We start from the raw sequence: 57,107 nt of genomic DNA, 5'->3' as shown, positions 1-57,107 counted from the left end.
TGGTGGCGCTACCGGGGGTGTGCATTGATGAACTGGACATTAGCGTCAGCAACTACGAGCACCCGCGCCCGGAATTGCTGCGTTGCGATCAGTCGCGGATCGTCGAGGAAAGCCTGCACAGTCACCTGCTCAAATCCAATTGCCCAGTCACCAGCCAGCCGGATTGGGGCAGCGTCGCGGTGGAATATCGCGGCGCGGCGCTCGATCACGCGAGCCTGCTGGAATACCTGGTGAGCTTTCGCCAACACTCGGACTTCCACGAACAGTGCGTAGAACGAATATTCCTCGACCTGCAACGCTTGCTGAAGCCGCAAAAACTGACGGTGTACGCGCGCTATGTGCGGCGGGGTGGGCTGGATATCAATCCGTATCGCAGCACTGAGGCGGTGCAGTTGCCGAATCACCGCTTGGTGCGACAGTAAGGTTCCGCGAACCATTGTGGCGAGGGAGCTTGCTCCCGCTGGGCTGCGAAGCGGCCGCAAAAAAGCGTGTGAGCGCTGCGCACTCAAGCGGGAGCAAGCTCCCTCGCCACGGTGTTCATGGACGACCTTCAAAAACAAAAAGCCCCGCCATCACTGGCAGGGCTTTTTTGCATCTTGCGGGTTCAGATCCCGATATTGCCCAGCGTCTGCACAATGTTGCGCAATGTACCGGCAATGGCGGGGTGTTCCAGTTCGAAGCGTTCCACGGCGAGGTTGACGCCATCGGACAGGCTGGAATCCTGGGTTTTGGTTTCCAGTTCGATCTGCGATTCGATCTGCGCCATCAACTCGTGCAGATCCGTGCGTTCTTCTGCCGACAGCGGCGGGTTCTGCTCCAATTGCTCGCGCAGGGTGTTGAGTTGTTCTTGCAGTTCGCGGGCAGGCATGGCGTTCTCCCTCAATAATAGTCACAGGCATGGACCGCGCCGCGATGGCAAAGGTTCGTGCCCTGTGCTTTCAGAGTAATCCACTCCTGGCGCGCCTGCATGATCCCGATCAGGGCTTTTCACCTTTGAGGCGGCGCAGATTGATGTCGGCCAGGCAGGTGCTGAGTTCTCCCAAGTGGTCGATGACCGAGTGCACGCCGAGACCGAACAGTTGCACGGTGGCTTTGCCGCGTTTGTGTTCACGCTGTTGCTGGGTGAGGGCTTGCCATTCGCTGGGCGCCAGGCCGCACAGGGAACCGCAAGAGGCCAGGCCGACCGTCCACAAGCCGGCGTTGAGCCCTGATTGCAGTAGCCGTGGTTCGCCACTGACCAGTACGCATCCGTCGAGCCGTCCGACATTCAGTGCCATCAAGGCTTGCCAGCACGCATCCGGGGCCGGCCAAGGTTGATGTGTTGCAGGAAGTTTCTGTGCTACCACCCAATCTGGCAGCGAACCGACCAGGGCATGACTGAGCGGGGAGGGCAGTTCATCGAGCCAGGCGCAAGGGATGCGCAGGCGTTGCAGGTCTTCGAGCACCGCTTGCGCGCCGGGCGTCAAATCAGCGTTCTCCGCGGCTGCAGGGCTGTTGGCGCGGGTCCTTGCGCCGAAATCCACCAGGCAGCCGCTCAGGCCGAACAGAACCGCCGTCAGGGTCGGGGCGGCAACGGGCAGGGCTTCAGCGCGGGACATGGCAACATCCTTGAAATAGTCCTAAGGCTAATGCTGGTCCGTGACAGTTGGGTGACACGAGGACTCGCTCGTTGCATTGTTAGAAATTTCCTACAGCAGCGCGCCAGTCTGAGGCTGCCTAAACTGGGTTTCCGTCTTATACTCGTGCGCTTACCGTGCACGCCAAGCGCCTGCGCCAGTACCCATCCAAGGAGTTTTTTATGCGCTGGAGCCCCCGTCTAGCTCAGCTATGTGTGTCTGCCAGCCTCGCGCTGGTGCCGTTCGCCGCCCAGGCAGCCACGGAAGAAGACCCTTGGGAAAGCGTCAACCGCCCGATCTACAAATTCAACGACGTCCTTGATACCTACGCACTGAAGCCATTGGCCCAGGGCTATCAATTCGTGACGCCGCAGTTTCTCGAAGACGGCATTCACAACATGTTCCGCAACATCGGCGACGTCACCAACCTCGCCAACAACGTCCTCCAGGCCAAACCGGCCGCGGCAGGCGTTGATACGGCGCGGCTGATCTTCAACACCACGTTCGGCCTGCTGGGTTTCTTCGACGTCGGCACGAAAATGGGCTTGCAGCGCAGCGACGAAGACTTCGGCCAGACCCTCGGCTACTGGGGCGTCGGCAGCGGTCCATATGTGATGCTGCCGTTCCTCGGCCCAAGCACGCTGCGTGATGCGCCATCCAAGTTCGTTGATGGCTACACCGGTCCGTATCGCTACATTCACGACGTGCCGGTGCGCAATTCGATCTTCGGTTTGAACATCGTCGACACCCGCGCCAGCCTGCTGTCGGCGGAAAAGCTCATCAACGGCGACAAGTACATTTTCATCCGCAATGCGTACTTGCAGAACCGCGAGTTCAAGGTCAAGGATGGTCAGGTCGAAGACGATTTCTGATCTGTTTCGACTTGCTACAGAAGGCGGCCCTAGTGGCCGCCTTCGTCGTTTTGGATCCGTACACGCGTGTATTTGTGTTAAGCCTCGGAGAACTAACGGTTTTCGCCAAGACTCTGTAGTGTGCTTTATCCTTTCATCAGGTTTCGGTTCCAGGGGTTCTTATAACCGTCGGTGATTTGCTGAAGGAAGTCTCCCGGCAAGCAGTGCCATGAGCTTGAAACGCCCCGCGGATGGGAGTACCGTCTGCGCCTTAGAAGGGCACCTCTGGTGCATCTGTGTCTTGCGTCCGCGCTCGGCGACAGTGCGCGGAGTGGCTAGAAAGCGAATCCAGTAGTGAGTGCCGGGCCAACCGTCCCCGCCTGCTACGCCAACCTAATTCTGGCGCCGTTTGCCCACATGCCAAAAACCAGTGCCACGCTGCTGATAATCGATGATGACGAAGTAGTACGCGCAAGCCTCGCGGCCTACTTGGAAGACAGTGGTTTCAGCGTCCTGCAGGCCAGCAATGGCCAACAGGGTCTTCAGGTATTCGAGCAAGACAAGCCCGACTTGGTCATCTGCGATCTGCGCATGCCGCAGATGGGCGGACTCGAGCTCATTCGCCAGGTCACCGACCGGTCGCCACAGACCCCGGTCATCGTGGTGTCGGGTGCCGGTGTGATGAACGACGCGGTCGAAGCCCTGCGCCTGGGCGCGGCGGATTACCTGATCAAGCCGCTCGAAGACTTGGCAGTGCTGGAGCACTCGGTGCGCCGGGCCCTGGATCGCGCGCGCCTGCTGCTGGAAAACCAGCGCTACCGCGAGAAGCTGGAAACCGCCAATCGCGAACTCGAAGCCAGCCTGAACCTGCTCCAGGAAGACCAGAACGCCGGTCGCCAGGTGCAGATGAACATGCTGCCGGTCAGCCCTTGGTCGATCGACGAGTTCCAGTTTGCCCACCAGATCATCCCATCGCTGTACCTGTCGGGTGATTTCGTCGATTACTTTCGTGTCGACGAGCGTCGGGTCGCGTTCTACCTGGCGGACGTGTCCGGGCATGGCGCTTCATCGGCCTTCGTCACCGTGCTGTTGAAATTCATGACCACGCGCCTCATGTTTGAATCGAAGCGCAACGGCACGCTGCCGGAATTCAAGCCTTCGGAAGTCCTGGGTCATATCAACCGGGGACTGATCAGTTGTAAGCTGGGTAAACACGTCACAATGGTCGGTGGAGTCATCGACGAGGAGACAGGTTTGTTGACCTATAGCATCGGCGGACATCTGCCGTTGCCTGTGTTGTACACGCCAGACAGCGTTCGCTATCTCGAAGGCCGCGGTCTGCCGGTGGGCTTGTTCAATGAAGCCACCTACGAAGACCACGTCCTTGAACTGCCGCCGGTATTCAGTCTGACGCTGATGTCCGACGGCATCCTCGATCTATTGCCAGAACCTACACTCAAAGAGAAAGAAGCTGCGTTGCCCCAACGGGTCAAGGCGGCGGGCGGCAGCCTGGAAGGCCTGCAGCAGGTTTTTGGATTGGCCACGCTGGGTGATATGCCGGACGATATCGCTTTGCTAGTGTTGAGCAGGAATCTTTAATGAGTACCGGTAGAATCCAGTTCGCCGAGCAGGACGGCACCTTCGTCCTGAAGTTCGTCGGTGAAGTTCGCCTGACCCTGTGTTCGGCGTTGGATGCGACGATTGAGCGGATCTTCACCGCGTTGAACTTCAACGCGATCGTGATCGACCTGACCGAAACCCGCAGCATCGACAGCACCACCCTTGGCCTGCTGGCCAAGCTATCGATCCTGTCACGGCAGAAAGTCGGCTTGCTGCCGACGGTCGTCACCACCCACGAAGACATCACCCGACTGCTGCAATCCATGGGCTTCGAGCAGGTGTTCAACATCGTTGATCGGCCGATCCCGTGCACCGAGTGCCTGACGGACTTGCCGGACCAGGATCAGTCGGAAGAAGTGGTACGGATCAAAGTGCTGGAAGCGCACAAAATCCTCATGGGCTTGAATGACTCCAACCGCGAAGCCTTCCATGACCTCGTGAACGCGCTAGAGCGCCACTGAAGCGCCAGAGCCAACGCCACAGAATTTTCAAAGCCAGGCAAACCACATCATCGTCAGAACCAAAAAAAGGGCGAACCCACCAGGGTTCGCCCTTTTTGCATGCCGCTGTCAGATCACAGCTTGGCTTGCAGCAGTGCCTCAAGTTTTTCCTGGTCACGGGCAAACTGGCGGATGCCCTCGGCCAGTTTTTCGGTGGCCATCGCGTCTTCGTTGGACAACCAGCGGAACTGCGCTTCGTTGAGGCTCAGGCGCGCTTCGCCGGCATGACCGGGCGCCAGTTTGCGCTCCAGCTTGCCGGTGTCGGCGGCGAGTTTTTCCAACAGCTCCGGACTGATGGTCAAGCGGTCGCAGCCGGCCAGTTGTTCGATCTGGTTGAGGTTACGGAAGCTCGCGCCCATGACCACAGTCTTGTAGTCATTGGCCTTGTAATAGTTGTAGATACGCGTCACTGACTGCACGCCCGGATCATCCGCGCCGGTGTAGTCGTTGCCGTTGGCCTTTTTGTACCAGTCGTAGATACGGCCCACAAACGGCGAAATCAGGAATACACCGGCGTCGGCGCAGGCCGCGGCCTGGGCGAAGGAGAACAGCAGGGTCAGGTTGGTCTGAATGCCTTCCTTCTCGAGGGTCTCGGCGGCGCGGATGCCTTCCCAGGTGGAAGCGATCTTGATCAGCACCCGGTCGCGGCCAACGCCGGCCTTTTCGTACAGTTCGATCAGACGGTGCGCACGCTTGAGCACAGCGTCGGTGTCGAACGACAAGCGCGCGTCGACTTCGGTGGAGATGCGGCCGGGGATCACCTTGAGGATTTCCTGGCCGACCGCGACGCCGAAGCGGTCGCTGGCCAGGCCAACGTCGCCCTTGCAGTCGCTGACGCACTGGTTGAGCAATTCGGCATAACCGGAAATCGCGGCGGCTTTGAGCAGCAGGGAAGGGTTGGTGGTGGCGTCCACCGGTTTAACGCGAGCAATAGCTTCGAAGTCGCCGGTGTCGGCCACTACGGTGGTGATTTGTTTGAGTTGTTCCAGCTTGGAAGTCATGGGCGTGCTCTGTCCTATGGGTCTGACGACATTACCCGAGCGCTGACAGCCACTCAAGGGTGCGTATGCGTATCGATGGCCCCAGGGGCAACAACCTGAGAACAGGCGTTTGAAAGGCGGGGCGGCGGTATCGGTTATTACGATGCCAAATTCGGGCACTGGTTCAAAGCAACCGACCACCGTCCCGCCCACGCGATGTCACATGCCTTCATCGCAACCAGACTACTGCTGATTCAACATCAAGGAGGCGGCCTGTTTGGCCGGTTTCGGCTGGCCATCGCCGGTCAGCAGGCCAAAGTTGCGCTCGCGGTCGCTGCCGCCGGTTTCGCTGTTTTTCCATTCATAGATCGACGCCAGGGCAATCTTCTGTTGTTTAACGTCGCTGATAAAGGTCCGGACTTTACTTGCTTGCGCTTCGATCCCGCCGTTGTTGCTCAATGACGGCGAACCCCATTCGCTGAGCACCCCCGGCAGATGGAAGTTCTGCTGGATAAACGCCTGCGCCGCGCTGATCTGCGCGCCGCTCATGCCGTAAGGGTGATAAGACACCGCGCTGAGACATTTCGGGTACTGGCTGACAATCGATTGCAGGGCCACGGTGGAGGCCGAGCCTGCGGTTGGCGCTTTGGCGAAGCCGAAACCGACCACCGGCGTCGCGGGCGGGCTTTGTTGCAGGGCGTTGCAGGTGGCGTTCATGAACGGCACGAAGGTTTCGTCGAAACGCCCGGTGGGCCAGTATTTTTCCAGGTCCGGCTCGTTCCAGATCTCAATCGCCACCAACTGCGAACGGTAGGTGCTTTCCAGGCTGCCGATGGCTTTGGCGAAGTCTTGACCGGCCGTTGCCAGTTCGGCATCGCCGCCCAGCGCTTTAGTCGAACGCACCGTGAGCAGCACCGGCAAACCGGCGGACTTGGCGGCGGCAAACGCGTCGCTGACCTGTTGTTGATAAGCCTTGCCGCCGAGGCTGTTGGTCCAGACACCGAAGCGCACGAAGCCAAAACCATCGGATTTGATTTGCGCGCCATCTTCGGCGGAGAAGGTCTGGATCTTCACCTGAACGCCGACGGTTTTGTTGGCCGCCAATACCGGAAACAGCTCGCTGGCGTGAACCTGGCTGGCGGTAATCAGGGTGGCCAGAACTGAGGCACTTAGCCACTTATTAGTTGTTGAGTTCATTTCGAGTTTCCTCGTTAGTTAATTAATCGAATCAACATACGGTGTATGACATAACAGCGGGTACGTTAATTTCGAGACTCGCGCTGTTATAAAAGTGCATGACTGTTATTTTTTGTCAGGCAGGCAACGGGCCAGTAATTACGTTATTTTTAGCGTTATTTTTGGTCCGTTTATTCTGGTTGGGTGGTTTTTAAGTGTCGTGGTACTTAATACGCAGATAGTTACAAGGCGGCTCGATTTCTGAGTGCGGGATAATTCGTTGGTTCAGCGATTGTTCCGTAACACGTCGGCCGATTCGACATTACACGGGAAAAGTAGCCTTGTTCAGAAAGATCCTTGTTGTCTGCGTCGGCAATATTTGCCGTAGTCCTACCGCAGAAATGATGCTGCGCACTGCGTTGCAAACCACCAGGATCGAAGTGGCCTCAGCAGGCCTGCAGGCGCGCGTTGGCGAAGCCATGGAGCCCGCGGCCCGCCAGGTGCTGGAAGCGCGCGGGCAAACCGCCGAAGGGTTCAAGGCACGTCAGCTCACCGCTGATATCGTCAATGAATCCGACCTGATCCTGGTCATGGAAAAAAAACACGTCAATGAAGTACTGAAGATTGCATCGCACGCGCGGGGCAAAGTGTTTCTTCTCGGCAAGTGGCAGAGCGAGCGCGAAATACAGGACCCGTACCGTCAAGGACAAGCCGCTTTTATTCATGCCCATGCATTGATTGAAGATGCTGTTAGCTCATGGGCACAGCGCCTCGGACATTGATGACCAATTTTCAGTTTCGTAAATGGTAAGAACAGACTTATGCAGTTACCGTCAGTAATCGGCAACCGAGACAACGAACGAGACGATATCGATCTTCTCGGTATATTCGGCAGTTTAATTGACCATAAGTGGTTAATAGGCGCGATTACCGGAGCCTTTATGGTCACGGGCGTGGCGTACGCCGTGTTGGCGACCCCGGTGTACCTGGCCAACGCGCTGGTGCAGGTCGAGCCGAAGAAGAACGACATGCTCGGCTTCTCCGACCTCAACAGCATGCTCGGCGGACAATCCCCGGCGGCGACCGAGATCGGCATCATCGAGTCCCGTGCGGTGATCGGCAAAACCGTCGACGACTTGCACCTCGACATCGAAGTGACGCCCAACACCTTTCCCATGATCGGCGGCTTCCTTGCCCGACGTTATCGCGGCGAGACCGAAAACAGCGTCGCCTCGCCACGCTTTGGCCTCAACAGTTATGCCTGGGGCGGTGAACGGTTAGAGATTGCCCAGCTGAAACTGCCGGAAGAACTGTTGGGCAAGAAGCTCACGCTGATTGCCGGCGAACAAAAGCATTTTCAGCTGTTCGACGACAATGATCGCCTGCTGGCGGACGGTGTTGCCGGCCAGGCCTTTGCGCAAAATGGCGTGGAAGGTTTGATCAGCAACTTGGCGGCGAACGCCGGCACCGAGTTCGAAGTGGTGCGCAACCCGCGAATCGTCGCGATCCTGAATTACCAGACGATCCTCGACGTGTCGGAGCAGGGCAAGGAGTCGGGCATTATCCGCCTGGCACTGGCCAGCAGCGATTACCGCCAGGCGGTGATGATCCTCAATAAAGTCGCGACCCTCTACGTGCAGCAGAACGTGCAGCGCACTTCCGCCGAAGCGGCGCAGAGCCTGGATTTTCTGCAAGCGCAGTTGCCGCAGGTCAAGCGTGACCTGATCAAGGCCAGCGAGGCGCTCAACGGTTACCAGACCCGCGGCAAGACCGTGAATATTTCCCTCGAAACCCAGTCGGTGCTGGAACAGATCGTCACCCTGGACACCCGCGTCTCGGAACTGAAGATGCAGCAAGCGGAGATGGATCGTAAGTTCACCAAGCAGCACCCGGCGTATCGCGCCTTGATGTCGCAGATTGGCGAATTGACCCAGCTTCAGAAGAACTTGCAGAGCAAGGTCCAGGACTTGCCGGCGACTCAGCAGGAATTGCTCAACCTGACCCGCGACGTCGAAGTGGCATCGCAGATCTACACGCAGTTGCTGAACAAATCCCAGGAACTGGACATCGTCCGTGCCGGCGCCGTGGGCAATGCGCGGCTGATCGACACCGCCGACGTCGACATGACCACCCCGGTGAAACCGCGCAAACCGCTGATCGTGTTGATCGCCACCTTCCTCGGCGCCTTCGTCGGCGTGGCGTTGGTGCTAGTGCGCAAATCCATGAGCAAAGGCCTGGAAGGCCCGGAAGCCATCGAGCAACTGGGTTTGCCGGTGTATGCGTCGATTCCTTACAGCGCGCTGCAGCAGGAAGAAGATACCAAGAAAGTCCGCATGACCGATCAGGCCTACCTGCTGGCACTGCGCAACCCCACCGACCTGTCGATCGAGTCGATCCGCAGCTTGCGCACCTGCCTGCACTTCGCCGGGCTGGACGCCACCAACAATCGCATCATGATTTCCGGTCCGAGCCCGCAGGTCGGCAAGACCTTTGTCTCGTCCAACCTCGCCGCAGTGATGGCGCAGAGTGGGCAGCGCGTGGTGCTGATCGACGCGGACATGCGCAAGGGGCATTTGCACAAAACCCTCAACACGCCGATCACCAATGGCCTGTCGGATCTGCTGGTCAAACGCTGCACCATCGAGCAGGCGATCAACACCGTCGAAGTCGACAACCTGCACTTCATCAGCCGTGGCCAGGTGCCGCCCAATCCTTCCGAACTGCTGATGCACGCCAACTTCCGCGAGTTGTTGGCGCAACTCAGCGAGCTGTACGACGTGGTAATCATCGACACGCCACCGTTGCTGGCGGTGACCGACGCGGCAATTGTCGGACGGGAAGCGGCGATCAGCCTGATCGTCACCCGCTTCGGGGTGAACCCGGCCAAAGAGATCGAATTGACGATCCGGCGCTTTGCCCAGAATGGCATCGAGTTGAAGGGCGCCGTGTTCAACGGTGTCGAGAAGCGCGCCGCCAGTTACTACGGCAACGGCGGTTACGGCTATTACAACTACGAGTACGCGTCCGACAAAACTTGAGTCTCGGCGATTGTGATTACGGACAAGGAAATGGGTGAGTTGTGAAGAAAATACTGCACGTAGCCGAAACGATTAAAGGTGGCGTGGCCACGGTGATTCGCACGATCTCGGCGCCCCCGGCGGGGGATGCTGAGAATTACGATTTGGTGTACCTGATCCCGCTGGATCAGAAGAAAGAAATGCACGGCATCGATGAGCGCCAGATCCGCACCTTCGAGCGGGCCGGGCGCAACGTGCCCTCGCTGCTCAGGTTCGCCTGGCAGTTGACCCGTGTGCTGTTCAAGGAAAAACCCGATGTGGTGCATTTGCATAGCACCTTTTCCGGGGTGATTGGCCGTTGCGTGTGCCTGCTGCTCAAGCCGTGGCGCTCGCCGACCATCGTCTATTGCCCGCACGCGTTTTCCTTCCTGATGGAGAGTTCGCCGGCCAAGCAGAAGGTCTATGCACTGATTGAGCGGGCGTTGCAGAAGGTCACGGATGTGATCATTTGCGTCAGCCAATACGAACTGGATAAAGCCGCGTCATTTGGCATCGATCGCAGCCGCATGACCCTTGTGTACAACGGTATCCCGCACAAACCCGATGTGCCGCGCGCCTCCGGTCCCGGGCCGATCCACCTGTTGTTCGTCGGCCGGCTCGACTATCAGAAAGGCTTCGATGTGCTGCTCAAAGGCTTTACCGGCGCCGGGCGCAGCGATCTGCAACTGACCGTGGTCGGTAGCGCGGTCAACGAGGACGGCGTCGAGTCGCCGGTGATCGACGGTGTCGAGTACCTGCCGTGGGTCACGCCGACTGAAGTCAATGCGCTGTATCAAGCAGCCGATGTGCTGATCGTCCCCAGTCGCTGGGAAGGTTTTGCCATGGTGCCGCTGGAAGGCATGGCCATGGGTTTGCCGGTGATCGCCAGCGACTGCACCTCGTTGCCGGAACTGGTGACCGATCAGGTCACTGGCTACATCTTCCCGACCGGTGATCATCAGGCCCTGGCCGCTGTGTTGCGCGACCTCGACAAGGCGCAATTGCTCGACTTCGGCTACGCCGGTCGCAAACGCGTGCGTGAGCAGTTCGATGCCGCGTTGATGATTCGCCAGACCTACGACCTGTATTCCGCACCAACTTATCAAGTAGAACTCAGCTCATGAACGTAACGATTTTGCATGGCTACAGCGCGTCCAATTCCGGTGATGGCCTGCTCGTGGATCTGGCCATCGACCTGGTGCTGCGAAACTTCGGCGCCGACACGTCGATCAGCGTGGTCGCCTCAGACCCGCAATCCTTCAGCTATTTGCCGTACAAACGTTTCGACGCACCGGTCATGGCGGCCAAGGGGCTGGGCCGGGTCAAGCAAGCGGTGTTTCTCAACCAGTCCTATGCCGGGCTGGCGGACCTGCTGAGTTCGACCGACCTGATCGTTGGCGTCGGTGGCGGTTACATGCGCTCGAAAAGTGCTTTCGAGCACATCAAGTTGAAACTCGGCCACGCCAAGCAACTGGAAACCGCGATCCGCAGCAAAGTGCCGTCGGTGTATTTGCCGCAGAGCATTGGGCCGTTCCACGGCGAAAGCAGCAAAATCGTCGAGCACTACGCCAGTGCCGACGCGGTGTTCGTCCGTGACAACCGCTCTTCGGCCCTGTTTGACACCCAGGACAACGTCTACCGCGCGCCGGACCTGGCGGTGCAATCGCTGGCCAAGAAGATCCTCCAGCAACCCAAGTTCACCCGCTGCGCCGCCTCGCCGGCGACGGTGTGTGTGGTGCTGCGCAAACCGCCGGAGTGGAGCAAGGACAAGAAAGTTGCCTACGTCGCCAACCTGAAGCTGCTGCTGCAACGCCTGCGCGCCAAGAGCAAAGTGGTGTGCGCGGTGCAGAGCGCGGTGCGCGGCAACGATGACGGCGCGTTTTATCGCGAGTTGGGCATTACCGAAGATTTGCTGCCGCTCAAGGCAACCCTGGCCAAGTACCAACCGGACCTGGTGATTTCCGTGCGTCTGCACGGCGCTATCGAGTCGCTGCTGTCCGGCGTGCCAGCGTTTCATATCAGTTACGAGCGCAAAGGTTTTGGTGCTTATCAGGACATGGGTGTCGAAGACTGGGTGATCAATGGCGGCGACATCAACGTCGACACCATTATCGACACGGTCTACGCGCCCAATGCACTGACCCGCTTCGGCCAGCGTCTGACTGACACCTGCAAAGAGATCGAAGCCAAGACCCTGCTGATGGACGACATCATCAAAGGGATCATTCGATGATATTTCGGCTTTTGCTCCGAGGCGGGGCATTAGGCGCGAAGTTTCTGCTGGTGTTGGCCATCACCCATTACCTGGGCTACGACGCGTTGGGGTTCTACGGCGTAGTGGTCGCGGCGTCGTTGATCGCTTCGAAGTTCTACAGCGTCGGTTTCAGTTCCGAGATCAATCGGCTGATCAGCGTCGGCGGCAGTTCGCGGCCGGTGATCGACAAAGTGTTGCTGCTTTATTTCGCCGTCGGGCTGGCGGCGTCGGTGATCATGGTGACGATCTATGCGCAGTTGCAGCAGGTCGAAGTGAGCGCCGCGCTGATCGTCTGCGTAACGCTGCTGTTGCTCACCGAGCACCTGTCGTTCGAACTCAACTCCTTTGTGTTTTCCGCGCAGAAAGCCAATTGGGGCGCGATGCTGTTTTTCATCAAGACCGGGCTCTGGGCGCTGCTGGCGGTGGCCGGGATGATGCTCGGCTGGGTCGCGAGCATCGCCAGCGTGCTGTGGTTGTGGGTGATCTCCAACGTATTGGTGATGATTGCCGGTTACCTGATTGTGGTGCGGCAACATGCCGGCCGCGCCACCGGCACGTTGACCACTGGCACGGTGTGGAAGGCCGGGTTGCCGTTTTACCTGGGCGCGGGACTCATTGCCTTGAGTCAGTACGCCGAGCGCTTTTTGATCGTCGATCTCGAACCCTACGCCAGCCTCGGCAAGTACGTGTACGCCTGGTCGGCGGCCAACACCTTGCAGGCGTTGTCCTATGCGGTAGTGGCGGTAGTGGGGGTTCCGGTGTTGGCCAAGCGTTACCAACAGCATCAGCAAGCGCCGACGCTGCGCGAGTTGTTCGTCAACACGTGGGTCAAGCGCTCGCTGCTGGTGTCGGCGGCGGTGGCGGTGATGATCTGGGTGTTCTTCAACGTTGTGCTGGATTACGTCGCCGCCAGCGTGCCGCGTCCCGATAACGGCCTGCTCGCGGTGCTGATTGTGTCCTTCGCGTTGCGTGCGGTGGGCGACGTGGTGTGGGGCGGTTTGATCGCTTCGAAAAACAGTCGCGTGTCGCTGGCCAGCGCCGCCGTTTGCTTGCTGGTCTCGCTGCCGGTGAGCTACCTGTTGATCAAGCATCATTCGATCTACGGCGCGGCGTGGGGCAACGTGTTTTCGATCTGCGTGCAACTGGGCGTGATTGCCGTGCTGACCCGGTTCGCCCGGGTGAAGGAGACGGCGTAATGGCGTTGAAATTGCCCTCCATCGAGTTTCGCGGCCGACGCCTCGATTCCTCGTTGTCGTTCCTGATTTTGTTCACCGGGCTGTTCCTGTCGGTGACCATGCCAATGCTGGCCCACCGTGACCCCGGCCCCGATGCGATGACGTTGTGGTCGTCCTACGTGCGCGCCGACAACTGCAACTTCTGGAACCCGTTCTCGCCGGATCGTTCTTCCTACGAGTGTTCGGCGTACCTGCTGCGACCGACCGGGATCAACCTGACCAACGCCTGGGCCTACGGCATGGCGTGCAACCTGTTCCTGACGGCGATTCCGGTGTTCATGTTCCGCCGCATCCCGCTGACGATTTTCTTCACCCTGTGCCTGTGGGGCGTGGTGCGCTCGTTCTTCCTGGAGAACCTGACCAAGGAAATCATCGTCTCGGTGGCGATGCTGTCGATTCTGTTGTGCTCGTTCACCAGCCGTTATCGCATCGGGTTTTTTCTCTCGGCGGTGATCTACGGCGTGCTGATCCGGCCCTACTGGATTCTGTTCTCGCTGGCCTGGGTCGGCGTCTGCGTGATGAAAAAGTACGTCACGCGGTTCACCTTCTTCCTGATGCTGTTCCTGTTCTACCTGGCGATCGCCACCGCGATTCAACTGGTGGTCGGTTACTCGGTGTCGTCGATTCGCGCCAGCAACAACGAGCTGCGCACAGCAGGGGAGGAGGGTTCGAAGTCGTTGATCGTGTCGTGGATCAGCGGCGGCGATTTCGTCTCCCAGGCCCTCGACTCGATGAGCATTTTTTTCCGCCTGTCGTTCCCCGGTGAGCTGGTGCTGTTATCCGGTCCGAGCCAGGTGATCTTCGTGGTGCTGATGGTGATGACCTCCTTGCTGATGTTCAAAATGATCACCTCGACCGAATACCGGGGTGTGCGCATCGACGTCAAGGCCAAGGAGTTGATTGCGGTTCCCCTGTCTTTTTTGCTGGTTCAAGGTTTGTTCGAACCGGACTTCGGTTCTTTCGCCCGACATTTCTCCATGGTGGTCCCGGTGCTGTTCCTGGGCCTGGGATTGCAGTTGAGCAAAAGAGCCGAACCGGTGGCGGCCAAGGTCTTGAATCGAGGTTCGTGAGTTATGTCGAGCAACAATAAATCCCTCGAGATTGAAACCCTGCGTGGCCTGGCGTGCCTGTTGCTGGTGCTGTACCACGTGATCGGGCCGTTGGGCGGTGGTTTGAAAATCGACCTCGGCTCGCCGTACCGGGTGATCGCCGATTCCATGGTGTACGTGCGCATGCCGCTGTTCACCTTTATCTCGGGCTACATCTATTCGCTGTACAAGATCCGCGGCAATGATTTCTCCAGCTACTTCGTCGGCAAGGTGCGGCGGCTGATCGTGCCGCTGTTCTGCGTCGGCGTGCCGTTCTCGGTGCTGCAAGCGGTCGGGCCGGGCGTCAATAAAGAGGTCGGGCTGACTGATGCCTTGCTGTCGTTCTACATCCCGGTCAACCACTTCTGGTTCCTGCAAGCGGTGTTCATCATTTTCATGTTCGTCGGCTTGCTGCAGTGGCGTGGCTTGTTGGGCACGGCGACCCGGCAATATGGGCTGCTGGCCTTTGCCGCGCTGGTGTTTTTGCTGCCGCCGTTCCCTGTCGATGCGTTTGGCATCAATGGCGCGATCTATTTGTTGCCGTTCTTTGTCACCGGGATGATTTGCCAGGAGAACGTCGCCGCGATTAAACGCCGCTTCAAGACGTTCGGGCCGCTGCTGTTCGTGGTGATTTCGCTGGTGCTGCTTTACGTGTCGGCCATTGACCGAGAGATGATCGTCGACCGCCGCAGCCTGATCGGTTTGCTGGTGGGTTGCGTGTCGTGCGTGGCGTTGCTGTCCAGTGATATGCGCGCACAGTGGCTGATCTGGCTGGGCGGTTATTCTTACGCGATCTTTCTGTTCCATGTGCTGTTCGCCGCGACTTCGCGTTTCATCCTCGGCCGCCTCGGCGTGCAGGATGAAACCCTGCTGGTACTTGGCGGCGTGAGTTGCGGGTTACTGGGGCCGGTGATTTTGTCGACGGTGTTCAGCCGTTTCAGCGTGACCTCGCTGTTGTTCCTCGGTGAGCGGGCTTCGCGGAAAAAACCGGCGCCGGCTGTGACGCCGGCGGTGCAGTCGTGACGGCCGTCGATGTCGGGCCGGATGTGGCGGCCCAGGTGGTGCAGGTGGGTGACGTGCGCCAGCGCTTCAGCCAGTTTCGCGAAGGCCAGGCCGGTAAGGTGCTGGCAATCTCAGTGATTGGCGACAGCTACAGCGCCGGGCAGGATTTTTACCTGAACAAACTGGTGCAACGTCTGGCGCAGGAGCGCGGTTTCGCCGGGCCCGGTTACGTCGGCTTCAACCACGGCGCGGCGCTCGGCGGCACGCAGTACAAATACACCCGCAGCAGTGACAAATATTTCGGCGGCGACTGGGACGTGTCCAAGCTCGGCCAGGCCAGCCCCGACAGCCGCACCGTCACCGGTCACCCCGGCGCGTATCTGCAAGTGGATGCCAGCCCGAGCAAGGCGATCGATACCTCGGTGACCCAGGCCAAGTTGCTGTACCTGGGCGACGGCCAGACTAATGAAATGCGTTACCGCTGGGCGGCGAGCTCGCCGTGGCAGACTTTGGCGGCGAGCGGCAGCGGCGTTCAGGAATTTTCCCTGAGTGGGCTGCCAACCGGCCCTGACTGGTCGTTACGCCTCGAAGTGCTGAAAGGCGCGCCGACGCTGTTTGGTCTGTGGATGAGTAACGATCGGGGCGGGGTCAGGGTGTCCAAACTGGCGGCGTCCGGTGCCGCATCGAAAGACTTCTACCACAGCGACCCGGCCTGGCAGGCGCAGTGGAAAGCGGTGGTCTCGGCGATTCCGGCGGACGTGTATCTGATCATGCTCGGTGGCAACGATCAGGGCTTCGGCGTGAAACCCGAACAGTACCTGCAGAACATTCAGGGGCTGGTGGGGATGGTCCGGGCGATTCACCCCAAGGCAAGCATCAACCTGGTGTTGCGCCAGGATACTACGCGTTCCAGCGCCTATCCGATGTCGGCTTACGCCCAAGTCCTCGAACCCTGGGCGCGGGCCGAGCACTTGGGCTACGCCAATATGCAGTGCGCATTCGGTGCTGACTTCAAGCGCTACGCTGGCGGCGGACCAACGCCGATGATCGGGCCGGACAAGATTCATCCAATCCCGGCCTCCGGCGGTCGGTTGATCGCCGACTACATGCATCGGCTGATCGTCGGCGACCACAGCAAAGTGTCGCCGCAGGACACCTGCGGCGCGGCCTTACCTTAGCTCGTTCTCGAACCGTTCGAGTTGCGCCAGCAGCTCGGCGGTTTTCAGCGCCATCAACTGCGAATCGCCACGGGTTTCCACGTTGATGATGATCGCCGGTTCGCTGGCGGGCACCCGCACGCGGAAGCGCCAGTTCTTGAACATCACGGTCAGCCCGTGACCTTCGTCGACATCCAGCGCCTGTGGCCCGTAGAGGTGTTTCAGGTGACTGAGCAGTGGCGTGGGGTCGCTGATCGGACGGTGGATATCGCCCGACGACGGGAACATGCCGATCTCTTCCACCATCAGGATCGAACCCAGCCAGGTCGCGCCGTCGGTAGGGCGCGAGCGGTATTGCGCCAGGTTCGCCATCATCGCCAGGTTGCCCTTGTCCTGTTCACTGTCTGCTGCGTGTTTTGCATGGTTCATAGTCACCTGCCTGAATCGAAGTGGGGGCAACACAAGTGCCGGTCAACAAGGGGAGGGTGAAGCGGTCCGGTCAAAGGCCTTTGAGGAACATATTCTGGTAGCAGAAATTGGTCGCCTCGATGTAACCCTCGGCGTCGCCGCAGTCGAAACGCATGCCGGCGAATTTGTAGGCCAGGACGCGGCCATCCAGCGCCTGCTTCATCAACGCGTCGGTGATCTGGATCTCGCCGCCCTTGCCGGGCTGGGTGTCGGCGATCAGGTCGAAGATGTCCGGGGTCAGAATGTAGCGACCGATGATCGCCAGATTCGACGGCGCGTCTTCCGGCGCTGGTTTCTCGACCATATTGCTGACGCGGTACAGGCCGTCGGCAATCATCTCGCCGGCGATCACCCCGTATTTGTGGGTCTGGTCGCGCGGCACTTCCTGGATGGCGACGATCGAGCAGCGGTACTTCTTGTACAGCTCGATCATTTGCGCCAGCACGCCGTCGCCTTCGAGGTTCAGGCACAGGTCATCGGCCAGGACCACGGCGAAGGCTTCGTCACCGATCAGCGGGCGGCCGCTCAGGATCGCGTGGCCGAGGCCTTTCATTTCGACCTGGCGGGTATAGGAGAAGGTGCAGGTTTCAATCAACTCGCGGGTGCTGGCGAGGAATTTTTCTTTCGCGGTGCCACGGATCTGATGTTCCAGTTCATAGCTGATATCGAAGTGGTCTTCCAGCGCCCGTTTGCCGCGACCGGTGACGATCGCCATGTGCTGCAGACCGGCGTCCCGCGCTTCTTCAACGCCGTACTGGATCAGCGGCTTGTTGACGATCGGTAGCATTTCCTTGGGCATGGCCTTGGTTGCCGGCAGGAAACGAGTGCCATAGCCGGCAGCGGGGAACAAACATTTACGAATCATAAAAGTATCCTGGAAAGTCATGAATGACAGCCAATCGCCCGGCACAGTAAGCGGCGGCTGTTAGTTTCGATATTAATTGAGCCTGCACTTTAATACCTGACACTGACCTTGGCTGGCAATTATCAAAGTGCCTGCAATGGGCCAATGTTATGAGATGTCGGGCTGTTAGTTATCCGGTTATTTTTAGTCGGTATCTGGTGATAGTGGTGGTCGCTGCGGAGTGCTAAATAAGTATCAGGCTTTACAGTCTGGCCTGAATAAATATTTATTGCCAGTCGTTGAACTAAATCAGTTCTTGTTGTCGTCCCGGTTTGTTATCGGCGTGACCCTGTTGCGTGGATTCATTACCGGAACTTGACGCGTTAATGAACCTTTCACTACCCCACTATGGACCGCTCTATGAAGATTCTGGTTACGGGTGGCACCGGGTATATCGGATCGCACACCACACTCGCGCTCTTGGAAGCCGGGTTTGAAGTCGTGGTGCTGGATAACCTGTGCAACAGCTCCGACGCGGCGCTGCACGCGGTAGAAGCCATTTGCGGCAAAAGTGCGCTGATGATTCACGGCGATGTGTGCGACAGGGCGTTGCTCGACCGGATTTTCCAACAGCACGCCATTGAAGCGGTGCTGCATTTCGCCGGTCTCAAGGCCGTAGGCGAGAGCGTGCGCAAGCCACTCGAGTATTACGAAACCAACGTCGGTGGCAGCATCAACTTGTGCCAGGCGATGGCGGCGGCCGGGGTGTTTCGCCTGGTGTTCAGCTCGTCGGCCACCGTGTACGGCGAGCCGGAAGAGATGCCTATCCGCGAGGACTTCCCCACCGGGACGCCGACCAATCCGTATGGCCAGTCCAAGCTCATCGTCGAGAACGTGCTGCGTGACCTGTGCGCCTCCGAGCCGCGCTGGAGCATCGCGCTGCTGCGCTACTTCAACCCCATCGGTGCCCACGCCAGCGGCCATCTGGGCGAGGACCCGAACGGTATTCCCAACAACCTGGTGCCGTACATCAGCCAGGTGGCGGTCGGCGGTTTGCAAGAGTTGTCGGTGTTTGGCAACGATTACCCGACCGTGGACGGCACCGGCGTGCGCGACTATATCCACGTCGTGGACCTTGCTGATGGCCACTTGAAAGCCCTGCAATCAATCACGCAACGCAGCGGCATTCACACCTGGAACCTCGGCACCGGCGACGGCTACAGCGTGCTGCAAGTGCTGCATGCGTTCGAGCAAGCGTCGGGGCGGCCAGTGCCGTATCGGATGATGCCGCGTCGCGCGGGTGACATTGCCGAGAGCTGGGCCGATCCCTCGAAAGCCGCCCGGGAACTGGGCTGGAAAGCCACGCGCAGTTTGCAGGACATGATGGCCGACACTTGGCGCTGGCAATCGAATCATCCAAAGGGTTATCTAGGTTAGCTCGTTATAATTAAGTGATCTTATCTGAATGTTATAAATCGGCTTGACTGTTAATTATCGTCGGGAAATTAGGCTGGAAATGCCTCGGGCAAATCCGTAGATATAAACCCTGCCGTTCGACATTTATCAGTCAGGTAAGACTGTGAACGAACAACGGATCATGTTTGCATTTTTGCGACATGAACTTTCTACCTCTGACTGACAATTGCAGGCAACACGGATTGAAGGTCAGAAAGGAGTTGTTATGAAGAAAGTGATGGCAATTGCCCTGTTATCCCTGGTGGGTAACTGGGCGTCCGCAGCGGAAGCACCGCTGACACAAGCAACCAATGTAGCAGGTAGCGTGGCCGCTTCGGCAGCCACTTCCGCCAGCACCGCAATGGTGGCAAGTGCAGTGGCCGCTTCCAACAGTGGCGGCAACGCCAACGGCGGCACCACCGGGACTACTGGTACTACAGGTACGACCGGCACAACTAACTGAGAAACTCTGTAGGTGTACTACAAGGTCGCCCGGCGCAAGTCGGGTGACCTTGTTTTAGATTTGCCCTTGAATAGCGTAGTGCCATTATGACTCGTAGTTTTCCTTTTTTGCTGTTGGCCAGTTTCGCTTTGCAAGGTTGCATGTTTTCCCCGGGGCAATACCTGAGCACCAGCGATATCACGCGCCAGGGCGCCAGTGAAAGCAGTCGGGTCGAGCTGATCCCGATCACGCCCAAGCTGATCGCCATGGACCGGGTCACGCAAAAACGCGAGACCCTGCCGCCCGAACTGCTGGTAACCCCCAGCGAGTACCGCATCGGCAATAACGACGTGTTGTACATCACAGTCTGGGATCACCCGGAACTGACCGCACCGTCCGGCGCGCAACAGCAAATCGACGCCAACGGCCGATTGGTCCGTTCCGATGGCACGCTGTACTACCCCTATATCAAAGAAGTCCAGGCGGCGGGCAAGACCATTCAGCAACTGCGTTCGGACATCGCCGAACGCCTCTCGGCCTTCATTGCCGACCCGCAGGTGGACGTCGCGGTGTTGCGCTTCGCCAGCCAGAAAGTGGTGGTCTCCGGCGCGGTAGTGAAGGCCGGTTCGCAACCGATTTCCACCAACCCGCTGAACGTGGTCGAAGCCCTCGGCGCGGCCGGGATCGACACGCAGAACGCTGACCTGTCCGGGCTGATGCTGACCCGCAACGGCCGGGCATTTTCGCTGAACCTCGACGCGCTCAACCAGCAGGATTCCGAACTGCAGAACGTTTACCTCAAGGGCGGCGATCAGCTGTACCTGCCGTACAACGACAACAAGCGCATCTACGTCATGGGCGAAGTCAACCAGCCCCGTGCGCTGACGTTCAAGACCGGGACCATGAACCTCTCGGACGTGTTGGGATCGGTCGGCGGCTTGAGCCAGACCACCTCCAACGGCAACGCGGTGTACGTCATCCGTGGCGTGGAAAACCTCGACACCGAACCGGCGAAAATCTACCAGTTGCAGGCCGAGTCGCCGACCGCCATGGCGCTGGCCACGCACTTCAATGTCCGCCCCCAGGACATCGTCTATGTCGGCCCGGCCAACGTCACGCGCTGGAACCGCTTCATCAGCCAATTGGTGCCTTCGGCAGCGATCCTCGGCGTCGGTGCTTCCTCGGCGAAGAACCTGAGTGAAGTCAGAGACAACGGCAAATAAGGTCAAGTCTGTGAGAACGTTGAATCTAGGCGCCTGCTTGTGCGCGGCCTTGCTGTTGTGTGGATGTAACCCGTTGATGACCGCTTCGATGGACAACCTCAAGTCGGCCGTCACTGGCCCGCCGGAGCTGGATGTCAGCCCGGCGGACGTGGCGAAGGTCGAGTTCCCTCAGCTCAAACTGACCACGCCGTCCGGCTCCGGGGTGTTGGCCAAGGTCCGTGATCGTGGTGATTTGCAATTCTGGGTCGCGGCGGGCAAGCAAGTCTTGCTGATGCGCGACGGCCTCGCAGTGCGCACCATCGGTCTGGGCGTCGACGGTGACCTCGACGGTACGCGGCTGATCACCCCGTCTCCCTTCAAACAAGGCCTGCACCTGTTGCCGGATGGCTACACCAGCCAGCGCTCGATCGATTTGTACAAGGGCAGCGAAGTCGGCGTGACCCTGAACAGTCGCTTCCGCCGCAAATCCACGGAAACCCTGCGGATCCTCAACAAGGACTACGCCGTGCTGCGGGTCGACGAGCAGATCGACGCCCCGGCCATCGGCCTGCGGGCGACCAATCATTACTGGGTTGATCCGCAGGACGGTTTCATCCTGCAAAGCGAGCAACAACTGACCTCGCAATTGCGGGTCAAGATCGTGCAACTGACTGCCGACCGCAGGCCTGCCCGTTGAAGCGGCTCAAAGTGTTGGCGGCGTGCCTGCTGGTCAGCAGCGCGAGTCAGGCGGCGGTCATGGTCACGGGCGATGTGCAGAACCCCGGACCGATCCCGTTGCCAGCGGGCGGTCGCCTGGTGGACGTGATCGGCGAAGCGGTGCCGAACGCCGAGAGCTATTGGCTCGGCGCGTTCCTGCTGCGCAAATCGCTGCTGGAACCGCAGACCCGACTCAAGACCGGCGTGCTGTTTGACTTGCAAGTGTTGCAGCGCACCGCGTTGCTGTTCGACCTGCCGAGCCGGGCCGCTCTGGCAGTGCGCTTGACCGAACAAGTCAGCGCGATGCCGGTGACCGGGCGCCAGGTCACGGTCCTGGACCCGGTGGCGATCGAAGTGGGCTTCGCGCTCAACGTGCGCCTGGACGACGGCGATCAGCTGATTTACCCGAAGCGCGTCGACGAAGTGCAAGTGGTGGGGGCAGTCGCTGACACGTGCCACCTGCCGTATCACGTCGGCCAAGAGGCCAGCGAGTACCTGGACGACTGCGAGCAATTGCCCGATGCCGAAGCCGATTACCTGTGGTTGATCCAGCCCGACGGCTCGGTGCGGCGCGTCGGTAATGCGGCGTGGAACCGCGAAAGCGGACACGTCCCAGCCGCCGGCAGCAAGATTATGGTTCCGGTCAAAAACGATGACCTCGACCCGCCCATCCCTGAACTGAATCAACAGTTGGCCGAATTTATAGCCACGCAACTGGCTGAGGTGGTTCATTGAATTTTCGTTTTGCAGCTGTGTTGTTGCTGCCCTGTGGTTTGGCTCATGCGGAGCCGCGTATTACTCAAAATGACTTCGGTGGCACAGGCCTGTGGCAAACGCCGACCGCGCGCATGGCGCCGGCCGGCGAGCTCAGCGTCAACGCCAACCGCACCGATCCTTACAGCCGCTACAGCATCGCGTTTCAGCCGTTCGACTGGCTCGAAGGCGCGTTCCGTTACACCGCGATCACCAACCGCCCGTACGGCCCGGAGTCGCTCAGCGGCAGCCAAAGCTATAAGGATAAGGCGGTCGATGCCAAGGTCCGGTTGTGGCAGGAAACCCACTGGGCGCCCGACGTCTCGCTGGGCTTTCGAGATATCGGTGGTACCGGTTTGTTCGCCAGCGAATTCCTGGTGGCCAGTAAGCGTTACGAGAACCTCGATTTCAGCGCCGGAATTGCCTGGGGTTACCTCGGCAACCGCGGCGACTTCAGAAACCCGGCGGGCTATTTCGACGATCGCTTCGACAGTCGCCCGGAGCTGGAAGGCACCGGTGACGTCAACGCCGGTTCGTACTTTCGCGGCAGCCCTTCGTTGTTTGGCGGCGTGAGCTACCAGACGCCGTGGGACCGGCTCAGCCTGAAACTCGAATACGAAGGCAACGATTACCAGAGCGAACCCAAGGACAACAACCTCAAGCAGGACTCGCCGATCAACTTCGGCGCGGTGTTCAAAGTCACCGATTCCCTCGACGTCAGCGCGGCGTGGGAGCGGGGTAACACAGCGATGTTCGGCCTGACCTTCCACACCAACTTCGCCAGCCGCAAAGCGCCGGTGAAAAGCTTTGATCCGCCGGCTGAACCGCTGCCGGCGAAGATCCCCACCACGCCGATGGACCAGGTTAACTGGGCCGACGTCTCGCGCCGGCTGCAACAGAACGCCGGATATTCGGTGGAGCGCATCACCCAGCGTGGCCCGGAGCTGATCGTCTACGGCGAGCAGGGGCGGTACTTCCATTCCTCGAAAGCCGTCGGCCGCGCGAGCCGCATTCTGGATAACAGCGCCAACGCCGACATCGACTGGTTCACCCTGGTGAACAAGCGCTACGACTTGCCGCTGGAAGAAACCAGCGTGCCGCGCGAGACCTTTCGCGAAGTGATCAACAACGAAGAACCGCTGCAGGCGTTGCACCGCACCACCGAGATCAACCCGGCGATGCCGCACAACGAGCAGACCCTCTACACGCAAAAGGTCAACCCGTTGAGCTACGGCGCCGGGCTCGGCTTCAAGCAAAACGTCGGCGGCCCGGACGGGTTCCTCTATCAGTTCAGTGCCGATCTCGACGCCGAGTACCGCTTTAACCGCAACACTTGGTGGAGCAGCCTGGTCAGTGCCAACCTGCTGAACAACTTCGACAAGTTCGACTACGACGCACCCAGCGGCTTGCCGCGGGTCCGCACGGATCTGCGCAAGTACCTGACCACCTCCGAAGTGACCATGCCGTTGTTCCAGTTCAGCCACGCCGAACAATTGGATAAAGACCTGTACGGCATGGTCTACGGCGGTTACCTGGAGTCGATGTTTGCCGGCGTGGGCGCCGAAATGCTGTTCCGTCCGACCGGCGAGCGCTGGTCGCTGGGCGCGGACTTGAACTACGTGCGCCAGCGCGATTTCGATCAGGGGTTCGCCCTGCAGGATTACTCGGTGGTCACCGGGCACATCACCGGTTACACCGACTTGCCGTTCGATACCTTGGCGGCGGTCAGTGTCGGTCGCTACCTGGCCGGCGACTGGGGCACCACGGTCGACGTTTCGCGGGAATTCTCCAACGGCGTGCGGGTCGGCGCCTGGGCAACCATCACCACCGCCAGCGGCGCGGAATATGGCGAAGGTAGTTTCGACAAGGGCCTGTACCTGTCCATCCCGTTCGACGAACTGATGAGCATGTCGACCATGCGCCGCGCCAACCTGGTCTGGTCACCTCTGACCCGAGACGGCGGCGCGCGGCTCAACCGCAGCTTCCAGCTGCACTCGATGACCGACAGCCGCGACGACGACATGTTCTACCGCAACTTCGACAAGATCAAAGAGTAGCCAGCGCCGATCCACAGGGCCGCGCGCCCTGTGGATCGCACGAAGGCGTGCCGCAAGGGCAGAGCCTTGCTGATCTCCAGTCAACCCCCAACCCCGTGGGAGCGAGCCTGCTCGCGAAGACGTCAACCCTGCCGACGCATCCACCTCAGCTGCATCCAACCCCCTGTGGGAGCTGGCTTGCCAGCGATAGCGTCATACCTGCCGACACATCAGTATCGAGTCCACCCCAACCCTTGTGGCGAGGGAGCTTGCTCTCGCTGGCCTGCGCAGCAGGCCCTCATCCAGCCACCACCCAAACCCCCGCCACCCAACCAAATCCCAGGCACAAAAAAGGGGACTTTCGTCCCCTTGCGGTGGTGTCTTCAAGCACTCAATTCATCAATAGATATCCTTGGAAAGCAAAGTAAACGGCGTCTTCACCAGGATCTTCAAATCCAGCCACAGCGACCAGTTATTGATGTACTTCAGGTCAATCTCAACCCGCTTCTGCATCTTGTCGATGGTGTCAGTCTCGCCACGGCAGCCATTGATTTGCGCCAGGCCGGTGATGCCGGGTTTGATGCGATGGCGGGCCATGTAAGCGAGGATTTTTCCCGAGTAGTAGTTGTTATGGGCGATCGCGTGTGGACGCGGGCCCACCAGCGCCATATGGCCCTGCAGCACGTTGAACAGTTGCGGCAGCTCATCCAGCGACGTGCGGCGAATGAAGCGGCCCACCGCGGTGATGCGCGAGTCATTGCGGCTGGCCTGCTTGACTTCGAGGTCGTCATGCACCCGCATCGAGCGGAATTTCCACACCTGAATCACCTTGCCGTTCCAGCCGTGGCGATCCTGTTTGAAGAACACCGGGCCAGGGGAGTTGAGCTTAACCGCCAGCGCGATCACCAGCAGGACCGGGCTGAGCAGGATAATGGCCAGCAGTGCAACGCTCTTTTCCAGCAGACTTTTGCTCAATGCTGCGGTCGGTTGGCTGGTGAGCGGGCTTTCATTCAGGTAGATCGCCGGCAAGCCGTCCACGACCCGTACCGAATGATTGAGCAGCGTCAGGCTGTTCAAGTCCGGCACCCAGACCACGTCGACGTTGGCACCCAGCAGATCGATGTACATCGCTTCGATCTTCGCCGCTTCACTCAAAGGCAGGGTGATGTAGAGGCGACGGATGTCGTGGATCCTGATCAACTCCAGCAGGTTCTCCTGTGGGCCGACCACGCGCGGGGCATCGTCATCCAGCGGCAGGCTGCTGTCCGTGCTGACCAGGCCCACCAGCGGCAAGTGCTCAAGGGTGCTGAGTTTTTGCGCCAGGCCCAGGGCCAGTACGCCGGTACCGACAATCAGGGTTTTGTGTTCGCTTTGACGCGAACGCTGGTAGTGCCGAGAGAAGCCGTGCAGCGGTGCATACAGCAACGCCTGGCCGAGGAAACCGTACACCGCCCACGTCAGGATGACCTGACGGGAGAACAGTTCGTCGGCCTTGCAGATGAACGCCATGCACGCCAGCGCCGCCATGGTGGCCGACCAGCCGACAAACAGACGACCGAGCCCGGTCAGGTAGTTATCGCGTTTGGCGTACACGCCAGCCACCGAATAAGCGGGTACCGAAGCCAGCACGGTCAGCGCCGCGCAGACCCGGTAATAGAACTCGACCGCGCCCGTCTGCTGATACGCCAGTACGAACAACAAAGAAACCACGAAGCCCTGCGCCAGCGCCCATTGCCCCCAAAAGGTCAGTCCCTTGAGGGCGGTGTTCCGATTGATGCGAAGAGAATGTTCCATGCGATATCCCCAGAAGACGTCCATACACGTTCAACAGTCGATATCCGAGTTGTTTAAGGGTTTATTGTTATTATTTGAACTAATGCCCTGAAGTGAACAACGTCGATATGCCGAACTGTCGTCAGTCAATAGATTAAGTTATTGCCGGGGATGCTGTCTGACGAGTTCTAACAAGCTGGCCAAGTGCCAACTTTGCTAGTTATAAAGTGTCAATGTTAGAAATGGTCAAGCACGCAAAGCGACTTGCGCTAGTTGCGTGAAGACATTTTAGGAGAGAAGGGCAGTAAGAAATGATGCGGAGGGAGTTGCAAACAAAGTGCGCTTTTTATTGTTGTAATCGCACTGTCTTCTGTTTGTGCTGTCCGTTCAGGCCGGACGCGCTTCGCTAACGACTTCCTGAATCAAGCAATAACCACGATTGCGTACCGCGCGGAATAAGCGTTCGCCATTACTGGCGCTTTTGAACTTGTCTTGCAGTCGACTCAGACACATTTCCAGACCACGGTATTGCTCGGGTTCGCGGCCAATACTGAGGATCAACTCTTCACGACTAACGACGCGCTCTTCATGATTCAGCATTTTTTTGACCAGTGCCGCTTCCAGTCCAGTCAAGTTGATCTCGACGTTTTCTTTAACCAGCACGCTCTGATTATCATCGAGTTGCCAGGCATCGCTATCAACAGCGTCGCCCTCGACGGTTCGCAGGTTATCGTTGAGTTCACCCGTGATCGGCGTGAGGTTATTGAGTGCGCTCCGGGTTTGTGCGGCCAGCCACTCGGCTTCAAGGGTGGCGAATATCTGCTGTGTGTCGTGTTCGATACTTGGCGCGAGATTTTTCCGCGGGAGGCGGGGGTAAGTGAATTCCATCAGGACGGGGGCATTAGGGGGCGGGTTTGCGCCTTCGATAAACATCTGGGCCTGGGATGTTCCAAACGAGTTGAAGCGCTCGCTGGACAGTATGGTCTCGAGCTCACGTTGCGATGTTGAACTGTGAGTGACGACGACAAAATATTTTCTGGGGAGGGTTGTACTGATTTCCACGTCTCTCTCCTAAAGTACTCACCAATTTTCGGTTCAAAAACGATCGGCAGGGGAGTAGTGACTCCCTTGAAAGTAGTCAAAGGGCAGGGCCCGGGCCAATGAATGGCTCTCGATATGCTCTACTCGATCGGCGATAAAAGAAATCTTGTGATTGTGGCTCAGTGTCACCATGCGGTCATGAAGTCGGTTGAGAAACTCAGGATCGCCATTGAGTTTCAAACACTGATCCAGCGATGAAACCGATAACTTAATGTAGTTAAACAAATTCAGCGTATTGAAGCCCGTCATTGCTTCGTCCTGGATGTTGACGCCGTCCAGAGCGATTTCTATACCATGATCTTTCAAACTGTACATGTTGCTTACGATGTTTTTTTTACATTTGGAACCGACTTCCCAGACTGGTTGCGTACTGAGTGACACCACCAATGAATGGCCAATATCACGCAGGTTGCGCCCGGACTGGATCAGCTCATGAGTGAGTGCAAAGCTGGATAGGCTTGGTTCTGACAGACGTATCAGGGTTCGGTTCAAATATTTTTTTACAAATGGCGAACCGCTGTGCTGCGAGCTAGAGCGCTCGCGGCGGGGTTGCCGCAGGCCGTCGTGGCAGGGCGCGCACGACACTGCCGCCACAGCGGGAAGCTGTGACGGAGCAGGAGGCAATAAAGTGCCGTCAGATGTAAGCCTTATCTCACAGGCGAACGGGCGATTATCACGCGACAGAATCAGTTGTCGGGTCAAAGTGCGATTCGGGGCCTTTGCGCGTGAACTGCATCCAGTCGAATTCATGCAAAAACTCCTTCCATAGTTACATCAGGCGGTCGAAATAAGACCCCTCATCAAGCGATATCCATGTCCACGAATGCTCTGGATGGCGTTGGTGCCATACATATCTTTGATTTTCCCGCGAAGACGGCTGATTGATTTCTCCAACGCTCTAGGGTCGTAGAAATTACTATTCAGCCCCATGATTCTGGCGATTTCGTCATGACTCAGGATGTGATTGCTGGTTTGCGCAAAGGCTTCCAGGATCTTCATCTCGGCAAATGAGATATCCAGTTTCTTGCGGGTGCCAAGGAGGCAAATACGGGTCGGGTCCAACACCAAGTTGATATCACGTTGCCACTCTTCACTGCTGAAGAATTCAGCCAACAACTCGGAACCCTCTTCGGGCGGGGTGTTGAATTTGATGCAGTAGTCGGCGCCGGCGAGGTAATACTTGATTTTGTTGAAGGTGCCACGACCGGTAATGACCGCACATATGATAGGGCTGGAATCGGCAGTCCGCAGGTTTTCGATTAGCTCAAGACTTTCATCAAATGCTTGCGGGCTGTCAATAATAATGAAGATGGCGCGATAGGCGCCGGTATAACCCTGCTTCTTATAGGCTTGAGTATAAGAACTGGCGTCGAGCGTTATATCGGTACGCACATGCCGGGCGACTAACGCTCTAAATTGTTCAGCCGCGCCACGAGTACGACCCAAGGTAAGAACTCCGGGTTCCTCATGTATTTCGTGCTGGCTTTTAGTCGCTAATTTCCCTGTAAGCATCATGCATTGACTCGAATGGGTGCTGACATCGGGATGTTAAAGCACCGGTTCTCATCTGTGACTGACAATTGGTAACATTCACGCGAAATCTGGACGTGCGTTCCGTTTTTTCTAACATTAAGTAAGGTTTTCAACCTTTTAGTTGCTTTTTCAGTCGATTTTACCGGTTGAAAAGCACTCGTTAGATGGTGGCAATATGGAATTGTGCCACTATTTTGTAACTATGGCGATTTGTTTTATTTCGACCCGAAACTACGTCAATCATTTCCCCGCACTACGCTGCAAATCCCATAGAGCCAGCCGTTGTGAGTAACGCGTCACATTTTTGGCTATGCGCGTATTTGTCTGTAGTTCTCGCCTGAGCTGTTGATATCTCCAAATAAGTTGTCGCCCGGACGATTACTAACACTGCTTGAGTGTCGGGTTTGATGAACCTATCCTACGCCGCTGGCCACTTTCTCTAGATGACGATGAATTCATCAGCGGTTCATTGACTGATGACCGTGGCCTGTCCCGTAGAAGCGAGTTGCTCAATGCCCGCGTGAAAAACATGACAAAGTCATCCGATAACGATGGCTTGACGGAGGATTGATGGATTTCTGGACCCTGATTCAGGTACTTATTCTGGGCGCGGTAGAAGGCCTGACAGAGTTTCTACCGATCTCCAGCACCGGTCACCAAATCATCGTGGCCGACTTGCTGGAATTCGGCGGCGAGCGTGCGATGGCGTTCAACATCATCATTCAGTTGGGTGCGATTCTGGCGGTGGTCTGGGAGTTTCGCCGCAAAATCTTCGAGATCGTCAAAGGCCTGCCCACTCAGCGCAATGCGCAGCGCTTCACCGCGAACCTGCTGATCGGCTTCCTACCTGCGGTGGTGCTCGGTGTGCTGTTCGCCGACACCATTCACGAATACCTGTTTAACCCGATCACCGTGGCGGTAGCGCTGGTGGTCGGCGGCATCATCATGTTGTGGGCGGAACAGCGGCAGCACGTGGTCACCGTCGAACACGTCGATGACATGCGCTGGTCTGACGCGCTGAAGGTCGGTTTCGCACAATGCCTGGCGATGATTCCCGGCACTTCGCGCTCGGGCTCGACCATCATCGGCGGATTGCTGTTTGGCCTGTCGCGCAAGGCTGCGACGGAATACTCATTCTTTCTGGCAATGCCGACCATGGTCGGTGCCGCGGTTTACTCGGGTTACAAATACCGCGAGCTGTTTCAGCCAGCAGATTTGCCCGTATTCGCCCTGGGCTTCGTCACCGCGTTCGTGTTTGCCATGCTCGCCGTCCGTGGCTTGCTCAAATTCATCGCCAGCCACAGTTATGCGGTGTTCGCCTGGTATCGCATTGCCTTCGGTTTGCTGATCCTGGCGACCTGGGTGTTCGGTTGGGTTAACTGGACCGCTGCAGCGGCAGCGGCCTAACGGCCCTCCAGCAACTCCGCCGCTTGATCCAGCAACGCCAGCGGCTCTTTGGCCTTGTGGATATCCACCGATAACAACTGGCGGAATTTGCGCGCACCGGGAAACCCGGTGCCCAGCCCCAGCACGTGCCGGGTGATGTGGTGCATCGAACCGCCGGCCAGCAGGTGCTCGGCTATATAAGGACGCAATTGTGCCAACGCCTCGGCCCGGGTGATCACCGGGGCACTGCTGCCGAACAGTTGCTGATCGACTTCAGCCATCACGTAGGGATTGTGATACGCCTCACGACCGAGCATCACCCCATCAAAGGTCTGCAGATGTTCATGGCAGGCCTCCAGAGTCTTAATGCCGCCGTTGAGAATAATCTCCAACTCCGGAAAGTCCGCCTTCAACCGCGCGGCCACGTCATAACGCAGCGGCGGAATATCGCGGTTCTCCTTCGGAGACAGCCCCTCGAGAATCGCAATCCGCGCATGCACGGTAAAACTGGTGCAACCCGCGTCGCGCACCGTACCGACGAAATCACACAACTCTTCGTAGCTGTCCCGGCCATTAATGCCGATGCGGTGCTTGACCGTCACCGGAATCGACACCGCATCGCGCATCGCCTTCACACAATCCGCCACCAGTTGCGGATGGCCCATCAGGCACGCGCCAATCATATTGTTCTGCACCCGATCACTCGGGCAGCCAACATTCAGATTGACCTCATCATAGCCATGCTCCTGCGCCATCCGCGCACACGCCGCCAAATCCAGCGGCACACTCCCGCCCAATTGCAACGCCAACGGATGCTCCGCCTCGTTATGCCGCAAGAACCGCTCGTGATCACCATTGAGCAACGCGCCGGTGGTGACCATTTCTGTGTAAAGCAACGCACGCTTCGACAAAAGGCGTAAGAAAAAACGGCAGTGGCGGTCGGTCCAATCCATCATCGGCGCGACGGAAAAACGGCGGGATAGCGGGGCGGGTGCAGCAATGAGTGGCGACATTGGCAATCTGGAATCGGTGCGGCTGGGAGGTGCGGGAGTTTATCAGGAATGTCGGCATGGGTTGCGGGATACGGTGAGGCGACGATCCTGTGATAAGCCTCTGCCGAACCCAATAACGGATGCGACAACCTATGATGTATCGTCACCAATAACCTTCACTGCGCCTGCCGCCTATGAACCTTTCAAGGACTAACGATTGAAAAAGCTGTACCTCCTGACCTTCCTGATCATCCTCGCCGCCGGCATCAACACTTTGCGCGGTGTACACCCCGGTCAGTCCAAATCTGATTCGGTCGTTGGTAGGTTCGACTACTACCTGCTCTCGCTGTCCTGGTCGCCGACCTTTTGCCTGACCCACAGTGAAGACGCGCAATGTTCCGGCAAGGGTTACGGATTTGTCCTGCATGGTCTGTGGCCGCAGTACGCGCAGGGCGGGTGGCCGCAGTCGTGTGCGCCGCAGCAGAAGCTGAGTCGTGAGGAGCGGGCCCAGGGCTTGATGGTGTTTCCAACGGCGAAGCTGTTGAACCATGAATGGGCCAAACACGGGACGTGCAGCGGGCTGGGCGCGGCGGGGTATCTGGCGGCGGCGGATCGTGCGTTGGCGGCGGTGAAGATTCCCGAGCCGTTGCGGCCCTTCGAGCAGTCGACCTATTTAAGCGCGCAGGAGATTGCGCAGATGTTTCGCCGCAGTAATCCGGGGATCGCTGCCAATGGCATCGCGGTGATCTGCAAAGGGCCGGAATTGTCGGAAGTGCGCGTGTGCCTGAACAAGGATCTGTCCTTCGCCGCGTGCGGCAAAGGCGTGAAAAATCAATGTCGCTCAGGGGATATCCGGGTGCCGCCGGTGCGCTGAGCGAACGGGTGACTTGTAATGCAGATAGCCACTATTTGCCCCCCAACGCTGCCCTCGGCTAAGCTCTCGCGAATCAAGGGCTCCGGGCCATTTCCCAGACCTTGCGCCCGCCAGGAACCCGCTCTTGCCGATTTCCCTCGATCCTGACCACGCCCCCGTCAAACCCCTCAAACGCTTGCCGTTGCGCAAGGCGGCGCTGCTGTTTATCGCGTCGGTGTGCCTGTGCCTGTGCGGTTTGCTCTACCTGCAATTGCAGCAGTCGCGCCAGCATGACCTGGCGCTGGCGCAGGTGTCGTCGCTGAATCTGACTCAGGCGATGGCTCAGCAGGCGGAAGACACCTTTACCCAGGCCGACCTGGTGCTGATGGGGCTGGTGGACTGGATCGAGAACGACGGTTACGGCGCCGCGCAGAAAGAGCGTTTGCGCAAGCTGTTCGCCCGGCGAGTGCAAGCGGTGGCGCCGCTGCACGGGTTGTTTCTGTTCGATAGCAGTGGCCGCTGGGTGGTGACCTCGTCACCGGACCTGAGCCACGGCGATGGCGTTGCCGATCGCGAGTACTTCAAATTCCACCAGCAGAACCAGTCTTTGATCGCCCACATCGGCCCGGCGATTCGCAGTCGCATGAACGGCGAGTGGATCATTCCGGTGTCGCGGCGACTAAATGACCACGAGGGCAACTTTGAAGGCGTGGTGATGGCCGGGATCAAAATGTCGTACTTCGACGCGTTTTTCAAAAGCTTCAGCATCGATGACAACGGCGCGATGTTCCTCGCCTTGGCCGACGGCACATTGCTTGCGCGGCGGCCCTACGACGAGTCGCTGATCGGTTCGTCAGTGGCCAAGGGTGAAATTTTTCAGACGTTCCTGCCGAATTCACCGGCGGGCACGGCGATGATTGAATCGGTGGTGGACGGCGTGTTGCGCCTGTACGGCTATCGCCAGTTAAGGACCTACCCCTTGGTGGTGGCCGCCGCGTCATCGCGGGACGCGATTCTGTCCAAGTGGTACGGCAACGCGTATCAGTCCAGTGTGATTGTGGCGCTAGTGGTATTGGGGGTCGGTCTGTTTGGTTGGGTGTTCATTCACCTTGTGCGCGACGGCGAACGGATCGAAGCTGATTTGCGCAAGGCCCAGCAGGCGCTGATGTTGATCGCCACCCAGGACAGCCTGACCACGCTCGGCAACCGGCGGTTGTTCGAGCGCACCTTGCAGATCGAGTTTGGCCGCGGCGCGCGGCAATCGACGCCGCTGAGCTTGATCATGCTCGACATCGATTTTTTCAAGAGCTTCAACGACACCTATGGCCATGTGGCGGGTGATCGCTGCCTGGCGGAGGTGGCGCACGCGGTGAAGAGCTGCTGCCATCGGCAGTCGGACCTGGCGGTGCGCTACGGCGGGGAAGAGTTCGCCGTGTTGCTGCCCGACACCGATCTGCAAGGTGCCATCGCCATTGCCGAGCAGATTCGCCATGCGGTTCGAGGGCGTAACATCACGCATCTGGCATCGACCTCCGGCTATGTCACCGTCAGCCTTGGCTGCTACACGTTTGTGCCGCACGGTCGGGACAGCGCCGAGCTGTTTATCCAGCGTGCCGACGCCGCGCTGTACCAAGCCAAGAAAACCGGGCGTAACCGCGTTGCGGTGCTGGACACGGAAAGTGAGCTAGAAGCCTTGGCCCGTTCTGATCGCTGATCGCGAGCCTAAGAAAAGGCCCGAATGCCGGGAAGCGTTCGAGCCTTTTCGTGATAGCAAGTCAGGCTACAGAGGACTAGCCGCCGCCAGTGCCACCGCCGGCACCACCGGTTCCGCCGCCAGCGCCGCCAGTGCCGCCACCGGCCGCGCCGCCGGTGCCTGCGCCGGTACCGCTGCCGGTGCCGGTGCCAGAACTGTTGCCGCCAGAGGGGGCGCCTGGGGTGTTGTCAGGCGGCATGGTCGAGCCGCTAGTGGCTCCGGACTTGGTGCCGGTTGCGTCAGTCGAATCGCTGGACGCGGCAAAAGTGCCGGCTGACGCTGTCGCCAATACACCGGCCAGCAGCAGCGAGGTAAGTCTGGTGTTGATCATGGTCCGTCTCCCAAAAATGAGTCGTTACCTGATGTTGGTGTGGCGAGCGGTGACCAGGGTGCCCATCGGGCGACGAACGGTCAGTTGCCGGATGTTACAGATGCCATCCCCAACCTCGCTTCGAGTGCCTGACGGACTGTCGGCCACTCGTCATCAATGATGCTGAAGCGCACCGAATTGCGCTTACGACCGTCGGGCATGATCCGCTCATGGCGGACGATGCCTTCTTGCAGCGCGCCAAGGCGCAAGATCGCGGCGCGGGACTTGTGGTTGATTTCGTCGGTGGTGAATTGCACCCGCACGCAGTTCATGACGTCGAACGCATGGCGCAGCATCAGGTACTTGGCTTACGCCGCATCCGGGCAATTGGGCGCAACCACCGCGAGAGGTCAATGTCATAACCTCAAACCCCTCTCGCGAGCCCGGCCATGAAGAATCTGCGAATCGCCACCTACAACGTCAACGGCCTGCGCGCGCGGCTGCCGAACCTGCTGGCCTGGCTCGAGCGCGAGCAACCGGACATTGTCTGTTTACAGGAGCTGAAATCGGTCGACAGCGCCTTTCCGGCGGCGGATCTGGAGGCGGCCGGTTATGGCGCGATCTGGCAAGGCCAGGCGTCGTGGAACGGCGTGGCGATCCTGGCCAAGGATGCGCAACCTTTGGAAAGTCGCCGTGGGTTGCCCGGCGATGACAGCGATACTCATAGCCGCTATCTGGAAGCGGCGGTGCATGGAGTGCTGGTCGGCTGCCTGTATTTGCCGAACGGCAACCCTCAGCCGGGGCCGAAGTTCGACTACAAGCTGGCGTGGTTCGAACGCCTGATCGACTACGCGGCCGCCCTCTACAACAGCGAGCATCCGGTGGTGCTGGCCGGCGATTACAACGTGGTGCCCACCGACATGGACATCTACAACCCGCGTTCCTGGCTCAAGGACGCGCTGTTGCAACCAGAGAGCCGCGCCTGTTATCAACGCTTGCTCGATCAAGGCTGGACCGACTCATTGCGACACCTGTATCCGGAAGATCGGCTGTACACGTTCTGGGATTATTTCCGACAGCACTGGCAGAAAAATTCCGGCCTGCGCATCGACCATCTCCTGCTCAATCACGCGTTAAGTCCCTACCTGCACGAAGCGGGCGTCGACGCCTGGGTACGCAACGAACCCCACGCCAGCGACCACGCGCCGACCTGGATCCGGATCGGCTCGCGTAAGCGGCGGTGATTTATCTCGCCACAGGAAGGGGGGCTTTTTCCATCATTCGATGAAGCGTGTTGATCGCTTCAGTCAACGTTTGCTCGAGGGACTGAAGCTCCGAAAGAGCGTTCGCTTTCTTTGCTTTGCTTTTGATCGCTGAAACAGCGGGTTGTGGTGCCGAGCCTCTGGAGTGAAGCAACGCTTGTCGCAGGGTGTTGTTGATCACCGTCTGATAGCCATAGCCTTCCAGTTCGGCTCGCTCGCGTGCCGCTTCAATGACAGCATCGTCCAGCATGATGGTAATGCGCGTTTTGCCCTTGCCCGCGGTTACTGCGCCGCGCTTGGCGTTGCTGAAGTCATATTCGTCTTTCATCGGTTCAAACCAGAATATGACCGATAAGTTGTATACAACTCTATAGACATTTGTCCTGAGTCTTGCATACAGTATGCGCATAACAAAAACCAGGGAACCCCCCAACCATGAAAACGCCCCTCGTTTCACATCAACGACCTGAGGATGAAAACCTCGGGATCGGCGCGAATATGGCTTACGGCCTGCAACACGTGTTGACCATGTACGGCGGTATCGTCGCTGTGCCCTTGATCATCGGCCAGGCCGCAGGGTTGTCGCCGGCGGACATCGGTTTGTTGATCGCCGCGTCGCTGTTTGCAGGAGGCTTGGCGACCTTGTTGCAAACCTTGGGGCTGCCGTTCTTTGGCTGTCAGTTGCCGCTGGTGCAGGGCGTGTCGTTCTCGGGCGTCGCGACCATGGTGGCGATCGTCAGCAGCGGCGGGGAAGGCGGGTTCCAGTCGATCCTTGGCGCGGTGATTGCCGCGTCGCTGATTGGTTTGTTGATCACGCCGGTGTTCTCTCGAATCACTAAATTCTTCCCACCGCTGGTAACGGGCATCGTCATTACCACCATCGGCCTGACGCTGATGCCGGTGGCCGCGCGCTGGGCCATGGGTGGCAACAGCCATGCGCCGGACTTTGGCAGCATGGCCAACATCGGCCTGGCGGCGATGACGTTGGTGCTGGTGTTGTTGCTGAGCAAGATTGGCAGCGCGACCATCTCGCGGTTGTCGATTTTGCTGGCCATGGTGATTGGCACCGTGGTGGCGGTGTTTCTCGGCATGGCGGACTTTTCCTCGGTCACCCAAGGCCCGATGTTTGGCTTCCCGACGCCGTTCCACTTCGGCATGCCGACCTTCCATTTCGCGGCGATTTTGTCGATGTGCATCGTGGTCATGGTGACCTTGGTGGAAACCTCGGCGGATATCCTCGCGGTCGGTGAAATCATCGACACCAAGGTCGACTCCAAACGCCTGGGCAACGGCCTGCGGGCGGACATGCTGTCGAGCATGATTGCGCCGATTTTCGGTTCGTTTACCCAAAGCGCCTTTGCGCAGAACGTCGGGCTGGTGGCGGTGACCGGGATCAAGAGCCGGTACGTGGTCGCCACCGGCGGGGTGTTCCTGGTGATCCTCGGCCTGCTGCCGTTCATGGGCCGGGTCATTGCCGCCGTGCCGACGTCGGTACTCGGCGGCGCGGGCATCGTGCTGTTCGGCACCGTGGCGGCGAGCGGGATCCGCACTTTGTCCAAGGTCGATTACCGCAACAACGTCAACCTGATCATCGTCGCCACCTCCATCGGCTTCGGCATGATCCCGATCGCCGCGCCGAACTTCTACGATCACTTCCCGAGCTGGTTCGCCACGATCTTCCATTCCGGCATCAGCTCGTCAGCGATCATGGCCATCGTGCTCAACCTGGCCTTCAACCACTTCACCACAGGCAACTCCGACCAACAGTCAGTGTTCGCCGCCGGTACCGAAAGGGTGCTGCGTTATCAGGACCTTGCCGCGTTGCGCGAAGGGGATTACTTCAGTGACGGCAAGCTGCATGACTGTGATGGCAATGAGGTCCCGGTATTGACCGAGGGTAAGGCCCAGGAGCCGCACAGTCTTCGCACGAAAAGCGCTGAACACATCCATTAGCATCCGCTGTGATTGGCCTCTCGGCACACACCTGGCATAGCGCCAAAACGAAAAAACCCGCCATAAAGGCGGGTTTTTCGTTGTTTCAGAGCGGTTGCTCGCGTTCTCTGAAAGCTTGTCTGGCTCCACGACCTGGACTCGAACCAGGGACCCAGTGATTAACAGTCACTTGCTCTACCAACTGAGCTATCGCGGAATGGCGCGTATGTTACTGATTAGAAAAGGGAAGTCAAGCTTCTGTTGGCAACTTCATTGATCAGTGTAGTAGAGGGGCGGTATATCGCCGGTCGGCGGTTACCAGAATCGCTTCACAGGTCTACCATGGCCGCCCGGAAGTGGTTTCACGCGCTGCCGGCCATTCGCCGAAAAGGTACGCGCCATGAATTACCCGTTTTGCCTCAACGCCCGCCGCCTTAGTGAGGTGACCGCATGACCGTCGCTCAAATCAGCCTGCCCAAAGGTGTCGGCCCGCACGCCGAGAAGCTGTTCGACGCCATCACCCAGGCCGGCACCGCCGAAGAACTCAACCGCGCCGGCGGCAAGGCCGAAGGTTTTGTCCTCGGGCTGGAAAGCACCAAGGCCATCAAAAGCCAGATCGCCGAATCGTTGTACGTCGCGTTCGACGATGCCGCGAGCCAGCGCTCCAGCGAACTGGCCGTCTAGCCGCCGAAAGTCACGGTGGCGAGCATCAACTTGCTGTACAGCAGCGTGGCGCCCAATTGCACCAGCCACAGCGCCAGACCACCGAGGAATACGCCGCTGGCGATTTGCAGCACCAGGTTGCTGCCGCGCTTGGCCACGGGGCGGGGGACGAAAGTGTCCAGGTCGTCACGGTCGGCGCGTAGGTCATCGTTTTTCATGTGGGTTCTCTTCAGAATTCTTGGACTTAAATGCAACCTAGTGGGTGCGAGCCTGCTTCGAAAGCGGTCTACACGCTTCATTGATACTGAATGTATAACCGCCTTCGCGAGCAGGCTCGCTCCTGCATGGGTTTTGCGTGCAGTCTAGAGTGACCGCTCACAGTGTTCAGGTTTATCTGTGACCCACAAAAAACGGGAAGCGCTCAGGCTTCCCGTTTTTTGTTCCGTGCCAGGGTTCAGATCACCTGAACGATGGCGTCCGTCACGGCTTCGATGTTGGCCTGGTTCAACGCGGCGACGCAGATGCGGCCGGTGTCCAGCGCATAGATGCCGAATTCGCTGCGCAGGCGGGTGACTTGCTCAACCGTCAGGCCGGAGTAGGAAAACATCCCGCGCTGGCGACCGACGAAGCTGAAGTCGCGGCCTGGGGCTTTTTTCGCCAGCAGCTCGACCATCTGCACACGCATGCCGCGAATCCGCAGGCGCATCTCGGCCAGTTCTGCTTCCCACTGCGCACGCAGTTCCGGGCTGTTCAGCACGGCGGCGACGATGCTTGCACCGTGGGTCGGCGGGTTGGAGTAGTTGGTGCGGATCACGCGTTTGACCTGCGACAGCACCCGCGCGGTTTCTTCCTTGGATTCGCTGACAATCGACAGGGCGCCGACGCGCTCGCCGTACAACGAGAAGGATTTGGAGAACGAGCTGGAAACGAAGAAGGTCAGGCCCGACTCGGCGAACAGGCGCACGGCCGCGGCGTCTTCGGTGATGCCGTCGCCGAAGCCCTGATAGGCCATGTCGAGGAACGGCACGTGCTGCTTGGCTTTCACCACGTCCAGCACGTTTTTCCAGTCCGCCGGGCTCAGGTCGACGCCGGTCGGGTTGTGGCAGCAGGCATGCAACACCACCACCGAGCCGTTCGGCAGGGCATTGAGGTCTTCCAACAAACCGGCGCGGTTCACATCGTGAGTCGCGGCGTCGTAGTAGCGGTAGTTCTGCACCGGGAAACCGGCGGTTTCGAACAGCGCGCGATGGTTTTCCCAGCTCGGGTCGCTGATCGCCACGACAGCATTCGGCAGCAGTTGCTTGAGGAAGTCAGCACCGATCTTCAGTGCGCCAGTGCCGCCGACGGCTTGGGTGGTCAGCACCCGGCCGGACGCGATCAGCGGCGAGTCTGCGCCGAACAGCAGTTTTTGCACGGCCTGGTCGTACGCGGCGATGCCGTCGATCGGCAGGTAGCCACGGGACGCATGTTGAGCGACGCGGATCGTCTCGGCTTCGACAACGGCGCGCAGGAGTGGAATTCGCCCCTCCTCGTTGCAATAAACACCGACGCCCAGATTGACCTTGGTCGTGCGTGTATCGGCGTTGAATGCTTCGTTGAGGCCCAGGATTGGATCGCGTGGTGCCATTTCGACAGCGGAGAACAGGCTCATTTTTGCGGCGGCTCTGAATGGAGTTTGGAGGGACGTGTCGCGCTCCAGCCGAATGCACTAGAGCGGTGCACAAACGGGGAGCTAGTATAGAGGCCATCATCGACCGCTGGCGACAGACGATTCCGTTTTGAAGCGAGTTTCTCGAATTATTTTTCGACCGTTAGTCGTTTGTCGCCGTCAAAGTCTTCAAGGGATGTAGGACATTTGCCTTGAAAGCGCAGGCAAACGACTCCACATTGAGTGCAATCCAGTTTTTTCCTCGGGCGACGCCAGTCGTTTGCGGGCATTTTCGTTCCTGTCGGTTTGACTGCGCAGGGGTGACCACAGAGGTAATCCATGTCTGAATTCCAGCTAGTCACCCGCTTCGAGCCCGCCGGCGATCAGCCGGAAGCCATCCGCCTGATGGTCGAGGGCATCGAAGCCGGGCTGGCGCACCAGACGTTGCTGGGTGTGACCGGTTCGGGCAAGACCTTCAGCATTGCCAACGTGATCGCCCAGGTGCAGCGCCCGACGCTGGTGCTGGCCCCGAACAAAACCCTGGCCGCGCAGTTGTATGGCGAGTTGAAGGCGTTTTTCCCGAACAACGCCGTCGAATATTTCGTTTCCTATTACGACTACTACCAGCCCGAAGCCTATGTGCCGTCGTCCGACACCTTTATTGAAAAGGATGCGTCGATCAACGACCACATCGAGCAGATGCGGCTCTCGGCGACCAAAGCGTTGCTGGAGCGCAAGGACGCGATCATCGTCACCACGGTGTCGTGCATCTACGGCCTGGGCAGCCCGGAAACCTATTTGAAGATGGTGTTGCACGTTGATCGCGGCGACAAACTCGATCAACGGGCCTTGCTGCGCCGCCTCGCCGACCTGCAATACACCCGCAACGACATGGAATTCGCCCGCGCAACCTTCCGCGTGCGCGGCGATGTCATCGACATCTACCCGGCGGAATCCGATCTCGAAGCGATCCGCATCGAGTTGTTCGACGATGAAGTCGAGAGCCTGTCGGCCTTCGATCCGCTGACCGGCGAAGTGATCCGCAAACTGCCGCGCTTCACTTTCTACCCCAAGAGCCACTACGTCACGCCACGGGAAACCCTGCTCGGCGCCATCGACGGCATTAAAGACGAGTTACAGGAGCGCCTGGAATACCTGCGCTCCAATAACAAACTGGTGGAGGCGCAGCGCCTGGAGCAGCGCACCCGGTTCGATCTGGAAATGATCCTCGAGCTGGGCTACTGCAACGGCATCGAAAACTACTCGCGCTACCTCTCCGGCCGTGCAGCCGGTGCGCCGCCGCCGACCTTGTTCGATTACTTGCCGGCCGACGCCTTGCTGGTGATCGACGAATCCCACGTCAGCGTGCCGCAGGTCGGCGCGATGTATAAGGGCGACCGCTCACGCAAGGAAACGCTGGTGGAGTACGGCTTCCGCCTGCCGTCGGCGCTGGACAACCGGCCGATGCGCTTCGATGAATGGGAGAGCATCAGCCCGCAGACCATTTTCGTCTCGGCCACGCCCGGCAACTACGAGGCCGAGCACGCTGGCCGGGTAATTGAGCAACTGGTGCGCCCGACCGGCCTGGTCGACCCGCACATCGAGATCCGTCCGGCGCTGACCCAGGTCGACGACCTGCTCTCGGAAATTACCAAGCGTGTGGCCTTGGAAGAGCGGGTGCTGGTGACCACGCTGACCAAGCGCATGTCCGAAGACTTGACCGATTACCTCGCCGACCACGGCGTGCGCGTGCGCTATTTGCACTCGGACATCGACACCGTGGAGCGGGTCGAGATCATCCGCGACTTGCGCCTCGGCACCTTCGATGTGCTGGTGGGGATCAACCTGCTGCGCGAAGGCCTGGACATGCCGGAAGTGTCGCTGGTGGCGATTCTCGACGCCGACAAGGAAGGGTTCCTGCGCTCCGAGCGCTCGCTGATCCAGACCATCGGCCGCGCGGCGCGGAACCTCAATGGTCGGGCGATTCTGTATGCCGATCGAATTACCGGCTCGATGGAGCGGGCGATTGGCGAGACGGATCGTCGCCGCGACAAACAGATCGCCTACAACCTGGCCAATGGCATCACCCCGAAGGGTGTGTTCAAGGACGTCGCCGACATCATGGAAGGCGCCACCGTGCCCGGCTCGCGCAGCAAGAAGCGCAAAGGCATGGCCAAAGCCGCCGAGGAAAGCGCCAAGTACGAAGCCGAATTGCGCTCACCGGGCGAGATCGCCAAGCGGATCAAAGCGCTGGAAGAGAAGATGTACCAATTGGCCCGCGACCTGGAATTCGAAGCAGCGGCGCAGATGCGCGATGAGATTGCCAAGATGCGCGAGCGGTTGCTGACAGTCTGAGGTTATCGTGGTGCCTCGACGGGCCTCATCGCTGGCAAGCCAGCTCCCACAGTGGTTTCAATGTGTCCACTGGTGTGAGGGACCGAACCGATCGCTCATCGACGCCATGCGCTCGGCCACCTGCGGGTGGTTCGGCACGATGGCTTCGCGCAAATGGCCGAAGTAAGTCTTGGTCCGGGCATCGAGCAAGGTCGTGAGCAGGGCGATGCCGATCGCGCCGCCGAGGTAGCGCATAGGCAACCCGGTTTAAATACCCTGTTCGCTGGAGCCCGGCGGCTGTCGCCTGTTACCATTCGCCCTTTGTTTGATCTTCATTTCGAGATTTGCCATGACCACCGTCCGCACTCGCATCGCGCCATCGCCTACCGGGGATCCCCACGTAGGTACCGCTTACATCGCTTTGTTCAATTACTGCTTCGCCAAGCAGCACGGCGGTGAGTTCATCCTGCGCATCGAAGACACCGACCAGTTGCGCTCGACCCGCGAGTCCGAACAGCAGATTTTCGACGCGTTGCGCTGGTTGGGCATCGACTGGAGCGAAGGCCCGGACGTTGGCGGTCCGCACGGTCCGTACCGGCAGAGCGAGCGGGGCGACATTTACCAGAAGTATTGCCAGCAACTGGTTGAACTCGGTCACGCCTTCCCGTGCTTCTGCACCGCCGAAGAGCTGGACCAGATGCGCGCCGAGCAAATGGCTCGCGGCGAAACCCCGCGCTACGACGGCCGTGCGCTGCTGCTCTCGAAAGAAGAAGTGGCGCGCCGCCTCGCCGCTGGCGAACCGCACGTGATCCGCATGAAAGTGCCGAGTGAAGGCGTGTGCGTGGTGCCGGACATGCTGCGTGGCGACGTCGAGATCCCGTGGGATCGCATGGACATGCAGGTGTTGATGAAGACCGATGGCCTGCCGACTTACTTCCTGGCCAATGTGGTCGACGACCATTTGATGGGCATCACCCACGTGCTGCGCGGCGAAGAATGGCTGCCGTCGGCGCCGAAACTGATTCTGCTGTACGAGTATTTCGGCTGGGAACAACCGCAGTTGTGCTACATGCCGCTGCTGCGTAACCCGGACAAAAGCAAGCTGTCCAAGCGTAAGAACCCGACCTCGGTGACCTTCTATGAGCGCATGGGCTTTATGCCTGAGGCAATGCTCAACTACTTGGGGCGCATGGGCTGGTCGATGCCGGACGAGCGCGAGAAGTTCTCGTTGCAGGAAATGGTCGACAACTTCGACCTGAGCCGCGTGTCCCTCGGCGGGCCGATTTTCGACATCGAGAAACTGTCGTGGCTCAACGGCCAATGGTTGCGTGATTTGCCGGTGGAAGAGTTTGCCTCGCGCCTGCAAACCTGGGCGCTCAACCCTGAGTACATGATGAAAATCGCCCCGCACGTCCAGGGTCGAGTGGAAACCTTCAGCCAGGTCGCACCGCTGGCCGGGTTCTTCTTTGCCGGTGGCGTGAACCCGGACGCCAAGCTGTTTGAATCGAAAAAACTCTCGGGCGATCAAGTGCGGCAGTTGATGCAGCTGATCCTCTGGAAGCTCGAAAGCCTGCGTCAGTGGGAAAAGGACAGCATTACCGCGACCATTCAAGCGGTGGTGGAGTCCCTGGAACTTAAGCTGCGTGATGCCATGCCGCTGATGTTCGCTGCGATCACCGGCCAGGCCAGCTCGGTGTCGGTGCTCGATGCCATGGAAATCCTCGGCCCGGACCTAACTCGTTTCCGTCTGCGCCAGGCCCTCGACCTGCTGGGCGGCGTGTCGAAAAAGGAAAACAAAGAGTGGGAAAAACTCCTGGGCGCGATCGCCTGAGGGTTAGTTTGAGCCAATGTTGGCCACTGTCCGCGCGTGTCATCGAGCGGGGAGCGGCCATCAGGCCCCCGATTTTCCGGGGGAGGGCGGTAAGTGATTGTTATGTCGGCAAAAAACTTTGAAATTTTTTAAAAATAAGTTTGACAGCCTTCCGATACGCCCTTAAGATTCGCCCCGTCCTCAGCGATGAGGGGCTATAGCTCAGCTGGGAGAGCGCCTGCATGGCATGCAGGAGGTCAGCGGTTCGATCCCGCTTAGCTCCACCAATTTGCACTTCAAGGTCTGGCCACACCGGCCTTGAAGCGATCAACTCTCAGCGTTGATCAGTAGTAAAGAAGGGTTTGCGTCCCCTTCGTCTAGTGGCCTAGGACACCGCCCTTTCACGGCGGTAACAGGGGTTCGAGTCCCCTAGGGGACGCCAGTTTTACAGAAGCGATGTTGCAAGATGTCGCTCCGCCGCGAGGCGAAAATTCGGGGCTATAGCTCAGCTGGGAGAGCGCCTGCATGGCATGCAGGAGGTCAGCGGTTCGATCCCGCTTAGCTCCACCAATTTACAGTTCGAGGTCTGGCCACACCGGCCTTGAATCGATCAGTTCTCAGCGCTGATCAGTTGTACAGAAGGTTTGTGTCCCCTTCGTCTAGTGGCCTAGGACACCGCCCTTTCACGGCGGTAACAGGGGTTCGAGTCCCCTAGGGGACGCCACGATTACCCGCTCTGCGGGATTTTATAAGGGTCATTCAATCATTGAATGGCCCTTTTGTTTGTCTGGCGTTTGGTAAAAATCGAGGGTGACCGGCCTGATGCCTGCGCGCATTGACCTCCGCAACCCGTTTGCGGGCTGCGGGGCACTGAATAAAAAAGGCCGGTGTGACGCGGCCAAAGGAGCATGGTTAAGCCGGTTGCGCAGTCGCGTAACCACGCGCTTGCCGGCTTGTCCTATCAGAACAACCCACTCGCGGTTTTTATTCCGCACCATTGCCCAATAAACTCAGACAATAGTCTTCTGACCAGCGGTCGCATCCGTGGCTTGCAGAAAATTATTATGCGAATAATATTCTAGTCGTAATATTCGGAGGCAACGATGAACGATAAAAAGGCTCAAACCCGCGAACGCATTCTAAATGCAGCCGGCGCAGCGCTGATCCAGCGTGGCCCGGCCGAGCCGAGCGTGGGCGAAGTGATGGGCGCCGCAGGGCTGACCGTTGGCGGTTTCTACGCCCACTTCGAAAGCAAGGACGCGATGATGCTGGAGGCGTTCAAACGCTTGCTCGCTCGTCGTCGCGACTCAATTGCCGACATGGATCCGGAGCTCACGGGCGAGGAGCGCCGTGCATTGGTCGCTGCGTTTTACCTGTCCCGCAAGCATCGCGATTCCACCGAGGCCGCCTGCCCGATCCCGGCGTCTGTGGGTGAGCTGGGGCGTTTGCCGGACGTGTTCCGCGAAGTGCTCAACGACCATGTTGAGTTGATGGTCGCGCAACTGGCGGGCAGCCCCGAGGAGACCGACAAAGTCCTGGCCGATGTGGCCTTGATGGTCGGTGGTTTGACCCTGGCCCGGGCGCTGGGCCCGGGTGAGTTATCCGATCGATTGCTGCGCGCTGCCAAGTCGGCGGTGCAATGACCTGAAGGCAGAGCCTTGGGAGAGAGCGATGAGCACGTTGAAGTGGGTTCGTGGCGTGAATGGCACCTTGGGCTGGTTCGCTCCAAAACTGATCGCGGCCAAAATGCGCCTGGCTTTTATGACCCCGCGTGATCTGCCGCCCCGAGATTGGGAATTGCCGCTGCTGGCGCGCTCCGAGCGCATCACCCTGCGTTTCGGCCTTTCCGCGTTGCGCTGGGGCCAGGGGCCTACGGTGCTGCTGATGCACGGATGGGAAGGGCGGCCGACCCAGTTCGCCAGCCTGATCACCGCGCTGGTCGACGCCGGCTACACCGTGGTCGCACTCGATGGCCCGGCCCACGGTCGCTCGCCAGGGCGTGAAGCCAACGTCATGCTGTTCGCCCGGGCGCTGCTTGAAGCCGCTTCGGAACTGCCGCCCTTGCAAGCCGTGATAGGCCATTCCATGGGTGGCGCCAGTGCGATGCTCGCGGTGCAGTTGGGATTGCGCACCGAAACCCTGGTCACCATCGCTGCGCCGGCGCGGATTCTCGGCGTCCTGCGCGGTTTTGCGCGCATGGTCAAACTGCCGCCCAAGGCCCGCTCCGCGTTCATCCGTCAGGTCGAACAGGACGTCGGTATGCGCGCCGCGACCATGGACGTTGCCCACTATCAACTGGACATGCCGGGCCTAATTGTCCACGCCGAAGACGACAACCTGGTTTCGGTCAATGAATCGCAACTGATCCACGAAGCCTGGTTCGACAGCCGTTTGCTGCGCCTGGAAGGCGGCGGTCATCAACGCGTGCTGGCCGACCCTCGGGTGATTGATGGCGTGTTATCACTGTTGTCCGGACGCAGCCTTCAGGCGCGGCAATCGGCCTGAGCATCCGTTACACTGCGCCGGTCGAATTAGCTGACCGGAGTAGGGCATGGGCTGGGATCGGGCAACGCCATTTATCATCGACCTGCAAGTGGGCGCCGAGGACATCGACGGGCTGGGCCACGCGAACAACGCGGTGTACGTGACCTGGCTGGAACGCTGCGCGTGGCGCCACTCGCAACGCCTGGGCCTGGACCTGGTGGAATACCGGCGACTGGACCGGGCGATGGCGGTGGTGCGGCACGAAATCGATTACCTGGCCGCCGCTTACGAAAACGATGAGCTGCAGTTGGCGACCTGGATCGTCGACTGGGATCAGCGGCTGAAAATGACCCGCCACTTCCAACTCAAGCGCGCCAGCGACAACACTACCCTGCTGCGCGCCCAGACCACGTTCGTCTGCATCGAACTGTCCAGCGGCAAGCCCAAGCGCATGCCGGCAGAATTCATCGAAGGCTATGGCCCGGCATTGCTCACATCCAACTAACACACAAATCCTGTGGCGAGGGAGCTTGCTCCCGCTGGTCTGCGAAGCAGGCTCAAAATCCCACCGGCAGCACCGGGCCAACAGATGAGCATCCGCTGCAGGAGCAAGCGCCCTCGCCACACTGCAACCCTTCCCGCCGGAAAATCCAGTAAACTGCGCCACGTTTTTTGTTGAGTAGAGTTTCCATGCAAATTGCCCTGGCGCCCATGGAAGGGTTGGTCGACGACATCCTGCGCGACGTATTGACCCGCGTGGGCGGCATCGATTGGTGCGTGACCGAATTCATTCGGGTCAATGATCGTCTGCTGACACCGGCGTACTTCCACAAACTCGCCCCGGAACTGCTGACCGGCGCCCACACCGCGGCCGGTGTGCCGCTGCGTGTGCAGTTGCTCGGCTCCGACCCGGTGTGCCTGGCGGAAAACGCCGCCCTGGCCTGCGAGCTGGGCTCCGAAGTGATCGACCTGAATTTCGGCTGCCCGGCCAAGACCGTCAACAAGTCCCGTGGCGGTGCGGTGCTGCTAAAAGAGCCTGAGCTGCTCAATCAGATTGTCGAGCACGTACGCCGTGCCGTGCCGGCGCAGATCCCGGTCACCGCGAAAATGCGCCTGGGCTTCGACAGCCCGGACGGCGCGCTGGTCTGCGCCACGGCGCTGGCTGAGGGCGGCGCGGCGCACATCGTGGTGCATGCGCGGACCAAAACCGATGGCTACAAACCGCCGGCGCACTGGGAATGGATTCCGCGAGTGCAAGACGTGGTCAAGGTGCCGGTGTTCGCCAACGGCGACATCTGGAGCGTCGAAGACTGGCGGCGCTGCCGGGAAATCAGCGGCGTGGAAGACATCATGCTCGGTCGCGGACTGGTTTCGCGCCCGGACCTGGCCCGGCAAATCGCCGCCGCGCGCGCTGGTGAAGAGGTGGTCGAGATGACCTGGGCCGAGCTGCAACCGATGCTCCAGGATTTCTGGCTGCAAGCCGTCGCGCAACTCACGCCGCGCCAGGCGCCGGGCCGGCTCAAGCAATGGCTGGCCATGCTGACGCGCAATTATCCCGAAGCCGTGGCGCTATTTACCGCGTTGCGCCGCGAAACGGAACTGGACCAGGTCAGCCGTTTGCTCGGCCTGCCGAGCGCGGAAGCGGCCTGAAAAAAATCTGCAAATAGTCTCTTGAAATGCAATCAGCGGTCCCTATCTAGGGGTTACGCGATGCCGAATTCGGGTCGCGCAGACACAAAACCTTGCTGATTTTTTCAGGAGATTGACACCATGAGTACCGCATTTTCCCTAGCTCCACTGTTCCGCTCTTCCGTAGGCTTCGACCGTTTCAACGACCTGTTCGAAACCGCCCTGCGCAACGAGCCTGGCAGCAGCTACCCACCGTACAACGTCGAAAAACACGGCGATGACCAATACCGCATCGTCGTCGCCGCCGCCGGTTTCCAGGAAGACGACCTGGAACTGCAAGTGGAAAAAGGCGTGTTGACCATCAGCGGTGGCAAGCGCGACGCCAACGACAGCGTGACCTTCCTGCACCAGGGCATCGCCCAGCGCGCGTTCAAACTGTCGTTCCGTCTGGCGGACCACATCGAGATCAAATCCGCTGGCCTGAATAACGGTCTGCTGAGCATCGACCTGTTGCGAGTCGTGCCGGAAGAAGCCAAAGCCAAGCGCATCCCGATCAACGGCGCGCAGCAACCGGCGTTGCAGCACTGAGTGGTTTGATCAGTCTGTAACCCGCCAGCCAAAAGGCCCCGACCGATGTCGGGGCCTTTTGCGTTTTACACCTGCAGCACCGCTGCCCCCGTGGTCCGGCGCTCTTCCAGATCAGCATGCGCCTCGACCAACTGCTCGAACGGATAGATCCGGCTCGGCTCGACGTTGATCAGGCCGCTGTCGATGGCGTTGAACAAATCCTTGGCGGCGGCCGCCAATTGTGGCGCAGTGGCGACGAACACCGGCAGCACCGGCCAGGTCAGCTTCAACGAACGGGGCGCCAGGGCGAACGGGTCGATCAGCGGTGGGTTGCCGGAGGCTTTGCCGAACACCACCAGAGTGCCGCGCGGGGCGAGAACCGCCAGTGAGTCGTTGAAGGTGTCTTTGCCGACCGAATCGAACACCGCGTGGACGCCCGCGCCCTCGGTCAGTTGCTGCACCCGCTCAGCGAAGTTTTCCGTGCGGTAGTTGATGACGTGATCGCAGCCGGCCGCGCGGGCAATGGCGGCTTTTTCATCGGAGGACACCGTGCCGATCACTTGCAGGCCCAAGGCCTTGGCCCATTGCACAAAGATCAACCCGACGCCGCCGGCGGCCGCGTGGTAGAGCACGGTATCGCCGGGTGCCAGATCGACGACTTCCTTGAGCAGGTAGCGCGCGGTCAGCCCTTTGAGGAAAGCGGCGGCGGCCTGGTGGTCGGTGATGCTGTGCGGAATGATCGCCACGCGGTCGGCCGGGTACAGGCACAACGTGGAATAGGCGCCATGGACGTCGTCGGAATAGACCACGCGATCGCCGACCTTGACCGAGGTGACATCGCTGCCGACCGCTTCGACGATGCCCGCCGCTTCATTGCCGAGAATCGCCGGGAACGACGGCACCGGGAAAGTCCCGCGACGGTAATAGACCTCGACGAAATTGAGGCCGATCACAGTATTACGGATCAATACTTGTCCGGCGCCTGGTGGGTTAACTTTAATATCTTCAAATACCAGAACGTCGGGGCCGCCGTGCTGGTGGATGCGCGCGGCTTTAGCGGAATAAGACATGGGTTTTTCCTTGGCGAAGATTAAGTAAGTTCGACGATTATTTGCTGAGAAGTTGATTGTAAGTTTTACCCAAGTGGTGATAATCGGCTTCACTGCCCACAACCTGTGAAACAGAATTTGACAATCGATACCGATGGTTTTGAGTTACTGACGGTGTTTGTCTGCGTGGCGGACTTACAAGGCTTTACTGCCGCGGCGGTGACGTTGGGCGTGACCACCTCTGCAGTCAGCCACGCCATTCGGCAATTGGAGGCCAAGGCCGGTGTGCGCCTGTTCAATCGCACCACCCGCAGCGTTCGGCTAACCGAAGCCGGCGAAGTGTTTTACCGCCGGGTGGCGCCGCATGTCGGTGAACTGAAATCGGCATTCAAGGACCTCGCGCAAGGCGCCGGCAAACCCAGTGGCACCCTGCGCCTGACGATGTCGCGCAGTGCCTGCACGATGTTCGTGGAGCCGCTGATGCGCGGTTTCCTTGAGGCTTATCCCGATATCAACCTGGATATCGCCATCGAAAGCCGGCTGGTGGATATCGTCGGTGCGGGGTACGACGCTGGCATCCGTTTCAGCGAAGTGCTGCAGCAGGACATGGTCGCCGTCCCCTTGGGCGAGCGCATGCGCATGGCCGTGGTGGCCAGTGCCGATTACGTTGCCCGGCGCGGCATTCCCGAGGCGCCGCTAGACCTGCTGAGCCATGACTGCATCCTCTACAACAGCGCGGTCACCGGTGCGCACCAGCGCTGGAAGTTCGTGCGCGACGGGCGCGAGATGGAGATCAAGGTCAGCGGCCGGGTGTCGAGCAACGACTCGGCGACCATGCTGCACGCGGCTCTGCAAGGCCAGGGTTATGCCTATTTTTATGACCGGTACGTGCAGGAACATCTGGCGGCGGGTCGCTTGGTGCAGGTATTGCAGGATTGCAGTCCAGTACAGAATTTGTGGCTGTATTACTTCAATCGCGATACCCCACAGAAACTCCGGGTGTTTATTGACTACTTGAAGCGCGAACTAACTAGTGATTAACACTCCAGCATTAAACCTTAATACCTTTGTATAGTCTTCGGCACCTTTGGTTGCATAAACCTAAAGTGTCGGACGTGACACTCTGGCAGTTATTTTCGGAACGGCATTCACGTGTTGGTTTTCTGGAAGTTTAACTGTTTTAGTGTCTGTTATGAGGGTTGTTCACATGTTGCAAAGTCAAACCGCCAATCGCTACGCAATAACGCTGGATAAACCCTTTAACAAGTGGGCGCTGTGGGCGCCCATTTTGCTGACGGCGATTTATCCGTTTTTCCTCAACGCCTTCCATGCTGTGGTGATGGATGCCAGCGGCGACGCGCCAGCGCCCGTGACCGCCGGCATGCTGTTGAAGGCCGCATTCCTGTTGCTCGCCGCGTTTGCGGTGCCGGCCATGGGTCTGGTCATGGCGTGCCGCAGCCATGGCCAGGACCGCCATCAAGCGTTGGCATTGCGCATCCGTCGTCTAGGTTTGTTTATCGTCGCGGTGCCGACCCTGTATTGTTTCGTCGGGGTCAATTTACTGATGCTTGGCAGCCCGGTGCCGGACGAGTTCGCCTGGGCCGTGCTGTGGATCGGGATCGGCGCTTACCTGGTGCTTAGTCCGGTCGGCGATCCATCGGTACGGCCGGTGGTGCGGCGCCTGCCGGTGTTGCGAGTGGTCCACGGCATCGCCGGCGCGGTGGTGTTGCTGTTTGTGCTGTTTCACCTGTTCAACCATTTGTTCGGGTTGATCAGCCCGCAGGTGCATCTGGCAGTGATGGAAGTCGGGCGCAGCGTTTATCGCTCGGCGTTTGTCGAGCCCGTGCTGGTGCTGGCGCTGTTGTTCCAGGTGTTCAGCGGCTTGTGGCTGGCGTGGAACTGGAGCGCGAATGGCGCTGACAGGTACCGCATCGTGCAGATCGGTTCCGGGGTGTTCCTCGCGGTATTTATCCTCGGCCATTTGAACGCGGTGTTTATCTTCGCCCGCACGGTGCTGGGCATCGAGACCGGTTGGGAATTCGCCTCCGGCGATCCGGTGGGCATGATCCACGATCCGTGGGGCATCCGCTTGTTGCCGCATTACACCCTCGGCGTGCTGTTCGTGATCAGTCACCTGTTTTCCGGTTTGCGCGTGGTGATGCTCAGCCACGGCGCGCCACGGCGCATCGCTAATCGCATCTGGTGGGGCGGGCTGGCAATCGGCGCGGTGGTGGCGGTGGCGATCATGCTGGGCATCACGGGTGTGCGCCTGGGCTGAGATAAAACTGCAGATTTAAAAAAACGCTGGCCGGATGCTCCGGGCAGCGTTTTTTTTAGCGGTGCAAAGCTCAGTCAATGCTCGGTGGAACCCACTCAGCGCTGATCCACCACCGTTGTTGCATCAGCTACCGGCGCATGCCGCGAGGCAAACAGCAGGCCGTAGGTGATCTGCCAGATCACCGCAAACGCACCCACCAGAAACACGATGTCACCGAAGGTGCGCACCCAGCGCAGGGTTTGCAGCAGGTCCTGCTGCATAAAGGCTTCGCTGCGGGCGTACCACAAGCCCTGGCTGGCGCTGGCGTAGAACTGAAGAATGCCGATCGGCAGCAGGCTGGTGACGATCATCAGCGCGAGCCCGCCATTGAGCCACCAGAAACCGGTGTTCATCAGTCGATCGTTGAACGCCAGGTTGGGCCGCAGGTAGCGTAGGATCAGCAAACTGAAACCCAGCGCCAGCGAACCGTAAACCCCGAATAGCGCAGCGTGGGCATGCAGTGGCGTGGTGTTCAGGCCCTGAATGTAATACAGCGAGATCGGCGGGTTGATCAGGAAGCCGAACACCCCGGCGCCGAGCATGTTCCAGAACGCGGTGGCGATAAAGAACTGCAACGGCCAGCGAATCCGCGCCATCCACGGCGCGCGCTCCTTCAGGCGCCAGTTTTCCCAGGCTTCGTAGCCGAGCAAAATCAGCGGCACCACTTCCAGCGCGCTGAAGGTCGCGCCCACTGCCATCACCGGAGTGGTGGTGCCGGAGAAGTAGATGTGGTGAAAGGTCCCCGGCACGCCGCCGAGCATGAACAGCGACGCCGAGCCTAACGTCGCGGTGGTCGCCAGGCGTTTCGACACCAGGCCCATGCTGGTGAAGATAAACGCCAGGGCGGTGGTGGCGAACACTTCGAAGAAGCCTTCGACCCACAGATGCACCACCCACCAGCGCCAATATTCCATGACCGACAGGTTGGTGCGCTCGCCGTAAAACAGCCCGGCGCCGTAGAACAAACCGATGGCTATCACCGAGCAGGCGAGCAACGCCAGCAGGTTCTTGTCCCCCGGTTGGCGCAGCGCCGGCAGCATCGCGCGGAGCATCAGCACCAGCCAGAACACGATCCCGGCGAACTTGCCGATTTGCCACAGGCGCCCGAGGTCGACGTACTCGTAACCCTGATGACCGAGCCAGAAACTCCACTCCGCGGGCATCAGTTGCGCGATGGCCAGGAAATTACCGGTGTACGAACCCACCACCACCAGCACCAAGGCCCAGAACAACAAATCGACCCCAAGCTTTTGCCATTTCGGGTCTTTGCCGCCGTTGATGAATGGCGCCAGGAACAACCCGGCCGCGAGGAACCCGGTGGCGATCCAGAACATCGCGCTCTGCAAATGCCAGGTGCGCGTCAGCGAGTAGGGAAACCATTTCGACAGGGGCAGGCCATAGAAGTCCTGGCCTTCGACGGTGTAGTGCGCGGTCAGTCCGCCCATCAGCACCTGAAAGCCGAACAGCGCGCCGACCAGCAGCAGGTATTTGCCCAAAGCAAGCTGTGACGGCGTCAGTTTGATCAGGCTCAACGGATCTTGGGCCGGAACGGTGGGCTCGCCCTCATCGTGATTGCGCAGGAAGGCCCAGCCCCAGACCAGGAAGCCGATACCGGCGAGCAACACGACGATGCTGACAATCGACCAGACCATGTTCTCGGCGGTGGCGTTGTTGTCGATCAGCGGTTCGTGCGGCCAGTTGTTGGTGAAGGTCGCGGTTTGACCGTCGCGCTCGGTGGCGGCGGCCCACGCGGTCCAGAAGAAAAAGTGAGTCAATTGCTGGCGCCGGGCGGCGTCGGGCAGGGTGTTTTCCTTCATCGCAAAACTTTCGCGGCTGCCGTGCAGTGAAGGGTCGTTACCGAACAGCGCGTGGTAATAGGCCGCTGTCTGCGCGATGGCCTGCACTCGGCGATCGCTAAGGCTCAGTGCGCCGTCGACCACCCGGTTGTTCCGGTACTCGCGCTTGAGTTGATGACGCAGCAGGGCCTGGTGGTCCTCATCAACCTCTTTGTAGGCTTTGCCATACGTGTCTTGCGCCGCCAGTTCGAGCCAAGCGAGCAGTTCGCGGTGCAGCCAGTCGGCGGTCCAGTCCGGCGCCTGATAGGCGCCGTGGCCCCAGATCGAGCCCAACTGCATGCCGCCGACGCTTTGCCACGCGGTCTGGCCGTCGAGGATGTCATCGGCATTGAAGAGCAGGGTGCCATTGCTGCTTTGCACCCGTTCGGGAATCGGTGGCGCCTGGCGGTAGATCTCGTGGCCGAACCAGCCGAGCAGGCAGAAGGTCACGCCGAGGACGCCGATCAGCGACCACCATAACTTACGGTATTCACCCATGGGGCACCTCGGTGTTCTTCGCGGGAACGCGTTCAGGTAATCCGCGCACGGGCGCTTGGATTACCGGGATGGAAGGGGATTTCATATCAGCTCCTTGATGCTTTGTGATGTCCGCAACCGATGGCTTATCAAGACACGTGCCACTCGAAAGAGGACCGGTTTCATGGGCCGCGATAGCGTCTGCGGGTCGATATGACTGGAACGGGATGTAGTCAGGAAGACTTTCAGGGGGTCTTTGTGACTACCGGCCGTCATCTGCGGCGATCCTGGAAAAGCCACGCCGCTCACAAAAAAAAGCGCCCGCACAAGGGGCGTGCGGGCGCTGCAAAATCCCGGCGGTTGGATTAGGGAGCCGATGCCGGGGTGTCACGCAGAAACAAGGGAGTCGCAGTCTGCTAATCAGTTGACAGGCGGGTCTCTCAAGTCCGCCTCGTCGCTGATGGGCATGGGTTAACTGTACGGCGCGGGCAGGACGGCGTCACTTGTACTCACGGACAGTGACGTCATGTCTGGGTTTTAAGCATTCATACCTCGGTATGAATAGGGAGTCAGCGCAGCAGTTTTTCAAACGCCTCCACGGGCAACGGCCGACTGTGGAAATAGCCTTGGTACAAATGGCAATCCAGGCCTTGGAGGAATTCCAGTTGCTCGGCGGTTTCCACGCCTTCGGCGATCACTTCCAGACCGAGGCTGCGGGCCATGGCGACAATGGCGCGGATGATTTCCGCGTCGTTCGGGTCGCTGGTGGCATCGCGCACGAAGGACTGGTCGATCTTCAACGTGTCCACCGGCAAGCGCTTGAGGTAGGTCAGGGAGGAATAACCGGTGCCGAAGTCGTCCATGGCAAAGCCGACTCCGAGCTTTTTCAGGCGGCGCATTTTGCCGATGGTGTCGTCGAGGTTCTGGATCACGATGCCTTCGGTGATTTCCAGTTTCAGCATCGAGTACGGCAAGCCGTGGCTGCTGAGGCTGTGCTCGATGCGCTCGACAAAATCGTTCTGCCGGAACTGCCGAGGGCTGATGTTCACGCACAGGCTGAAGGCGTGCGGATCGACCAGACCTTCGCCGACCAAGTGTTTGAACGCCTCGCAGGCCTGGTCGAGAATCCAGGTGCCGACTTCCAGAATCAGCCCGCTGTCTTCCAGAACCTTGATGAACTCGGTGGGCGACTGCGAACCCAGTTCCGGATGATTCCAGCGCACCAGGGCTTCGGCGCCGGTGATGCGGTTGTCGCGGGCGTCGACTTGCGGCTGGTAATGCATGCTGAACTCGCCGCGCGACAGCGCCTGGCGCAGGTCGGTTTCCATGCGCAGGCGTTCGCTGGCGGCCTTCTGCATGGCGTTGTGGTACATCTGCGTGGTGTTGCGCCCGGAATCCTTGGCCCGGTACAGGGCGATGTCGGCGCGCTTGAGCAAATCGGTCGGGGTCGAGCCGTGATCGGGGATCAGCGCCACGCCGATACTCGGGGTCACTTGCAGTCGCTGGCCATCGAGGAACATCGGCTCCGAGAGCAGTTCGCGCAGGGTGTCGGCCAATTCCCGCACCTGTTCGCTGACTTCGCTGCGGCTGCCTTCCAGCCCGCTGAGCAACACCACGAACTCATCGCCACCGAGGCGCGCCACGGTGTCTTCCATGCGCACGCTGGCTTCGAGGCGCGCAGTGATGATCTTCAGCACGGTGTCGCCGACCGGATGGCCGAGGGAATCATTGATGTGCTTGAAATGATCGAGGTCGAGGAACAGCAAGGCGCCGCGCAGGTTATGACGTTTGAGCAAGGCGATCTGCTGGCTTAGGCGATCCATCAACAGCGCGCGGTTCGGCAGGTTGGTCAGCGGGTCGTGGTAGGCCAGGTGGCGGATTTGCGCCTCAGCGTTTTTCAGTAGGCTGACATCCCGGGCGGTCAGCAGCAGGCACGCGGTTTCGTTGAGGGTGATCGGCTCGACCGAGACCTCGACCGTGAGCAGATCCCCGCGTTTGTTGCGCCCGAGCATTTCCTGGTGATGCACCCGACCCTTGATTTGCAATTCCGCCAACAGCGCCGAGCGTTGGTTCTCCTCGGCCCAGATGCCCACTTGGTACACGGTCTTGCCGAGCACTTCGTCGGCACGGTAGCCGGTCAGCCGACAGAAGCCGTCATTCACTTCCAGGTAACGGCCGGTGTCGCGCTCGGTGATGGTGATCGCGTCGGGGCTGGAATGGAACGCCTTGGCGAATTTCTCTTCACTGGCCTTGAGTGCCGCTTCCGACCGTTGTTGCTGGGTGATGTCGCGCAGGGTGGTGACGATGCAGGGCTGGTCGCCGACGCTGATCTGCCGGCTGGAGATCACGCAGGTCAGCGCCTTGCCGTTCTTGTGGTGGACGATGATCGCGACGTTGTTCAGGCCTTGCTCGCGAATAACTTGTTCAATGCGTTGCAGGCTCTTGGCCGAAGCGTCCCACAGGCCGATCGCATCGGCACTGCGGCCAATCACGTCGTCGGCGGTCCAGCCGAAGGTTTGGCTGAAGGCGCTGTTGATTTCGATGAACACCCCGCTTTCCTGGCGCGTGACGCAGATCGGGTCGGGGCTGACCTGGAACAGCGTGGCGAATTTTTCTTCCGAGGCCACCAGCCGTTGTTCACGCTCCACTTGTTCGGTGATGTCCAGCAAAGTGCCGGCCATGCGCAGCGGGGCGCCGCTGTCGTCGCGGTAGAGGCGGGCGCGGCTTTCCAGGTAGCGGGAGCTGCCGTCCGGCAATTGCACGCGGTACGTCAGTTGATAGTTACCGGCCGGGCCTTCGCGCAAGCTGCGGTAGGCGTTGCGCATGGTGTCGCGCTCTTCGCCGGGCACGCCTTCGAAAAACGAATCGAAAGGTTCGTGGAACGGTTTGGGCTCCATGCCGTGCAACTGCGCCGAACGGGCCGAGCCGTAAAGCATGCCGCTGGGGA

The 57,107-nt window shown here is 59.5% G+C and carries 52 protein-coding genes, 5 tRNA genes and 1 pseudogene (2 of these 58 running past the window's edge); 37 read left to right on the top strand and 21 right to left on the bottom strand.

Features of this window, described 5'->3' with window-relative positions:
- Positions 1-422 carry the 3' portion of an NADPH-dependent 7-cyano-7-deazaguanine reductase QueF gene (gene queF / locus RG836_RS23415; protein WP_310849953.1) on the top strand. Its footprint begins 409 nt before the window's first position, so 422 of the gene's 831 nt are visible here — the last part of the coding sequence; its start codon lies beyond the left edge, outside the window; it ends in the stop codon at positions 420-422.
- Positions 423-604: 182 nt separating this feature from the next.
- Here the strand turns inward: queF and RG836_RS23410 are convergent, their stop codons facing one another.
- Entirely contained in the window at positions 605-868 is a 264-nt protein-coding gene (locus tag RG836_RS23410) for a DUF4404 family protein (RefSeq protein ID WP_310849952.1), read from the bottom strand.
- Positions 869-977: 109 nt separating this feature from the next.
- A complete protein-coding gene (locus tag RG836_RS23405; RefSeq protein WP_310849951.1) occupies positions 978-1,598 on the bottom strand; it encodes an HAD family phosphatase in 621 nt (206 codons plus the stop codon).
- Between the two features lie 200 nt (positions 1,599-1,798).
- Between RG836_RS23405 and RG836_RS23400 the strand changes: the two genes are divergently transcribed.
- The 3 genes from RG836_RS23400 (at position 1,799) to rssC (ending at position 4,548) form a co-directional block, all read left to right on the top strand.
- The gene (locus tag RG836_RS23400; RefSeq protein ID WP_310849949.1) at positions 1,799-2,488 is read left to right on the top strand and encodes an MlaA family lipoprotein; all 690 of its coding nucleotides are present in this window, start codon (positions 1,799-1,801) and stop codon (positions 2,486-2,488) included.
- 396 nt (positions 2,489-2,884) lie between these two features.
- Complete coding sequence (gene rssB / locus RG836_RS23395) at positions 2,885-4,066, top strand: two-component system response regulator RssB (protein ID WP_310849948.1); 1,182 nt, start codon at positions 2,885-2,887, stop codon at positions 4,064-4,066.
- On the top strand, positions 4,066-4,548 hold the full coding sequence (rssC, locus tag RG836_RS23390; protein ID WP_310849946.1) for an anti-sigma factor antagonist RssC: 483 nt from the start codon (positions 4,066-4,068) through the stop codon (positions 4,546-4,548). The genes rssB and rssC overlap by 1 nt, the downstream gene beginning before the upstream one ends.
- A 113-nt stretch (positions 4,549-4,661) precedes the next feature.
- Here rssC and tal read toward each other — a convergent pair whose 3' ends face one another.
- The gene (gene tal / locus RG836_RS23385) at positions 4,662-5,588 is read right to left on the bottom strand and encodes a transaldolase (protein ID WP_310849945.1); all 927 of its coding nucleotides are present in this window, start codon (positions 5,586-5,588) and stop codon (positions 4,662-4,664) included.
- A gap of 222 nt (positions 5,589-5,810) precedes the next feature.
- Positions 5,811-6,764 carry a cellulase family glycosylhydrolase gene (locus RG836_RS23380; protein WP_310849944.1) on the bottom strand — a complete coding sequence of 318 codons (954 nt, stop codon included), beginning with the start codon at positions 6,762-6,764 and terminating at the stop codon, positions 5,811-5,813.
- 320 nt (positions 6,765-7,084) lie between these two features.
- Here RG836_RS23380 and RG836_RS23375 point away from each other — a divergent pair, with 320 nt between their 5' ends.
- Genes RG836_RS23375 through RG836_RS23340 form a run of 8 tightly spaced genes read left to right on the top strand, consistent with a single transcriptional unit; the run spans position 7,085 to position 16,556 of the window.
- Positions 7,085-7,525: a low molecular weight protein-tyrosine-phosphatase gene (locus RG836_RS23375; RefSeq protein WP_310849942.1), complete on the top strand. Its 441-nt coding sequence runs from the start codon at positions 7,085-7,087 to the stop codon at positions 7,523-7,525.
- Between the two features lie 39 nt (positions 7,526-7,564).
- Complete coding sequence (locus tag RG836_RS23370) at positions 7,565-9,781, top strand: polysaccharide biosynthesis tyrosine autokinase (protein ID WP_310849941.1); 2,217 nt, start codon at positions 7,565-7,567, stop codon at positions 9,779-9,781.
- Between the two features lie 41 nt (positions 9,782-9,822).
- Positions 9,823-10,923: a glycosyltransferase gene (locus RG836_RS23365; protein ID WP_310849939.1), complete on the top strand. Its 1,101-nt coding sequence runs from the start codon at positions 9,823-9,825 to the stop codon at positions 10,921-10,923.
- The gene (locus RG836_RS23360; RefSeq protein WP_310849937.1) at positions 10,920-12,032 is read left to right on the top strand and encodes a polysaccharide pyruvyl transferase family protein; all 1,113 of its coding nucleotides are present in this window, start codon (positions 10,920-10,922) and stop codon (positions 12,030-12,032) included. Before RG836_RS23365 ends, RG836_RS23360 begins: the two co-directional genes overlap by 4 nt.
- Entirely contained in the window at positions 12,029-13,249 is a 1,221-nt protein-coding gene (locus tag RG836_RS23355; RefSeq protein WP_310849935.1) for an MATE family efflux transporter, read from the top strand. Before RG836_RS23360 ends, RG836_RS23355 begins: the two co-directional genes overlap by 4 nt.
- Entirely contained in the window at positions 13,249-14,358 is a 1,110-nt protein-coding gene (locus RG836_RS23350) for a hypothetical protein (RefSeq protein WP_310849933.1), read from the top strand. Before RG836_RS23355 ends, RG836_RS23350 begins: the two co-directional genes overlap by 1 nt.
- Before the next feature lie 3 nt (positions 14,359-14,361).
- The gene (locus RG836_RS23345; protein ID WP_310849932.1) at positions 14,362-15,399 is read left to right on the top strand and encodes an acyltransferase family protein; all 1,038 of its coding nucleotides are present in this window, start codon (positions 14,362-14,364) and stop codon (positions 15,397-15,399) included.
- Positions 15,396-16,556: an SGNH/GDSL hydrolase family protein gene (locus tag RG836_RS23340; protein ID WP_310849930.1), complete on the top strand. Its 1,161-nt coding sequence runs from the start codon at positions 15,396-15,398 to the stop codon at positions 16,554-16,556. The genes RG836_RS23345 and RG836_RS23340 overlap by 4 nt, the downstream gene beginning before the upstream one ends.
- Here RG836_RS23340 and RG836_RS23335 read toward each other — a convergent pair.
- Together RG836_RS23335 and galU are read right to left on the bottom strand one after the other, a co-directional pair.
- Entirely contained in the window at positions 16,548-16,964 is a 417-nt protein-coding gene (locus RG836_RS23335) for a phosphohexomutase domain-containing protein (protein WP_310849928.1), read from the bottom strand. The two genes, RG836_RS23340 and RG836_RS23335, sit on opposite strands and share 9 nt — an antisense overlap.
- A gap of 70 nt (positions 16,965-17,034) precedes the next feature.
- On the bottom strand, positions 17,035-17,868 hold the full coding sequence (galU, locus tag RG836_RS23330; protein WP_310849927.1) for a UTP--glucose-1-phosphate uridylyltransferase GalU: 834 nt from the start codon (positions 17,866-17,868) through the stop codon (positions 17,035-17,037).
- A 399-nt stretch (positions 17,869-18,267) separates the two neighbouring features.
- On the opposite strand from galU, the gene galE reads away from it, so the two are divergent.
- The 6 genes from galE (at position 18,268) to RG836_RS23300 (ending at position 24,473) form a co-directional block, all read left to right on the top strand.
- On the top strand, positions 18,268-19,284 hold the full coding sequence (galE, locus tag RG836_RS23325) for a UDP-glucose 4-epimerase GalE (protein WP_310849925.1): 1,017 nt from the start codon (positions 18,268-18,270) through the stop codon (positions 19,282-19,284).
- A gap of 244 nt (positions 19,285-19,528) precedes the next feature.
- The gene (locus RG836_RS23320; RefSeq protein ID WP_310849923.1) at positions 19,529-19,765 is read left to right on the top strand and encodes a hypothetical protein; all 237 of its coding nucleotides are present in this window, start codon (positions 19,529-19,531) and stop codon (positions 19,763-19,765) included.
- A gap of 86 nt (positions 19,766-19,851) precedes the next feature.
- Entirely contained in the window at positions 19,852-20,967 is a 1,116-nt protein-coding gene (locus RG836_RS23315; protein ID WP_310849921.1) for a polysaccharide biosynthesis/export family protein, read from the top strand.
- A gap of 10 nt (positions 20,968-20,977) precedes the next feature.
- The gene (locus RG836_RS23310) at positions 20,978-21,643 is read left to right on the top strand and encodes a YjbF family lipoprotein (RefSeq protein WP_310849919.1); all 666 of its coding nucleotides are present in this window, start codon (positions 20,978-20,980) and stop codon (positions 21,641-21,643) included.
- Entirely contained in the window at positions 21,640-22,398 is a 759-nt protein-coding gene (locus RG836_RS23305; protein WP_310849917.1) for a capsule biosynthesis GfcC family protein, read from the top strand. The genes RG836_RS23310 and RG836_RS23305 overlap by 4 nt, the downstream gene beginning before the upstream one ends.
- Positions 22,395-24,473 (top strand): YjbH domain-containing protein, encoded by a 2,079-nt coding sequence (locus RG836_RS23300; RefSeq protein ID WP_310849913.1) that lies wholly within the window; start codon positions 22,395-22,397, stop codon positions 24,471-24,473. Before RG836_RS23305 ends, RG836_RS23300 begins: the two co-directional genes overlap by 4 nt.
- A gap of 378 nt (positions 24,474-24,851) precedes the next feature.
- Here the strand turns inward: RG836_RS23300 and RG836_RS23295 are convergent, their stop codons facing one another.
- The 4 genes from RG836_RS23295 to RG836_RS23280 form a co-directional block, all read right to left on the bottom strand.
- Positions 24,852-26,246, bottom strand: a complete 1,395-nt coding sequence (locus RG836_RS23295; protein ID WP_310849911.1) for an undecaprenyl-phosphate glucose phosphotransferase — start codon at positions 26,244-26,246, stop codon at positions 24,852-24,854.
- Positions 26,247-26,612: 366 nt separating this feature from the next.
- Entirely contained in the window at positions 26,613-27,287 is a 675-nt protein-coding gene (locus tag RG836_RS23290) for a winged helix-turn-helix domain-containing protein (protein WP_310849909.1), read from the bottom strand.
- Between the two features lie 33 nt (positions 27,288-27,320).
- The gene (locus tag RG836_RS23285; RefSeq protein ID WP_310849907.1) at positions 27,321-28,076 is read right to left on the bottom strand and encodes an EAL domain-containing protein; all 756 of its coding nucleotides are present in this window, start codon (positions 28,074-28,076) and stop codon (positions 27,321-27,323) included.
- 24 nt (positions 28,077-28,100) lie between these two features.
- Positions 28,101-28,841, bottom strand: a complete 741-nt coding sequence (locus tag RG836_RS23280; RefSeq protein WP_310849906.1) for a winged helix-turn-helix domain-containing protein — start codon at positions 28,839-28,841, stop codon at positions 28,101-28,103.
- Positions 28,842-29,429: 588 nt separating this feature from the next.
- Here RG836_RS23280 and RG836_RS23275 point away from each other — a divergent pair.
- On the top strand, positions 29,430-30,266 hold the full coding sequence (locus RG836_RS23275) for an undecaprenyl-diphosphate phosphatase (RefSeq protein ID WP_310849905.1): 837 nt from the start codon (positions 29,430-29,432) through the stop codon (positions 30,264-30,266).
- Here the strand turns inward: RG836_RS23275 and dusA are convergent.
- The gene (gene dusA, locus RG836_RS23270) at positions 30,263-31,258 is read right to left on the bottom strand and encodes a tRNA dihydrouridine(20/20a) synthase DusA (RefSeq protein ID WP_310849903.1); all 996 of its coding nucleotides are present in this window, start codon (positions 31,256-31,258) and stop codon (positions 30,263-30,265) included. The two genes, RG836_RS23275 and dusA, sit on opposite strands and share 4 nt — an antisense overlap.
- Before the next feature lie 196 nt (positions 31,259-31,454).
- Here dusA and RG836_RS23265 point away from each other — a divergent pair, with 196 nt between their 5' ends.
- Both RG836_RS23265 and RG836_RS23260 read left to right on the top strand, forming a co-directional pair.
- Positions 31,455-32,111, top strand: coding sequence for a ribonuclease T2 family protein (locus tag RG836_RS23265; protein ID WP_409078104.1), 657 nt, complete (start codon positions 31,455-31,457; stop codon positions 32,109-32,111).
- A gap of 124 nt (positions 32,112-32,235) precedes the next feature.
- Entirely contained in the window at positions 32,236-33,804 is a 1,569-nt protein-coding gene (locus RG836_RS23260; protein ID WP_310849901.1) for a sensor domain-containing diguanylate cyclase, read from the top strand.
- Positions 33,805-33,880: 76 nt separating this feature from the next.
- Here RG836_RS23260 and RG836_RS23255 read toward each other — a convergent pair whose 3' ends face one another.
- Together RG836_RS23255 and RG836_RS23250 are read right to left on the bottom strand one after the other, a co-directional pair.
- Positions 33,881-34,174, bottom strand: a complete 294-nt coding sequence (locus RG836_RS23255) for a hypothetical protein (RefSeq protein WP_310849898.1) — start codon at positions 34,172-34,174, stop codon at positions 33,881-33,883.
- An 80-nt stretch (positions 34,175-34,254) separates the two neighbouring features.
- A pseudogene (locus RG836_RS23250) lies at positions 34,255-34,521 on the bottom strand (GNAT family N-acetyltransferase); the annotation flags it as partial.
- Between the two features lie 81 nt (positions 34,522-34,602).
- Here RG836_RS23250 and RG836_RS23245 point away from each other — a divergent pair.
- On the top strand, positions 34,603-35,397 hold the full coding sequence (locus tag RG836_RS23245; protein WP_310849896.1) for an exodeoxyribonuclease III: 795 nt from the start codon (positions 34,603-34,605) through the stop codon (positions 35,395-35,397).
- A gap of 1 nt (position 35,398) precedes the next feature.
- Here RG836_RS23245 and RG836_RS23240 read toward each other — a convergent pair whose 3' ends face one another.
- Complete coding sequence (locus RG836_RS23240; RefSeq protein ID WP_310849894.1) at positions 35,399-35,743, bottom strand: BrnA antitoxin family protein; 345 nt, start codon at positions 35,741-35,743, stop codon at positions 35,399-35,401.
- Positions 35,744-35,850: 107 nt separating this feature from the next.
- Here RG836_RS23240 and RG836_RS23235 point away from each other — a divergent pair, with 107 nt between their 5' ends.
- Entirely contained in the window at positions 35,851-37,368 is a 1,518-nt protein-coding gene (locus tag RG836_RS23235; RefSeq protein WP_310849892.1) for a nucleobase:cation symporter-2 family protein, read from the top strand.
- A gap of 120 nt (positions 37,369-37,488) precedes the next feature.
- Here RG836_RS23235 and RG836_RS23230 read toward each other — a convergent pair.
- Positions 37,489-37,564: transfer RNA gene (locus tag RG836_RS23230), tRNA-Asn, on the bottom strand.
- 233 nt (positions 37,565-37,797) lie between these two features.
- Between RG836_RS23230 and RG836_RS23225 the strand changes: the two genes are divergently transcribed.
- Positions 37,798-38,031 (top strand): hypothetical protein, encoded by a 234-nt coding sequence (locus tag RG836_RS23225; protein ID WP_310849891.1) that lies wholly within the window; start codon positions 37,798-37,800, stop codon positions 38,029-38,031.
- On the opposite strand, the gene RG836_RS23220 is transcribed toward RG836_RS23225, so the two are convergent.
- Together RG836_RS23220 and RG836_RS23215 are read right to left on the bottom strand one after the other, a co-directional pair.
- Complete coding sequence (locus tag RG836_RS23220; RefSeq protein WP_310849890.1) at positions 38,028-38,228, bottom strand: hypothetical protein; 201 nt, start codon at positions 38,226-38,228, stop codon at positions 38,028-38,030. The two genes, RG836_RS23225 and RG836_RS23220, sit on opposite strands and share 4 nt — an antisense overlap.
- A gap of 236 nt (positions 38,229-38,464) precedes the next feature.
- The gene (locus tag RG836_RS23215; RefSeq protein ID WP_310849888.1) at positions 38,465-39,661 is read right to left on the bottom strand and encodes an amino acid aminotransferase; all 1,197 of its coding nucleotides are present in this window, start codon (positions 39,659-39,661) and stop codon (positions 38,465-38,467) included.
- Between the two features lie 336 nt (positions 39,662-39,997).
- On the opposite strand from RG836_RS23215, the gene uvrB reads away from it, so the two are divergent.
- Positions 39,998-42,013, top strand: a complete 2,016-nt coding sequence (gene uvrB, locus RG836_RS23210) for an excinuclease ABC subunit UvrB (protein ID WP_310849886.1) — start codon at positions 39,998-40,000, stop codon at positions 42,011-42,013.
- A gap of 57 nt (positions 42,014-42,070) precedes the next feature.
- Here the strand turns inward: uvrB and RG836_RS23205 are convergent, their stop codons facing one another.
- The gene (locus RG836_RS23205; RefSeq protein WP_463401498.1) at positions 42,071-42,247 is read right to left on the bottom strand and encodes a hypothetical protein; all 177 of its coding nucleotides are present in this window, start codon (positions 42,245-42,247) and stop codon (positions 42,071-42,073) included.
- A gap of 94 nt (positions 42,248-42,341) precedes the next feature.
- Between RG836_RS23205 and gltX the strand changes: the two genes are divergently transcribed.
- The 10 genes from gltX (at position 42,342) to RG836_RS23155 (ending at position 48,503) form a co-directional block, all read left to right on the top strand.
- Complete coding sequence (gene gltX / locus RG836_RS23200) at positions 42,342-43,823, top strand: glutamate--tRNA ligase (RefSeq protein WP_310849884.1); 1,482 nt, start codon at positions 42,342-42,344, stop codon at positions 43,821-43,823.
- Between the two features lie 190 nt (positions 43,824-44,013).
- A tRNA-Ala gene (locus RG836_RS23195) sits at positions 44,014-44,089 on the top strand.
- A gap of 79 nt (positions 44,090-44,168) precedes the next feature.
- Positions 44,169-44,244 (top strand) — tRNA-Glu (locus tag RG836_RS23190).
- 52 nt (positions 44,245-44,296) lie between these two features.
- Positions 44,297-44,372, top strand: a tRNA-Ala gene (locus RG836_RS23185).
- 78 nt (positions 44,373-44,450) lie between these two features.
- A tRNA-Glu gene (locus tag RG836_RS23180) sits at positions 44,451-44,526 on the top strand.
- Between the two features lie 379 nt (positions 44,527-44,905).
- Positions 44,906-45,445 (top strand): TetR/AcrR family transcriptional regulator, encoded by a 540-nt coding sequence (locus RG836_RS23175; protein WP_310849883.1) that lies wholly within the window; start codon positions 44,906-44,908, stop codon positions 45,443-45,445.
- A 28-nt stretch (positions 45,446-45,473) separates the two neighbouring features.
- The gene (locus RG836_RS23170) at positions 45,474-46,307 is read left to right on the top strand and encodes an alpha/beta fold hydrolase (protein ID WP_310849881.1); all 834 of its coding nucleotides are present in this window, start codon (positions 45,474-45,476) and stop codon (positions 46,305-46,307) included.
- 46 nt (positions 46,308-46,353) lie between these two features.
- Complete coding sequence (locus RG836_RS23165; RefSeq protein ID WP_310849880.1) at positions 46,354-46,791, top strand: acyl-CoA thioesterase; 438 nt, start codon at positions 46,354-46,356, stop codon at positions 46,789-46,791.
- A gap of 185 nt (positions 46,792-46,976) precedes the next feature.
- A complete protein-coding gene (locus RG836_RS23160) occupies positions 46,977-47,936 on the top strand; it encodes a tRNA dihydrouridine synthase (RefSeq protein ID WP_310849878.1) in 960 nt (319 codons plus the stop codon).
- A gap of 120 nt (positions 47,937-48,056) precedes the next feature.
- Complete coding sequence (locus tag RG836_RS23155; protein WP_310849876.1) at positions 48,057-48,503, top strand: Hsp20 family protein; 447 nt, start codon at positions 48,057-48,059, stop codon at positions 48,501-48,503.
- A gap of 65 nt (positions 48,504-48,568) precedes the next feature.
- Here the strand turns inward: RG836_RS23155 and RG836_RS23150 are convergent, their stop codons facing one another.
- On the bottom strand, positions 48,569-49,552 hold the full coding sequence (locus RG836_RS23150; protein WP_310849874.1) for a quinone oxidoreductase family protein: 984 nt from the start codon (positions 49,550-49,552) through the stop codon (positions 48,569-48,571).
- A gap of 117 nt (positions 49,553-49,669) precedes the next feature.
- Here RG836_RS23150 and RG836_RS23145 point away from each other — a divergent pair, with 117 nt between their 5' ends.
- Positions 49,670-50,572 (top strand): LysR family transcriptional regulator, encoded by a 903-nt coding sequence (locus RG836_RS23145; RefSeq protein ID WP_310849873.1) that lies wholly within the window; start codon positions 49,670-49,672, stop codon positions 50,570-50,572.
- 166 nt (positions 50,573-50,738) lie between these two features.
- Positions 50,739-51,809 carry a succinate dehydrogenase/fumarate reductase transmembrane subunit gene (locus RG836_RS23140; protein WP_310849872.1) on the top strand — a complete coding sequence of 357 codons (1,071 nt, stop codon included), beginning with the start codon at positions 50,739-50,741 and terminating at the stop codon, positions 51,807-51,809.
- A gap of 95 nt (positions 51,810-51,904) precedes the next feature.
- Here the strand turns inward: RG836_RS23140 and RG836_RS23135 are convergent, their stop codons facing one another.
- The gene (locus RG836_RS23135) at positions 51,905-54,181 is read right to left on the bottom strand and encodes a nitric-oxide reductase large subunit (RefSeq protein ID WP_310849870.1); all 2,277 of its coding nucleotides are present in this window, start codon (positions 54,179-54,181) and stop codon (positions 51,905-51,907) included.
- Between the two features lie 548 nt (positions 54,182-54,729).
- On the bottom strand, positions 54,730-57,107 hold the 3' portion of the coding sequence (locus RG836_RS23130) for an EAL domain-containing protein (protein ID WP_310849869.1). The gene runs 901 nt beyond the window's last position; the window shows 2,378 of its 3,279 coding nt (coding positions 902-3,279); its start codon lies off the right edge, out of view; it ends in the stop codon at positions 54,730-54,732.

This window comes from Pseudomonas rhizozeae, assembly GCF_031583775.1.
Lineage (GTDB): Bacteria > Pseudomonadota > Gammaproteobacteria > Pseudomonadales > Pseudomonadaceae > Aquipseudomonas.
The sequence above is the reverse complement of the archived record's forward strand: the minus strand, read 5'-3'. Positions and strand labels throughout refer to the sequence as shown.

Excerpts from the sequence above, each read along its gene's own strand:
- RG836_RS23410 (WP_310849952.1), bottom strand. The coding sequence starts at position 868 with ATGCCTGCCCGCGAACTGCAAGAACAACTCAACACCCTGCGCGAGCAA.
- RG836_RS23405 (WP_310849951.1), bottom strand. The coding sequence starts at position 1,598 with ATGTCCCGCGCTGAAGCCCTGCCCGTTGCCGCCCCGACCCTGACGGCG.
- RG836_RS23400 (WP_310849949.1), top strand. The coding sequence starts at position 1,799 with ATGCGCTGGAGCCCCCGTCTAGCTCAGCTATGTGTGTCTGCCAGCCTC.
- rssB (WP_310849948.1), top strand. The coding sequence starts at position 2,885 with ATGCCAAAAACCAGTGCCACGCTGCTGATAATCGATGATGACGAAGTA.
- rssC (WP_310849946.1), top strand. The coding sequence starts at position 4,066 with ATGAGTACCGGTAGAATCCAGTTCGCCGAGCAGGACGGCACCTTCGTC.
- tal (WP_310849945.1), bottom strand. The coding sequence starts at position 5,588 with ATGACTTCCAAGCTGGAACAACTCAAACAAATCACCACCGTAGTGGCC.
- RG836_RS23380 (WP_310849944.1), bottom strand. The coding sequence starts at position 6,764 with ATGAACTCAACAACTAATAAGTGGCTAAGTGCCTCAGTTCTGGCCACC.
- RG836_RS23370 (WP_310849941.1), top strand. The coding sequence starts at position 7,565 with ATGCAGTTACCGTCAGTAATCGGCAACCGAGACAACGAACGAGACGAT.
- RG836_RS23360 (WP_310849937.1), top strand. The coding sequence starts at position 10,920 with ATGAACGTAACGATTTTGCATGGCTACAGCGCGTCCAATTCCGGTGAT.
- RG836_RS23355 (WP_310849935.1), top strand. The coding sequence starts at position 12,029 with ATGATATTTCGGCTTTTGCTCCGAGGCGGGGCATTAGGCGCGAAGTTT.
- RG836_RS23350 (WP_310849933.1), top strand. The coding sequence starts at position 13,249 with ATGGCGTTGAAATTGCCCTCCATCGAGTTTCGCGGCCGACGCCTCGAT.
- RG836_RS23345 (WP_310849932.1), top strand. The coding sequence starts at position 14,362 with ATGTCGAGCAACAATAAATCCCTCGAGATTGAAACCCTGCGTGGCCTG.
- RG836_RS23335 (WP_310849928.1), bottom strand. The coding sequence starts at position 16,964 with ATGAACCATGCAAAACACGCAGCAGACAGTGAACAGGACAAGGGCAAC.
- galU (WP_310849927.1), bottom strand. The coding sequence starts at position 17,868 with ATGATTCGTAAATGTTTGTTCCCCGCTGCCGGCTATGGCACTCGTTTC.
- galE (WP_310849925.1), top strand. The coding sequence starts at position 18,268 with ATGAAGATTCTGGTTACGGGTGGCACCGGGTATATCGGATCGCACACC.
- RG836_RS23320 (WP_310849923.1), top strand. The coding sequence starts at position 19,529 with ATGAAGAAAGTGATGGCAATTGCCCTGTTATCCCTGGTGGGTAACTGG.
- RG836_RS23315 (WP_310849921.1), top strand. The coding sequence starts at position 19,852 with ATGACTCGTAGTTTTCCTTTTTTGCTGTTGGCCAGTTTCGCTTTGCAA.
- RG836_RS23295 (WP_310849911.1), bottom strand. The coding sequence starts at position 26,246 with ATGGAACATTCTCTTCGCATCAATCGGAACACCGCCCTCAAGGGACTG.
- RG836_RS23285 (WP_310849907.1), bottom strand. The coding sequence starts at position 28,076 with ATGAATTCGACTGGATGCAGTTCACGCGCAAAGGCCCCGAATCGCACT.
- RG836_RS23280 (WP_310849906.1), bottom strand. The coding sequence starts at position 28,841 with ATGATGCTTACAGGGAAATTAGCGACTAAAAGCCAGCACGAAATACAT.
- RG836_RS23275 (WP_310849905.1), top strand. The coding sequence starts at position 29,430 with ATGGATTTCTGGACCCTGATTCAGGTACTTATTCTGGGCGCGGTAGAA.
- dusA (WP_310849903.1), bottom strand. The coding sequence starts at position 31,258 with ATGTCGCCACTCATTGCTGCACCCGCCCCGCTATCCCGCCGTTTTTCC.
- RG836_RS23255 (WP_310849898.1), bottom strand. The coding sequence starts at position 34,174 with ATGATCAACACCAGACTTACCTCGCTGCTGCTGGCCGGTGTATTGGCG.
- RG836_RS23245 (WP_310849896.1), top strand. The coding sequence starts at position 34,603 with ATGAAGAATCTGCGAATCGCCACCTACAACGTCAACGGCCTGCGCGCG.
- RG836_RS23240 (WP_310849894.1), bottom strand. The coding sequence starts at position 35,743 with ATGAAAGACGAATATGACTTCAGCAACGCCAAGCGCGGCGCAGTAACC.
- RG836_RS23235 (WP_310849892.1), top strand. The coding sequence starts at position 35,851 with ATGAAAACGCCCCTCGTTTCACATCAACGACCTGAGGATGAAAACCTC.
- RG836_RS23225 (WP_310849891.1), top strand. The coding sequence starts at position 37,798 with ATGACCGTCGCTCAAATCAGCCTGCCCAAAGGTGTCGGCCCGCACGCC.
- RG836_RS23220 (WP_310849890.1), bottom strand. The coding sequence starts at position 38,228 with ATGAAAAACGATGACCTACGCGCCGACCGTGACGACCTGGACACTTTC.
- RG836_RS23215 (WP_310849888.1), bottom strand. The coding sequence starts at position 39,661 with ATGAGCCTGTTCTCCGCTGTCGAAATGGCACCACGCGATCCAATCCTG.
- uvrB (WP_310849886.1), top strand. The coding sequence starts at position 39,998 with ATGTCTGAATTCCAGCTAGTCACCCGCTTCGAGCCCGCCGGCGATCAG.
- RG836_RS23205 (WP_463401498.1), bottom strand. The coding sequence starts at position 42,247 with ATGCGCTACCTCGGCGGCGCGATCGGCATCGCCCTGCTCACGACCTTG.
- gltX (WP_310849884.1), top strand. The coding sequence starts at position 42,342 with ATGACCACCGTCCGCACTCGCATCGCGCCATCGCCTACCGGGGATCCC.
- RG836_RS23175 (WP_310849883.1), top strand. The coding sequence starts at position 44,906 with ATGAACGATAAAAAGGCTCAAACCCGCGAACGCATTCTAAATGCAGCC.
- RG836_RS23170 (WP_310849881.1), top strand. The coding sequence starts at position 45,474 with ATGAGCACGTTGAAGTGGGTTCGTGGCGTGAATGGCACCTTGGGCTGG.
- RG836_RS23165 (WP_310849880.1), top strand. The coding sequence starts at position 46,354 with ATGGGCTGGGATCGGGCAACGCCATTTATCATCGACCTGCAAGTGGGC.
- RG836_RS23160 (WP_310849878.1), top strand. The coding sequence starts at position 46,977 with ATGCAAATTGCCCTGGCGCCCATGGAAGGGTTGGTCGACGACATCCTG.
- RG836_RS23155 (WP_310849876.1), top strand. The coding sequence starts at position 48,057 with ATGAGTACCGCATTTTCCCTAGCTCCACTGTTCCGCTCTTCCGTAGGC.
- RG836_RS23150 (WP_310849874.1), bottom strand. The coding sequence starts at position 49,552 with ATGTCTTATTCCGCTAAAGCCGCGCGCATCCACCAGCACGGCGGCCCC.
- RG836_RS23140 (WP_310849872.1), top strand. The coding sequence starts at position 50,739 with ATGTTGCAAAGTCAAACCGCCAATCGCTACGCAATAACGCTGGATAAA.
- RG836_RS23135 (WP_310849870.1), bottom strand. The coding sequence starts at position 54,181 with ATGGGTGAATACCGTAAGTTATGGTGGTCGCTGATCGGCGTCCTCGGC.